Here is a 57,671-nt window from a genome sequence, read left to right on the forward strand (position 1 = left end):
ACCACATAGACGACATACGAACCGTCCGTTAGTCCCTTCTTTGCGTAAACATCCTGTACTTCATACCCGTCAATATAATCCCTTGAATTAATCTGTGACTCATCGGCCGGTGTAAATCCGTCCTCAATTGTCTTAAGTGTTGCAATGTCTTTTTCCCCAAAAGCTTTATAATAGCTTTGAATCAGCTCGGTTACTTCCGTGCTGGCTTTTTCCATGGTTGTCTCCGCATTCGTATCTGTCGCGGGACTGGCGTCTTTCTTCTCGTCTGTCTCCCCATCATTTGCCGGAGAAGAAGGATCATTTTCCTGGTTACTTTGGGCTGTTTTCTGATCTTCATTGGAATTCCCCTTCTTACCTCCAACACAGGCGCGGACGCCAAAGATCAGAACAAGCACGATCACCAGAATTGCTCCGCCTAACATAAAATAGCGAAGGTTATCTGATAACCATTCTCTGAAATCATCCAAGTTCTTGTCCTCCTTATCATAACAACACGCCGGAACAATTCCCACTGTTCCGGGTAGCACACCTGAAGGGAATCGAACCCCCGCACATGGTACCGGAAACCACTGCTCTATCCACTGAGCTACAGGTGCATAATGAAAAACATAACTTCTAAATCAGGTATGAAATTATCAAAGTTGGCTTACACTGTCTTTGATTGTAGCACATAAACATAAAATTGTAAAGATTTTTTTAAACAGTGTACATTCATCACACATTTCATATTATTTCCGGTACAGATTCTGAAGTAAACTGTACCAGAAACATATTCATTTATATTTATCACACGAAAATATATAATACGTACTTACCGTATCCAGAACCTGGTAGCCGCCGGCCACCATATCCAGAACAAAATTTTCATCCGGAGGTACCATCACCACATATGTACAGTGAACGGCATCTGCCAGGCTGGAAGTCTTTTTTCCATCGGGGACTTCCGAAGTGATCTGTTTATACAGAACTCTTGCCTTCTTACCTACAGCACCATCCCCTCTGCGTCCGTAGGCCATTTTCAGGGAAGGATCATACACCCGGATATAGGATGCCGTATATTCATCTGCGGCGATCCGCACTTCCTTTCCTTCTCTGTCCTCATTGATCCGGTTACAGATCATTGCGATCTGATCCGGTACCTGCTGGCGGTTAAAAACTCTTTCGAAATTTCCTGCTTTTATCATTCCGGTCCCAGAAGCAGCAATAACTCCTGTCAAAACCAGCACCAGGATCACCTGCACGATCCGGTTGCGACTTCTTCGGACAAGCTCTGTAAAACCGCCTGCGATCAGCGGAACCGTAGGTAAAAGCCACAAAACACGCCAGTACACGATTTTTCCTATACATTTCATAATCACCCGTCCGGAAAACGGACAGAAAAACAATACCAGAAGAAAAACGGAATATAAAACCAGACTGAGACTGTTTTTTTTCTTTTTCCCAAAAATCAGTGCACATGCTCCGCCAAGAGCCAGAAGATACGGTATCCAGCCATTTCCCCAGTACATCCTCCACACATTAACTGTCCATGCAATTATTTCTTTCATTATTTTCTCCTATCGGATCATAATATACACAAGTCCAAGAAGCAGCGACGGCAGACAGCACAAAGCCGTACATGCTGCTTTCTGCAGACTGTGAAACCGTACCAGTCCCATGATCAGAAGGATCACCAGCATCATACAGGCCAGAATAATTCCCATGGAAGAAAGGAGGCAGCAAGAAATATCTGCCAGTAAAAGCAGCAGCCATGAATATTCCTGTTCTTTTTCCAGAATGATACCTATGCCAAGATATAGAAGCAGAGGTAGAAAAACCGATGCCAGGCATGCTTTTCCCTGCCAGATACGGATCATCTGAAAATTCTCAGAATTATAAACGGAATATGCCGAAAACCAGATCAGTACCGCACAAAAGATCATAAAGATCCCCCTCGCATGTTCATCCTCCGGAAACCACCGTTTCGCATACTGATACAGAACCAGATATGCCATAAAAATAAAGACTACAGGAAATATCACATGCGCCACAATTGCCGGATGAAGTCCTACAAGAGAACTGATCACTGCAAGAAATATCGGAAACGGCGACAAAACATACCTGCTTGGTAATCGTGTATAGGAATATCCGGTATACGGATTAATGGAAAAAACGGTATCCGTATGGACAGATGTTGTAGCTGTTGCCACATAAAAAGCGTCATCCGCATCCATATGAGCCAAAAATGAAGCAGCCACAAGCTGGAGTAAGATCAGTATTGCAGCTACAACAAAATAAAAAGACATTTTGCCCGTCTTCTCACCATTTCCCGTAAAACCATTCCGTTTTACCAGTGCCAGGACAATCCCCAAAACAGCAGCTGATGCCATTACAGCGGCAAGACTGTATTTCAGGACATGCAATGGCAGTTTAGCCCAGATTGCCGCCAGCGCCAAAATCTCTGCAAAGGAAAACATCATAAGATATCCTGCAAGAAGGTTCATTCCCATCGAACTTTTTTTACTTTTACAGAGGACTACCCCTCCGGCCGCCCACGGAACTGCCAGCAGCCATAAAGCTGCCAGCAGACATTTGATCACCATATTCATTTCTTCTCTCCGGCTTCCTGCTCAAGAATTCCCATCGCAACTTTTTCCGGAGTGATCGGGAGTTCACGGACACGGACACCGGTTGCATTGTAAACGGCATTGGCAATCGCAGGGCAAGGTGTATCGATTACAAGCTCACCGATGGATTTTGCACCGAATGGGCCGGTCTTTTCGTAACTGCTCTCAAACTCGATCCGTACTTTCGGGATATCCATACGGTTGGGGATCTTATACTGCATGAACGAATTGTTCCGGATCTTTCCCTTGTCTGTATACTGCACATCCTCATACAGGACCATTCCGATACCCTGACCGATACCGCCTTCTGCCTGCACTCTGGCAAGGTTCGGATTGATCGGGGTTCCACAGTCGATCACACCTACATAGTCAATAACGTCAATCTGTCCGGTCTCTTTGTCGATCTCCACCTCGGCAGCTCCTGCCATAAACGGTGGCGGAGAGATCGGAGAAGAATATTCTTTTACAACCTGAAGCTCACTGCAGACTCCACAGGTCGCTTTTCCCGCGATCTGCTGCAGCGTCACCTCTTTTCCATCTTCTGTGCGGACTTTTTCTCCGTCAAAATCAGATTCTTCCTCAGATACACCAAGCATCTGTGCACCAAAAGCGTGGATTCTCTTCCTGAGCTCTCCGCAGGCCTGGATCACCGCATTTCCGGTGGCATAAGTTGTGGAAGATGCATAAGAACCGGAATCATAAGGAGAAATATCCGTATCCACACTGAACACCACGATATTTTTCATATCAGTATCCAGACAGTCTGCTGCCATCTGTGCAAGGATCGTATCGCATCCGGTTCCCATATCGGAACAGCCAAGAGCCAGTGTATAGGAACCATCCTCATTTAATTTGATATCTGCTCCGCCAACATCGATCCCCGCAATGGAAGATCCCTGCATAGCCATGGCGATACCGACACCACGTACTTTTCCGTTGCCCATATCACGGAACGGATATTTTTCATCCCAGCCGATCATTTCTTTTGCACGGGCAAGACATTTATCCATGGTACAGCTGCCGTTAATCGGTACATCCGGATATCCCGGAAGTGCTTCTCCTTCCATCGGCATGTTCAGCTCACGGAATTTTACCGGGTCCATACCCATCTTATGAGCCAACTCATCAGCCGCAGACTCCACGGCAAAAATACCCTGTGTGGCACCATAGCCACGGTAAGCGCCTGCCGCCTGCATATTGGTATAAACCACATCATAAGCAAAACGGTACGCTTCTGTGTGACGGTACAGCGCAATAGATTTATGTCCGGAAAGTCCGACCGTTGTGGGTCCATGTTCTCCATAGGCGCCGGTATTGGAAAGGGTATAAAGATCGATGGCCTTTACGATACCATTTTCGTCCGCACCCATACGGATATGGACTTCCATCTCATGACGCGGAGAAGACGCGATCATGGATTCCTTTCTGGAAAAAACGATCTTGGACGGACGCCCGGTAACCCATGTTACCAGTGCCGGGAAAACCTCACTGACAGAAGACTGTTTTGCACCAAAGCCCCCGCCGATACGAGGCTTGATCACACGAACTTTGGAAGACGGAATGTTCAGCGCATTTCCTACGATCCTTCGGATATGGAACGGGATCTGGGTGGAAGAAACCACCGTCAGTCTCTGAAAATGGTCCATATAACAGTAGGTACGGAAGGTCTCCATCATGGTCTGCTGATTTGCCTTTGTGTGGTAAACCTGGTCTACTGTATACGCACATTTTTCCAGCATGGCATCCACATCACCCACTTCTTCTACATTGGAGGAACAGAGATTACGCTTATTATCTCCGCCGGCCGGGATCGGCATATACCAGTCATCCTCCGGGTGCACCAGAATGGGATTATCCTTGGCTGTGTGGATATCCAGAACCGCTTCCTCCACACGATATTTTACCTTAATGCGCTTCAGGGCTTTATCTACTGCCTCTTCTGTCTCACCGGCTACGATGGCAACCGGATCCCCTACAAAACGCACATGCTTATCTATGATATAACGATCCCATGGACTGATCTCAGGCGCTGTCTGCCCGGCCAGAGTAAATCTTTTGTGGGAAACATCCTCATAGGTCAGAACACAGGCAATTCTCTCGATCTTCTTTGCAGCATCTGTCTTGATCTCTTCCACCCAGGCATTGGCATGAGGACTTCTTAAGATCTTGACGATCAGGCAGTCAGAAGGTGCAAGATCATCGGTATAGACCGGTTTTCCGGTTACCAGCGACATTGCATCTGTTTTTGGCACCGGCTTGTTTACGTATTTCATTTTCCTTCCTCCTGTCCTTTTTTATAGTCGAGAAATTTCAGGATACTTCTGGTCTGTCCCACAAATCCCGAGCAACGGCACAGATTTCCGGAAAGATATTCCAGGATATCCTCTTCTGTGGGATCTTCCAGTTCCTTTAACATGGCAAATACATTCATGATAAATCCCGGATTGCAGAAGCCGCACTGCTCTGCTCCCTCATTTGCCATAAAAGCGCCGAATTCCTTTGCTTCCTCCTGCATTCCCTCCAGAGTCACGATCCGTTTCCCGTCTGCGCGGGCAGCCAGCATGGAGCAGGACAGTACCGGACGTTCATCCATCAGCACAGTACAGAGACCACAGTTTGCAGTCTCACAGCCACGTTTTACGCTGTAACAGCTGTTTTTCCGCAGGAAATCCAGAAGCAGTTCATCCGGACGTACCTCTGCCTGCCGTTTTACACCATTCAGCCAGAAAGTGATATTCATTCTGCTCTCCCTCCGATCTCTTCCCAGGCCCTTCTTGTAAGGACTTTCACAAGAAGACTTCTGTATTCTTTTGAAGCACGCATGTTCTTGTCTGTAGGAACATGTTCCGCCGCATATGCGGCAAAAGATGCTGCTGCATCCTTTTTCTGCTGTGCATTCATCTGTACAAAATCTTTTAAAATTTCCTCTTCATCTTCCACGATCATTGCTTTTCCGGGTCTGGCCCCAATGACAGTTCTTGCTTTTCCGTCAATAAGAGCGGCCGCACAGGTGAGCACGGGAAAATCTGTGGAATTGTTCCGCTGACTTAAGTACACACTGTTCAGCGGCTGTTTTTTTACAATGATATTTACCAGGATATCGTTATCCTTTTCCATGGATGCAAACTGTGCCAGCGGAATGGTTCCGCCATTGTACAGCTCCACCCAGGTATCCAGTGCCAGAAACATGGTCAGTACATCGGAAAATCCGAATCTTCCGAAAATACTTCCGCCCACTGTGGCACAGTTTCGAAACTGCACACCCACAATGTGCCGTACACTTTCACGGATAGCACTGTTTGTATAGGCATTCAGCTCTTTGTGGGTTTCCAGCGCATGAAGTGGTGTCATGCAGCCGATCACAAATGCTTCTTCTGTTTCTGTAATAGTATCCAGCCCAAGACCTGACAGATCAATGGCTGTCATGATGTTCCGGTTTCCCATTTTCAGCCAGACCATACCGCCCAGCACACAGGCTGTTCTTTTCTGGTTCAGTTCATATGCCTGTTCAAGGCTTTCTGCCTTTACGTAATTCTTTATCTTCAGCATACTTTATTCCCTTCTGAATTCTCATTCTCTTTCTTTACGGCTGTTTTTTCAGCCGAACATTTATTTTAACAGACTGTCAGCTAAATAGCTATTGTTTTTTTCTCTGCTGTTCTGACGCCGCATTAGACAGCGGTCTCCAGAACGATAAACTGATACGGTTTCAAAATGATCTCTTTTTCTGTGATCTCCACAGCTTTCTGATTATTCAGAAGCACCTCTTTTACTTCTCCCGGCAAAGATACCTTCTGTGACTGTGCCTGCATATTTCCCAGGATCAGAAGATTTTTCTCACCGTTTCTTGTATAGGCGATCAGATTCTTCTGTTCTTCCTGATATGGAGCGAATGTTCCGTATACAAGCGTTTCTTTATATTCCGGAGCTTTTCTCAGTGCAGTCAGCTTTTTGTAGAAAGAAAGGAGGGAGTTACTATCCGTTAACTGAGACTCTATATTGATCTCCTTATAATTGGGATTGACACCAAGCCACGGCTCTCCTTCTGAAAATCCCGCATTTTTCTCTGCGCTCCACTGTACCGGAGTTCTGGCATTGTCTCTGGAAAATGCGGAAGCAGCATCAAGCGCTTCTTTTTCACTGCATCCGGCACGGAGCGCTACCTGGTATTCATCGATGGTACTGATGTCATCGATCTGATCCATAGAAGTAAACTCCATATTTTCCATACCGATCTCCTGCCCCTGATAAATAAACGGAATTCCTTTCAGCAGGAAATAAACACCTGCCAGGAGCTTCCTTGAATCCGGACAGCGGTCTTCCGGAGAAATATAGTGACAGACACCTCTTGGCTCATCATGATTCTCAATAATGTTGGAGATCATGCCGGTATCCCCAATCTTTTTCTGTGTATGGAAAATACACTTCTTGTACTCTTCCGGAGTCAGGTACGGTTTGGATGCATACCAGCCATCCTCGCTCTTTCCGTAACAGGTTTCTTCAAAATCAAACATGGATGAAAAATATCCGTTTTCTCCGATAAAATCTTTGATCTCATCTTCCTTTTCATTGAAGACCTCTCCTACAGTAAAAGCATCATAGGGATGAAAGCACTTCTCAGCCATCTCTCCCAGAAATTCTCCAATCCCTTCTGCCTCCTCCAGCATCCTCTCGACGCTGCAGAGCCCATCTGCACGATCGGCAGGATAATCGGAAAACGGAAGCTTCTTCTTGATATTGATAATGGCATCAATACGGAATCCGCCAAGCCCTTTTTCCATCCACCAGCGGATGTTTTTGTAGACTTCCTCTCTTACTTCAGGATTCTCCCAGTTGAGATCCGGCTGCTTCTTGTGGAATACATGGAGATACTGTTTATCCGGATGTCCCGGAAGCTCTTCCCATACCGGACCACCGAAATAGCTTCTCCAGTTGCAGGGAGCTTTATCATCCTTTTTGTCCCGGATATAAAAGAAATTTCCATACTTTCCGTCCGGATCCTTAATGGCCTGCTGAAACCACTCATGCTCATCGGAGCAGTGATTTACCACCAGATCCATAAGGATGTACATTTCTCTTTTTTTTGCTTCTGCGATCAGACGATCCATATCCTCCATGGTCCCAAACCTCGGATCAATCGCATAATAATCTGCAATGTCATATCCCTGGTCTGCAAGGGGAGATTTATAGATTGGGGAAAGCCAGAGGATATCTGCTCCCAGTTCCTTAAGATAATCAAGCTTGCTGATGATTCCCGGGATGTCTCCGATCCCGTCTCCGTTGGAATCATAAAAGCTCTTGGGGTATATCTGATATACCACTTTGTCATGCCACCATTTTCGTTTCATCGTAATTCCTCCTATGCCTGTTTGATCATGCAGTACTGCTTCAGATCAAATCCTTTTTTCTGTACAATGCCGTATAATTTAAATCCGAATTTCTCATACATGGAAACATTTGCCGGATTATGGGTTTCCAGAGAGATCATCAGCTTATGCCTGTCCGCATAATCGATCACCTCATCCATCAGCTTTTCAGCAAGACCGTGATGCTGCATCTTCGGCGCCACTGCCAGATAGATCACATGAAGCCTTTCTGCTGTATGAAGCTGGGAAGTCCAGCTGGAATTCAGATAGTCTTTTCCCTGGATGAATTTCCGCAGGGTCGCAAGACTTGGATCCTCTTTGATCAGATAGCCATCTGTTTTCAGAAGGGCAAAAAAATCCACCATCAGATTATGTAAGGCTGCTTCATGCTCCGTTCCATCGGATACTACCAGGATACTGTTCAGCTCACTGCTGTCTGCATAGATCTCGCAGGTCTCAAAAAACTCCGTAAGATCACAGGTAAAAAGCTCCGGCATCAGCCGTTCTCTGGTATCTTTGTCCGGGATCAGTGCATGATACAGAGGATCCTCCGAAAAACATACGGTCAATATCCGGATCAGCTTATCCAGATCTTCTTCTTTCACTCGGTATAAATTCTGGCTTTCCATTCTTTCCTCCAGGTATGGTTTTATTCTGTTCCTTTTTCAAACATATCACTGACCTCGCAGATCAGATTCCTGAGCTTTTCCGCTGCACGGATCAGATATTCAATATCATCGGCATAATAACGCTTCTGTCTTTCCCAGGCTTCCTTGAGGCTCTGCTTTTCCGCCTCCAGACTGTCACCCGGCTTCTTTTCCTTCAGCCTTTCCACAAGATCATAAAGGTTCTCATGATGGATGATCCTGCCCTTTCCCCACATCAGGCGATCCGGGGACTGCTTCAAGATATATTCCGTAAAATGATAAAAGACTTCCCGCTCAAACTGAAAGGCATAACAGTTGTTGTCAATACTGTAAAAAGCCTCCAGCGCAGGTGCGATCTCTCCTTTTTCCAGATATCCCATCGCTTTCTTCAGTGCATAAAGATTGTTCTGCACTGCCTGCTGCGGAAAGATCACATTGTCATCCCAGTCCAGGCGCACCAGATAATCCTGGGATTTCCGGAATACGCCGAGAAGTTTTTCGGTGATGGCATCGGCTTTTTTCCAGTTACGTTTTTCTTCCGGAATGCTGTTGAAACGGCGCACCTGCTCTGCAAGGATGGCAGCCGCTTTTTTTGCCTCTTCTGTTTTTTTCAGAAGGAGTGTATTGTCGGCGCCGATCTGCATACACAGATCCGTATCCAGGGTCTTAATACTTTGGTCCAGTACCCGCCCGAAATCCATTGGCGGCAGAGCAAGGCTGTCAATAGCCAGAAGAAGTTTCAGATAAAATTCATGATGGAATCTGTATACCTCTTCCTCATAAACATCCTGGTTATCGTATTGGGAATGATAATAATTTTCCATAAACGGGCCACCACTGAAATCATTGACCATGGACGGGATCCCGGAAATAGCCATGGTAAAATCATCAGACCAGGTTTCAATGGGATACAACGTGGTCATGCCCTCCGGATAAATCCCCTCCGGCATCTGCACAGCATCCACGAAGCTGCGCACAAAATCCGCATACTCATAGGTACATCGTACTGCATCTCTGGTACTGTGTGCATGAGCCGGAAGCTCAAAATTCAGATCTGCGATCACGTGCCCCTGCCACTCCGGTCTCGCCTCAAATACCTGGCGGTAAGCACCTGTGGACCAGTCATATTTTGTGTCGGAAATCCCCCATTCTTCTGCTGCAAGAGCACATACCACAATAGTATGGCGAGGTTTATAGCCACCACGGAGCAGCGCCCTGGCAATTCCAATGATCATGGCCACTGCCGCATTATCGTCCTGAAATCCCTCAAAATAGGAATCATAGTGAGCACTTAACAGGATCATGGAATCCGAATCGGTTCCCGGGATTTTGCCAACGATATTGTAGGTATACTGGTCTTTGATCACCTCTGTGTCCGCATCAAATTCCACGGAAAGCTCCGGAACACGATTCCCATTCTCATTTTTTTCCTCCATCAACTGACGGATCATAAGAAAATCTGCCCGTGACATGGAAAATGCAGGCGCACAGGAAGGTCCTGCGATATCCTGTGCATTCAAAGCCGTATCATCGATCTGTGCGTATCCTCTGCTCTGTACGGCGATCAGAGCTGCTGCACCCTTCAGGTGTGCTTGATACACCGGGTAGTTGATCCACCATTCTTCTCTCTGATTGATCTCGATAAGAACCAGCTTTCCTTTCACATCGATATCCTTATATTCGTCAGCTGTACCCTTTCCAAGATATACAAGATCAAACCTCTGAAAGCCATTGGTCTTAAAATCTGTCTGATATGCGCCAAGCTGGATCTCCCGGCAGGTTCCCTCTCTGTCATGGCAGCGCATCACAGCTTTTTTAAATTCCCATGCATCCACACGGATCTTATCTTTTTCTACCTGTGTGAGACCGGCTTTTTTCATTTCTTCCAAAAGCATATCTCCGGTTTTTCGCTCTGCCAGGGAGCCTGCTGTACGGTATCCCAGAACCGGATTTGTTTTTTCCTGTTCCATGCGCCTGGCCAGATCATAAGATTCTTTTATATTCAGGCATGAAACACATTTTTCCACGATGTTCAAATTTACTGTCATCCCTTTCTCGGCAGTTCCCTGCCGGCAGTTCCGTCCTCCCGGCAGAGATATTCCTCTAACTGTTATAGATTATACCTTATCAATGTGCGGATTTCCAGATAAAAAAACGCGATTTGTTCTGACAAAAAATCCATCTCACAAATCACGTTATTATAATTTCTTTTTAGCCGGAATACCGAAGCGCATCAATAGGCTTCCTGGATGCTGCCTTGTTAGCCGGATACAGGTCAAAAAGTACACCGATCATCAGAGACATGGTGTTGGTGACACCGGACATGGCTTCCATGATCTCTGACTGATCCACAATGGAAAAAGCGTCTTCGTCCTGCTCAAAGCGTTCCATCAGGAGCTCTGTAAACGCATTTTCTGCCAGGTCCAGATTACCGGTACCCACAATTGTCTTGGAAAGGTTCCCTTTTTTCGCCTCCGCCGATTACGTTTTCGCTACTTTTTTCTGCACCGGCTTCGTATGCGCCACTTTAAAATATCGCACAGTTCCCGCACCTGCCACACAGACAGCCGCCACCGGGACGATCACCATAAGCCTTTTACGTCGTCGTTTCATTTTCCTTAACCTCCAAATATGCTATGTATGTTCTCTCTGTTTTAAAATATTTTAAAAGAAAAATGTGTAAAGTCTTTGTGTGATCTGTGAAAACCCGGTGAAAAAGGTATGATATTTTTCATATGTAAATACGGATAATTAATTATATTTTCTGTCTGTTACCGTCGTTTTTGTGTATATTAAATATTATTTTAAGTATTATGTATTATTTTCTGGTATTTTTTACTGAAATATGTTATAAAAGAAGTAAGAAAAACTACCGGAAATCAGATATTCCTGCTTCCGGTCCGAAATAAAGGAGGTATCTTTATGGCAAAACGTATTATCACCATCAATCGTATGTTTGGAAGCAACGGACGCCTTATCGGCAAGACTCTGGCTGAAAACCTGGACATCGGTTTTTATGATAAAGAACTGATCGACATGGCTGCCAAGAAAAACAATATCCCCTTCGACACCCTGGCAAAGGTAGACGAGAAAAAAGCCAGTCAGTGGGTATTTCCCGTTGACAGTGAGCTGCAGTTTACAGATAATTTCTCTTTTGTACCAATGAACGATGTGCTCTATGATCTCCAGAGAAAGATCATCCTGTCCCTTCCGCAGAGAGAGGACTGCGTAATTGTCGGCCGCTGTGCGACCAATATCCTGAAGGATAAATCTCTTAAACTTTTTATCCATGCACCTTTTGAGGAAAGAGTTCAGAATGTGATACGCCGTACCGGCAGAGAAGAAGCCAGCGCACGGAAGCTGGTCAAAAAAATGGATAAAGAGAGAAAGGCTTACTATGAATACTTTACAGACAGCAAATGGCTGGATATGACACAGTATGATCTCTGTATTGACAGCAGCCGGTTTTCTATGGAGCAGATTATTGAGATTGTAAAGAGATGTCTTTAGGATTCTTTTTTCTGAAAATTTTTTTCTGAAAAATGTTTTTACGCTTTGGAAGCGTAAGTGAAACCGCAGGGGAGGGGAAGCACTCGTAGTTGCGAAAGGCCGTTTCCCCTCCCCTGCACCCCTTCCCTCAGGCCCCGCTAGAAATCGTACGTTTTGGTCATGTTACGTTACTGACAGGGCGATGGATTCTGCGTTTGTTTAAAACGCCAGGCTGTGCCGATCTCATCGGCATAACACCTTTCAACAAGAAGACGTATCCTTCCCACCATTCCAACACATTGAACAACACCAAAATATTTATTGACCAGACGCTATCCTTCCCACACCTCCAACTGCGGACGCTCAACTCATCAAAACGTAAGGACAGGACACCACGCATCCGCTTCCACCTCTCCGGCTGAAACGCCAGCCGGGGAAGTGACAGTCCTCCGGGCTGCTACGGAGGAGGGGTGATGATGGTTAGGTTGCGGGAGACGGCGTTATTGCGGAAGGGCCCAGCTGTTTGAGCCGAAGGCGAGTTCTGGGCCCTTCCGCAATGGTTTTAGCCGGCTCACGGAACCTTAGCAACACCCCCCGACGGAGTCCGGCCCGGAGGACTGTCACTTCCCAGGCGTCCGTTCGCCAATATACTCTTTCAAAAACTCATATATATCCCCCTCCAACGGCGGACACCCCTCCACATAATTCTGAAACTTACAGGTACAATGTCCCACACCAAGCACTCCCGTTTTACCACGATACCCCTGTCCGATGCAGATCTTTTCATCCAGCTTCTCAAAAAGCCCCTCTTCCTTCAGCATCTCCAATGCCGGGATCAGATACCCGTAGCAGGCACTGCAGGATTCCACTTCCTCCACGGCATCCGCAAGCTCCACAACCTTTCTGGATACCGGCATCCTCTGATCCGCACCATCCTCCAGAAATCTGACATCTGCTTTGGAAATATCTGAGCAGCCCACGCCAAGATCACCTGCCAGCTTCACATAAGGAACCTCAGCTACCTCATAATGCATCATCTGACAAACATATGCATCCACAAGAACCGGATCACAGGCAGCCATCACCCGGTTCATCACGACAGGATTTCCGCCATCCTCAAAATCCAGATCCCCGCAGATATTATCCACAACAATAAAGTCCTGCTGTATCCCCATATTCAGATGAGCAATGGGTTTATGAAGCCCCAGAGAATGAAACCGTCTCTTTTCCTTATTTGGGATCAACCCCTTCATATTCTTAAGGGCACAGGTGATCTTTGTCTGACAATGGCCTTTCAGAACCGGCACATTGATCAGAAAATCAAGCTCCTTTACCCGCTCGCAGACATTCAGCTCCATTCCGCCGCAGTCCACAGAAATACCCTTATCCTTCTGCATATCCCAGAACGGCACCTGATACTCTTCCTCAAGCCTGTCAAAGCCACAGGTCTCAAAGGCCTCCCTTGTCTTATCTCCTACCCAGGATCCCTCCAGCATCACCATATCCCGGAAGCCATGCTCCTTCAGATACTCGATAATTCCTGCAACCACTTCCGGATGAGTCGTTGCACCCCAGGAAGCCTCTGAAGGAGAAACCAGATTCGGCTTGATCCCGATCTTTTTCTTTCTGTCCCCGATATGAGATTGAAGATCCGCTTTTTCCAGAAGCTCCTTTGTCATTCTTTTATATTCCGTACCACTGGTAATAAAAATCTGATTTTTATCCATAATTATCAAAATTCCTTTCTTTCTGCAATGTGAATACTGATCCAGATCCACATCAAAGCCCTGCATAGCTTTTATCATCAGATAAGCCAGACAAAACAGCCGACAAATACAGCAGTCATCACAATCATAAAAAATACCCTCTCTACCGGTTTCCCGGTAAAAAGGATATTTTATCCGACACAGCAGTCTCGTATTATCTTTCGATCTTTGCCCCATTCCACCATGGGAATTCTCGGTTCAGCCATTTTCCTGCAAGCTCACTCCATGGTTCACAGGCTCTTGCGATCCCTCTGCCGTTTTCGTTGGCAGTCAGCTCATTTGCCAGGCCGATCCCATGGGGTCCCTGCGGAAAAACATGATACTCCACTGGAATGCCCTTTTTATAAAGTGCCTGAACAAAGAGAAGTGTATTATCCAGCAGCACCGTCTGATCCTCAAAGGTATGCCAGATAAAGGTTCTGGGTGTATCTTCCGTAACCTGAAATTCCAGAGACATCCGATCTTTCAGCTCCTCATAACGATCTCCCAGAAGATTTCGAAAGCTTTCTTCATGACCAACTTCCCCTGAAGTGATCACCGGATAATTCAGGATCATGCCATTGGGACGGATCCTCTCGTTTTCCATTCCCGTGATCCCTGCAAGCTCCTCCGTATTCCAGAATACTCCCAGAGAAGCTGCCAGATGGCCTCCTGCCGAAAAACCGGACACAATAATCTTATTCTTTTCAATATGCCACTTATCGCTGTTCTCTCTGAGAAGAGCTACTGTTTTTGCCAGCTGACGGAGGGCCACCGGATATCTGGCAGGTGCCACACTATAACGAAGTACCACTGCGTGATAGCCCATTCCCATAAACCGGACAGCAATGGCTTCTGCCTCTCTGTCAGAAGTCATGCAATAAGCTCCGCCCGGACAGATCACTATGACCGGACGCTTCTGTCCCGGATAGAGTTCTTCCGACTCCTGCCAGAAATAGGTCTCTATCCATGCCTCATTATAGTCCTTTGTTTTTTCTTCGATCACAATTCTTTCGTTGATCATTCCGACTTTCCCTTCTTCATTTCATTGCTTCTCTGATCGCGGCAAGCAGTTCATCATACTCCTCATAGGCCGGAATTTCCGGATGATCTGCACGAATCTGCTCTGTACTGCGGAAAAGAAATCCCGCTTTACTTGCCTGGATCATTCCAAGATCATTGTAGGAATCTCCGCTCGCAATGGTGTCAAATCCCATAGACTGCAGTGCTTTTACAGTCGTAAGCTTGGATTTCTCACAGCGCATCTTAAATCCTGTGATCTCTCCGTTCTCTGCCACTTCCAGAGTGTTACAGAAAAGTGTGGGCCGTCCAAGCTTCTCCATCAGCGGAGTTGCAAACTGTGTAAAGGTATCACTGATCAGTATCACCTGGGAAAAAGATCTCAGCTCATCCAGAAATTCCTTTGCTCCCGGAAGGGGATCGATCTTTGCAATAGTCTCCTGGATCTCTTTCAGTCCCAGACCATGTTCTTTCAGAATTCCAAGTCTCCAGTTCATCAGCTTATCATAATCCGGCTCATCACGGGTTGTTCTCTTAAGCTCCGGGATTCCGCTTGCCTCTGCAAATGCGATCCAGATCTCCGGTACCAGTACACCTTCTACGTCCAGACATGTAATATACATTTTCATATCCTCCTCTTCATCCAGCTGACCGCTGGTATTTCACAGAGCCTGATCTATGTCTTATCCACATTACATATACACAACGTATATATGCATAGCCATCAGAACTCTTTATTCTTTTATCGCTTTACTTTGATATATTACCATATAGTTTCCGGGTCTGTAAACAGTTTTCTGGCGGACCATGACATTTTTCTGTCACAGTCCGCCGGACTTTTTATCTGTTTTATTTTTTCTTTTTCTCTGCTTCGTAAATCTTCAGTTCTTTCAGTGCTTTTTCCCCAAGAGGATATAACATGAAAATATTAAAGATCGTCATCAGACCAATTCCCACATCTCCCAGATCCCACACAAATGTATAGGCTGCGATCCCGCCGATAAACAGCATCACAAGGGCCAGTACTTTATACCCTGTCTGGGATGCCCAGTTATCACCGAAAAGATAGGCCACATTGCCTCTTGCATAAAACAGGATTCCCAGGAATGTGGAAAAGCTGAACATAAACAGTGTTGCAGCAATAAAGATCACTCCAAACTGCCCCATATGATAATGCATGGCAGTCTGAAGAAGTCCCATTCCGGAAAGCCCCTGTACCAGATCTTCCGGGGCCAAAAGCATGATCATAGCTGTACAGCTGCAGATCACGATCGTATCCACAAATACACCCAGGGCCTGGACAAATCCGGCTTTTACCGGACTGTCACATTCTGCTGCCGCTGCTGCACAGGGAGCAGAGCCGCTTCCAGCCTCATTGGAAAAAAGGCCTCTTTTTACTCCGTTCATCAGCACGACGCCAAATCCGCCGGCAACAGCCTGACGAAATCCGAAAGCTTCTTCAAAAATCCGTTTAAATACTCCCGGCATACTTCCAAGATTTGTAAATATAATAAACAGCGTGATCACAAAATAAAGCACTGCCATCACCGGCACCAGAAGATCCAGAACTTTAACCGTTGCATTCTTCCGAAGCACGATCACAGCTGCGATCACTACCAGCACGATGGTAGTATACATCGGCGGAATATCAAAAGCATTTTTGAAAGACGCCGTGACGGAATTGCTGATAACCTGACTGATCCCACACCAGCAGATCAAGCCGGAAATAGCAAACAGAACGGAAAGCAGAACCTTTTTTCGTTTTCTGCCCTGTTTTTCTTCCCAGTAACGGTGGATATAGTAGGCAGGACCGCCCCTGTAGCCACCATAAAGAGGATCCTTTTCTTTATAGAGCTGTGCCAGGGTTGCTTCGATAAAAGCAGTAGAGGAACCGATCAGCGCCGTGATCCACATCCAGAATACCGCTCCTGCACCTCCTGCTGAGATCGCAGCTACCACACCGACCAGGTTTCCCATTCCCACACGGGTAGCTGTAGATACGATCAGCGTCTGAAATGCTGAAAGATTATTTTTGTCACTTTTCTTTTCTGACAGGGCTCGTACCATATCCGGAAAAAGACGGATCGGCAGAAGCTTTGTCCTAATGGTAAAATAGATACCGGTCGGAATCAGAAGCAGGATCAGAAGTGAGATTCCCAGCGTACTTCCTCCCGGAAGCGGGATCCTTATCAGATCTCCCCACAGAAATGTATAGACCTTTTCGATCATTGTTACTATCATGTTACTGTTTCCTTTCCCAAATCACCCCATGTGATCGTTTTGTTCTCTTTTTCTGCCCGTTGTTTGTATTTATTTCTGCAACGTTTTAAACGGGCAAAGCGTGTCTTTCATTATAATAGCTTTCTGTTTGTATGTAAAGAAAAATCCCGAATCTTTCGATCCGGAATTTTTTTGTATTGGTAACTTTTCTGTTATTCGACAGATTTCTGATATCTGTCTATTTTTATGAGCATAGCTGCATTTTACTCTCAGCCAGCCAGGTGGAACATCTCGATCAGGAATATCCAGCTCATTCCATAGTATGTTATCACGGCTACAAGGTCATTCATCGTAGTGATCAGAGGACCTGAGGCTACTGCCGGATCCACACCAACCTTTTTGAAAAACAGCGGTATGCAGGTTCCCACTGCACTGGATACCAGCATGGCCACCAGCAGGGATAATCCGATACAGCCGGATACCGCATAGGCAAATACGAGTGTTTTTCCTTTGAATAAGAAAATATACAATCCGATCAGTACAAAAGACAGAATGCCGAGCAAACCACCGTTGCAAAGACCAATCCGCATTTCCTTCAGCACAAGCTCTGCTTTCTGTCTGCCCGTCAGCGTTTCATCCATCAGTACACGGATGGTTACAGCCAGGGACTGGGTTCCAACATTTCCTGCCATATCCAGGATCAGAGACTGAAAGCACATGATGATCGGCAGACAGGTAACTACTTTTTCAAACATTCCCACAACAGAAGATACCACCATACCAAGGCCCAGAAGAACGATCAGCCAAGGCATTCTTTTTTTCATGCTTTCAAAAAGAGGTTCTTTCAGATCTTCCTCTGCAGTCAGACCAGCCAGCTTTGCATAATCCTCTCCCATCTCATCGTCTACCAGATCGATGATCCCTGCGGATGTGATCACTCCAAGGAAACGATTGTCATCGTCCAATACAGGAATAAAATCTTCAGAATAATCCTTCAGCCGTTCCATACAGTCGTCGATCTGCTCAGTACCATACACATATGGATAGGAAGTTACGATCAGCTCTTCCATAGGATGGTCCTGTCTTGCTGTGATCAGGTCCTTCAGATCTAGAGCTCCATAAAAATCCCCTCTGTCCGTCACTGCAAAGATCGTAGAAATATTATCATTATCTGCCGCCTGGGAAACCAGCTCACTCATGGCCTGCTTTACGGTCAGGTTTTCACGGATCACAATGCAATTCGTTGTCATTCTGCTTCCGATCTCATCCTCATCAAAGGAGCGGATCATTTCAATATCTTTCCGCACCTGTTCATCCAGAAGCTGGATCAGAAGCTTGCGTTTTTCTTTATCGATCTGCTTTAAAACATCTGCCAGGGCATCGGTTTCCATTTTGGAAAGAATGGCTGCCGCTTTTTTTACATCCATCTCTTCCAGATATTGTACAGTTTCTTCTTCCTCCAGATATTCAAAAACATCTGCCAGCATACTGCTTTCCAGGATACGGTATAGTCTGCTGCGCTCCGCAGTGCTTAATTCTCTTAATACTTCAGCCAGATCGTTTTCGTGGAAATCCTGCAGCCTTTCACTTAAAACTGCCGGAGAAACACTGCTTCGGATCAGACTCAGAATATCTTTTGAAAAATCCTGATTTCTTTTTGTCATTTTCTCATCCTCCTCACATAGTTTCGCACAAAACACGCACACCAAAAACAGACATGTTAAAGCATGTCTATGTGCTGTTTGATTTTCGATTGTGTTTCCTTGGGATTTGAATGTAAAACGGAAAGAAATAATATACGTCCGTTTTACTGTATGAATTCTCAGAATGAGAAGAATGAAAAAATGTATATTATGACACTATTAAAACAGAATGGAACAATCCCGTCCCTCTCTGCGCCTTCCATCTTCCATTCCGAGAGCTACAACTTCGCCCATGAGAATCACAACTGTCCATTCTGTTCACCTGCCTTTTTTCTTAAAATATTTTTTTCAACCCGGCCATTATAACGTCCCCGGCCGGGTATGTCAACCGTGTTTATGGTTAAATTTATCGTAAATCTGGGTAAAATTCCCCGCTCTGCAAAGTATCTCTTGTTTTTAGCTCAGCCATTTCCAATTTTGAAATCAAATTACACTTTTACATCCGAAGCAGTTTCGGTTAAATTAAAAAGTCCAACAATAAATGCTTCTGCACGGATCTTCAGCATTTACTGTCGGACTTTTATCCTTTTTATTCCTTTTTGAAATATATCACAATATCATATTGTAGAGCAAAAGATTATTCTGCGTGGTCTTTCAGGTACTCTGCACGCCCCTCTTCGTATAGATTATTTCCCTCGCTGTCAATGATAACTACAAGCGGCATGTCTTCCACATAAAGCTTGCGGAGTGCTTCTGCTCCAAGGTCTTCGTAAGCGATAAGCTCTGCTTTTTTGATGCATTTTGCAAGAAGTGCACCTGCACCGCCGATGGCTCCGAAATATACGCCGTCATATTTTTTCATTGCATCTACGACTTCCGGAAGGCGGGCACCTTTTCCGATCATTCCTCTGGCACCTACGGACATCATGGTCGGTGCATAAGCATCCATACGGCCGCTGGTTGTAGGGCCTGCGGAGCCGATGACTTCGCCTGGTTTTGCCGGAGTCGGACCTACATAGTAAATGGTAGCATCTGTAGGGTCAAAAGGAATTCTTTCTCCTTTTGCAAGGGCCTCACACATTCTCTTGTGACCTGCATCACGGGATGTATAGATGGTTCCTGTCAATAAAACCTGGTCGCCTGCATGGAGAGTTCTTGCCAGCTCTCTTGTCAGAGGCAGTGTGATCTTTCTTCTTTCCATATTAAAGCACCTCCGTTTTATGACGTGTTACATGGCAGTTGATGTTAACTGCACATGGCATACCAGCGATATGAGTAGGCATAGTCTCAATGTTCAGACCGATAGCTGTGGTCTTTCCGCCAAAGCCCTGAGGTCCGATACCAAGCTTGTTGATCTTCTCCAGCATCTCTTTCTCAAGATCTGCATAGTAAGGATCCGGGTTCTCTGTATTCAGAGGACGCATCAGCGCTTTCTTTGCAAGAAGTGCACATTTGTCAAAAGTTCCTCCGATACCAACACCAACTACCATAGGCGGACATGGGTTCGGACCTGCAGTTTCTACAGCCTCAAGAATGAAATCCTTGATTCCCTGAAGGCCTGCAGATGGCTTGAACATACGGATCTGGCTCATATTCTCGCTTCCGAAGCCTTTTGGTCCTACAGTTACTTTCACCTGATCTCCAGGAACGATCTCTGTATAGATCATAGCCGGTGTATTGTCACCTGTGTTTCCACGGCGTACCGGATCCTTGACAACGGATTTTCTCAGGTAACCTTTATCGTATCCGCGGCGTACACCTTCATTGATGGCATCATTTAAATCTCCGCCTGTAAAGTGGACATCCTGACCAATTTCAAGGAATACGCATGCCATTCCGGTATCCTGACAGATCGGAACATTCTCACTGTCCGCAATATCAAAATTCTCGATAATGTTATCAAGGACACCTTTTGCGATCTCGCCGTCCTCGCAGGCACGGCAGGTTTTGATAGCATCCTTCACATCTTCCGGGAGATGTTCATTGGCTTCGATACAGAGTTTTTCGATAACCTCTGTAAGTCTGCTTACTTCGATTTCTCTCATAATAGACTCCTTTCGCTTATCTCATATGTTTTTATTATCATAACATATTTTTAACTTAACGTTCGTGGCGGGCATATTTCGGCAGAAGCATAGGAGATACGTCTCCTGTATCAACTCCTGCATTTTTCAGTTCCTCTTCATATTTTCTGATATGATCCAGATTCATAGTTCCAAGCTCTACCTCTTTGCATTTGGCAGCTGCTTTTTTACCTGCATTTCGTCCGAATACAATTACATCAAGAAGAGAGTTGCCCATCAGTCGGTTTCTTCCGTGGATTCCGCCTGCTGCCTCTCCTGCAACCAGAAGGTTCGGGATTTCTTTTGTAAAGCCGTCTCCGTTGATCTCAAGTCCGCCGTTCTGATAATGAAGGGTCGGGTAAATCACGATCGGGACTTTTCTCATATCAATGCCGTAATTCATGTACATACGGAACATGGCAGGGATCCTCTTTTCGATAGTTCCCTCACCGCCCAGGATCTCGATCATCGGAGTATCCAGCCATACACCTTTTCGTCCACCTGGAACTTCAACGCCACGGCCTTCCTCACACTCGCGGATAACACCGGAAGCATTTACGTCACGGGTTTCCAGCGGATGGATATAAGCTTCTCCGTTTGCATTTACAAGCTGTGCACCAACGGAACGAACCTTCTCTGTTACCAGGGCACCAAGGATCTGTGACGGATAGATCGCACCTGTTGGATGATACTGGATAGAATCCTGGTAAAGAAGGGAAGCGCCCGCTCTGTATCCAAGTACGAGTCCGTCAGCAGTTGCTCCGTAGTGATTGGAGGTCGGGAATCCCTGATAATGCATTCTTCCTGCACCACCGGTTGCAATTACAACTGTTTTTGCTCTTGCAACGGAATAGTCTCCGGTTTCCATGTTGAGAAGGACTGCACCGGCAGTCTGACCTTTTTCATCCTTCAGAAGTTCTACAGCGGATGTAAATTCCACTACCGGGATCTTAAGATTTAAGACCTCATCACGGATAGTACGCATGATCTCTGATCCGGAATAATCCTTTGCAGCATGCATTCTCTTTCTGGAGGTACCGCCGCCATGTGTAGTGACCATGGTTCCGTCTTCTGCTTTATCAAACTCAACACCAAGGTCGTTGAGCCATTTGATCGCATCCGGCGCCTCCATTACCAGTCTTTTTACAAGCTCCGGTTTTGCGGCAAAATGTCCGCCTCCAAAGCAGTCCAGATAATGCTGTACCGGGGAATCATTTTCTTTATCTGCTGCCTGGATCCCGCCTTCTGCCATCATGGTGTTGGCATCACCGATACGGAGCTTTGTAACGATCATAACGTTGGCACCTGCGTTGTGGGCCTCTATGGCACAGGAAGATCCTGCTCCACCACCGCCGATGATCAGTACATCTACATCATAATCGATTTTTGTAAGATCGATTTTTTCGTTGAGCAGACGGCTTTCTGAATGGAGCATTTTTGTCAGTTCCAGTGGTGCTTTCTGTCCCTTGTTCGGTCCTACCTTGATCTCTGCAAATGCATCCGGGTTATAATCCGGATGGAATTTTTTGAGAAGAGCATCTTTCTCATCTGCACTCAGACGTCTTGGCTCTGTTGCCATACGCTCCGCTCTTGTAGCCTCTACCTTTTTGATGGATTCCATCATATTTTCTGGATATGGTGCATACATGTTTTACGCCCTCCTACTTCTCGATTTCTCTGCTGTTGTAAAGTTCCTGCATCTCTGTGATCGGCTTCTGCATGATCTGCTCAATCATGTCATCAAATTTACCTTCGTGGATCTCTTCCACACGTTTCTCCAGATGCTCGCTTTTCGGCGCAATATATTTTCCGGTGAGACGTCTTGCCAGAAGGCCTACCATCGGATGGGAAATTCCTGCCGGACATCTTACGGAACAGCAGCCGCAGCTTACGCAGTCAAAGGATTCCTCTGCACATTTTTCAAGCTCGCCTCTCTGAGCATATGCAATATACTGCATGACATTTAAGTCCTGTGTACAGGCCTTTGTGCAGGCATTGCATCCGATGCAGCTGTAGATCTCCGGATAAAGCTCCATCATTACCTGCTGGTTCGGCTTAAGATCTTCTATATTATAAAGTCTCTTGTCTGTAGGGAAGAACGGGATACTTGCCACATACATTCCCTCCTGCACCTGTGTCTGACAGGCGAGACAGGTTTTCAGCTCATTCTGTCCCTTGATCCTGTAGATGGTCGCGCAGGCACCGCAGAATCCGTGTCTGCAGCCGCATCCTCTTTTTAATGTATAACCGGCATATTCCATAGCTGTCATAATGGTCAGATCACCGGGAACGCTGTATTTTTTACCGAAAAAATATACGTTTACCATATTATTTTCCATTTGAGATTACCAGTCCTTTCTTTTACTTATTCAAACCGTACACCGCAGTGCCAGGCTCGATTCCGCTTCGCTTCATCTCGCTTGAGGGCGTTCGCCCTATACAGCCGCCGATAAAAACAGCTGCTTACATGCAAGCATGACGCATCTGTTTTTATCAACGTCTGTGCACTGCTCATTGCTTATCAATACTCATTAGGCAGTTCATCAACCTCATCACACCTAAATACCGGGCCGTCTTTGCAGACGTATTTGTCTCCGATGTTGCAGCGGCCGCATTTTCCGACACCGCATTTCATACGAAGCTCCAGTGTGGTATATACCTGATCTCTGGAGAAGCCCAGCTCTTCCAGTCCTGCCAGAACGAATTTGATCATGATCGGCGGGCCGCAGACCAGAGCGGTCTTATTGGTATCAAAACCAATCTCCTTCAGATAATTCGGAACAAATCCTACATGACCGTCCCAGCCTTCCTGCTCGCGGTCAATGGTAAGATATACATTTACACCTTCTGTTTTCATCCATACTTCCTGGATTTCCTTAAGCTGCACCAGATCATCTGCGGAACGGGAACCATAGAGAATATCTACTGTTCCGTAATCCTCACGGTTATCCAGCACATAATTGATCACGGAACGGAGAGGTGCCAGACCGATTCCACCTGCGATGAACAGGAGATTTTTTCCCTTTAACTTATCTTCCACCGGAAAATGATTTCCGTATGGTCCGCGGACTGCGATCTCATCTCCAACCTGAAGGCTGTGGAGATGATCGGTAAGGGATCCGCATTTTTTGATGCTGAATTCCTGATAATCCTTTACAGTCGGAGAAGAAGTAATGGAAAACATACCTTCACTGACTCCCGGTGCACAGACCATGGCACACTGTCCTGGCATATGCTCGAAAAGCTTTCCACCCTCCGGAGCTTCCACACGGAAGGTTTTTACATCCGGTGTCTCCTGACGGATATCTGTGATCACGCCAACCTTGGGGATCAGCGTATCCAGTGTATAATTTTTATGACAGGTACATTCACTCATTCTTTTCACCTCCCTGTTTTTCAAAGGCCTTGATAACTTTTACGATATTTAAAGATTCCGGACATTTCTCCACGCAGCGGCCGCAGCCAACACAGGAGAACATGCCGTCATTATTTAACGGATAATAAACAAGCTTATGCATAAATCTCTGACGGAATCTCTGCATCTGGCTGGTACGGTTGTTTCCGTGAGCCATCATGGTAAAATCAGAGTACATGCAGGAATCCCAGCAGCGGTAACGGTGAACACCGTGCCCTGTGTCGTAATCCTTAATGTCATAGCACTGACAGGTCGGACATACGAAGGTACAGGTTCCGCAGGCAAGACAAGGCTTGTACAGTTTCTCCCATACAGGAGAATTGAAACGGTCCATGTATTCTTCCTGCGCCCATCCTTCCAGTGAAAGATGTGTATATGGAAGAAGCTCGATAATATCACGGATCGCCTTCTTCTCCTCTTCTACCTTTGTCTCATCAGCATCTGCCAAAAGCTCCTTCACAGCTTCTGTCAGAGCATTTCCCTTTTCTGTGAGAGGCTTCCAGAAAAGCTCTCCCTCGATGATCCAGGCTGCAACATCTGCTTCCGGATCTGCGGCATCAATGCCAAATACTTTACAGAAACAGCTTTCCTCCGGTTCATGACAGGCAAGAGCTACGATAGTTCCATGTTCTCTTCTTGCCTGGTAAAAAGTATCCACCGGATCCCCAAGGAACACATTGTCGAGAACCTTCACACCCTGTACATCACAGGCTCTCATTCCGAATACGACAAAATTCTGGTCTTTCAGCGCCTGAGGTTCAATGCTGATATTTTTCCCATCTTTTTTACAGGTATAGAGATTTTCACTCTGTGGAAAAAAAGCATCCTTCGGTGATTTCACGGTTTTCAGTGTTTCAAGGGAAACTTCTGCATCCTCGCTCCATGCCTTGAAGTTCACCTGCTCACTTACCTTTACCGGTAAATATAATTCCTGGTCTGCGGCAATTTTCCGGAATAATGCCGGCAGATTTTCTACTGCGATCTTATACATACATTATCCCCTTTCTGCCACGATCCCTGGCTCTACATCCTCAAAGGTAAAGCTGGTAAGCGGACCCTTTGACTCCGCATCCTCGCCTGCCTGATACTCACCGTAAAACGCATCAATATCCTTGATAAACTTACGGTTAAACAGATGAAGGGGAATTCCCTGCGGGCAGACTCTGCTGCACTCACCACAGTCCGTACATCTTCCGGCTACATGGAAGGCACGGATCACATGGAACATTTTTTCCTCAAAGGAATCCACATTTGCCTTCTGGGCGCTGTCGAATTTGTTGCTGTCAAAAACGCATTTGCGGCAGCTGCAGGCCGGACATACATTACGACAGGCATTACAGCGGATACATTTACTCAGCTCGCTCTGCCAGAATGCAAATTTTTCTTCCGGACTCATCGCCTCGATCCGCTCAACTTCTGCGAAACGGTCAGCGTCCTTTGTCTCCTTTGACTCACCGATCAGTTCATCGTAAATTTTATGCTCTTTTCCTTTACATACATGGCAGCGTTCCAGCATGGCATCTTTGTATGCACAGGTTTTTTCTCCGTAAACAGTATCCACAGTCAATGTCTCTGCATCTCCGGTAATCTCTGCTCCGGAAATTCCCCGGATACCCTTGATCCCCATTTTGCGAATCTTTTCAATATCCAGCTTTCCTTTACAGCCAACACCTACGATATAGGCTTTTTCTCTGTCTACACGATGCTCTTTCAAAAGCTGGTTAAAGCTATATGTATCGCAGGGCTTCAGACAGACCATGGTTTTTCCTTCCAGCTTGGAAGCTTCGATCATATATTTGCTTAAATTGGCACCGCAGAATCCATCATAGACAAAATCCTCCAGAGATTCCGGTGTTTCAAAATAGGCTGGTTCCGGATTAAAGGCAAGATCTCCGGCTTTCCACCCAAGAACCCGGACTACCGTGCCATCTGCAAGCAGTTCTTTTGCACGTTTTATCAGCTCCTGCATCTTATATCCTCCAATCTCACGTTTTTACCAAGTGAATGGATCTTCTCAACAAACTCATTCATAGTCTGTGAAAATTTCACGCCCTCTGCGGCAGATACCCATTCCACACGTGTTCTTCCGTTTTCCACACCAATATAATCCAGCATTGAAAACAGAAGGGTCATACGTCTTCTTGCATAATAGTTTCCGGTACTGTAATGACAGTCTCCCGGATGGCATCCGCACATGATCACACCATCGGCTCCTTTTTCAAAGGCACGGAGGATGAACATGGGATTGACACGGCAGGAACATGGAACACGGATGATCTTTACATCCGCCGGATAGCTCAAACGGCTGCTTCCTGCAAGGTCTGCTCCGGCGTAACTACACCAGTTACAGCAGAATGCCACGATCTTTGGTCTGAATTCTTCCTTTGTTTCTATCGACATATTGCATCCACCTCCGCGATAATCTGTCTGTTGGAGAAGCCCTGAAGGTCCATGGCTCCTGACGGGCAGGCTACTGTGCAGGCACCGCAGCCCTGGCAAAGTGCTGTATTGACAACCGCAACTCTTCTTGTCTCACGGATACCGTGATCGTTGACCTGTTTCTCCTCATAGGAAATCGCTCCGTAAGGACATACATTTGCACAGGTAGAGCATCCGTTACAGAGAAGCTCGTCGGATTTTGCCGTACATGGATTGGTGGTCAGCTTATCCTTTGCAAGAAGCCCTATGGCCTTTACAGCCGCAGCTCCTGCCTGGGCAACTGTCTCCGGGATATCCTTTGGTCCCTGGCATACACCGGAAAGGAAAATTCCTGCTGTCGGTGATTCTACAGGACGAAGCTTTGCATGGGCTTCTGTAAGGAAATTGTTGGTGTCAATACTTGCAGTAAGCATGGTAGCGATCTTACGTACATCCGGATTCGGTTCAATGGCTGTTGCAAGAACTACCATATCTGCTTTCTTGAAGATCTGCTTATTATCAAGAAGATCCGAGCCCTGAACAAGAAGTGTTCCATCCGGCTGCGGAATTACTTTTCCTACCTGACCTTTGATGTAGTTTACGTTATACTGCTCAACTGCTCTTCTGTAAAACTCATCGAAGTTTTTACCAGGTGTACGGACATCAATATAAAATACCGTCACATTGGTATCCGGATATTTATCACGGATCAGCATGGCATGCTTAGCTGTGTACATACAGCAGATCTTGGAACAGTATGGCTTTCCACGGTCATCGGAGCAACGGCTTCCAACACACTGGATAAATACGATCTCCTTCGGTGCTTTTCCATCGGAAAGGCGCTCAAGATGTCCTTTTGTAGGTCCTGCAGCATTCATGATACGCTCCAGCTCCAGAGATGTGATCACATCCTTGCTCTGGCTGTATGCGTATTCATCATATTTGTCAAGCTTGATGGTATCAAATCCGGTTGCCACCACGATTGCTCCGTATTTCTGTGTTACGATCTCATCCTGCTGATCGTAATCAATGGCTCCTGCCTGACATACTTTGGAGCAGACACCACATTTGCCTGTCTTAAATTTCAGGCAATGCTCTCTGTCGATCACAGGAACATTTGGAATCGCCTGTGCAAACGGAGTATAAATAGCTGACCGGTTGTTCAACCCTCTGTTGAACTCATTTGGGATCTTTTTGGAAGGACATTTTTCCTGGCAGACTCCACAGCCTGTACATTTGTCCATGTTGACACTTCGCGCTTTTTTGCGGATATCAACAGTAAAATCTCCTACAAAACCTGCAACTTTTTCTACTTCACTGTATGTATAAATATTGATCTTTTCATGAGCTGCAGCCTCTACCATTTTCGGGGTAAGGATACATGCGGAACAGTCCAGAGTAGGGAAGGTTTTGTCAAGCTGTGACATTCTTCCGCCGATACTTGGCGTTTTTTCCACAATATCAACTTCATAGCCTGCATCGGCAATATCAAGAGCCGTCTGGATTCCGGCGATACCGCCTCCGATGATCAGGGCTCTCTTTGTAACCTGGCTTTCTCCCGGCTGAAGAGGAGCGTTTAAATTTACCTTTGCTACTGCTGCTCTTGCAAGGATCACTGCCTTCTCCGTAGCCTCCTGCATATCCTTGTGGATCCAGGAACAATGCTCACGAATGTTTGCGATCTCCACCATATATGGATTCAGGCCGGCCTTTTCCGCTGCTTTACGGAAAGTTGCCTCATGCATACGCGGAGAACAGGAACAGACAACCACTCCTGTGAGATTTTTTTCACGGATAGCTTCCTGGATCCTGGACTGTCCTGCTTCGGAACACATATACTGATAATCTTCTGCATGGACAACTCCTGGCTCTTTTGCAATGATCTCCACAACCTTTTTCACGTCTACCGTAGCGGCAATATTACTTCCGCAATGACAGACAAATACACCGATTCTCTGCACTTTCTCACCTCCTGTATCTTCTGAACGCACTTACAAGCAGCTGCTGAGGAAGCTCCGGATCAAGAAGCTCCGGAATTTCATTTGGTGAAAGATAGTCTCCGCCTTTTTCCCGAACAACCAGCTGTCTTGCCCCGTCAATGATCTTTCCGGGTTTTACGTCTCGCGGACAGCGCTCCACACAGGCAAAACAGGAAAGGCATTTCCAAAGGGATGCTGAATTTACAAGTGCTTCGATATTTTCATTGATCACGTAGGACACAAACTGATGAGGCTTGATATCCATCTCGTCAAAGGATGGGCAGGTAGCAGAGCATTTGCCACACTTCATACATTTCAGAGGATTGGTCCCGCTGATCTCCTTTATTTTTTCCGCAGCAGAATGGTTATCTCTCATTTTGCCACCTCCTCTTTGACGCCAAGGGCTTCTGCCAGAAGCTCTGTAAAATAGTAAACCGGCATTTTATTTCCGGAATTTTTATTCAGATTGTATTTGCAGAGCGGACAGGCAGTGATCAGCATATCTGCACCAAAGCCTGCTGCGCTTTCTTCAATCTTTTCACACATATTCTGTGACATTTCTTTTTCTTTCAGGGATATATATCCTCCACAGCATTCATTTCTGTAAGGATAGATCACAGGCTCAGCGCCAAGGGCACGGATAAAATCCTCCATGATCCTTGGATTTTCCGGATCATCAAATGCCATGATCTTTCCAGGTCTCAGAAGCAGACATCCGTAATAGGCTCCGATCTTCTTTCCGGTAAAAGGATTTACTACTTTTTCTTTCAGTTTATCAAAACCGACTCTGTCCCGGAGAACTTCCAGATAATGGAGAACGGTTGTCTCTCCTTCATAGGGAGCTTCCAGCTGCATATAATTGTTGGCTCTGGTCCGGATATCTTCCACATTTTTCATATCATCATTGACACGCTTGATCACATGATGACAGGCTGAACAGATCGTCACCAGATCCTGGCCTTTTTCTTTTGCCTGGTTTAACGCACGGACGGAAGAAAGCTTTGTGGCGATCTCGTCTGTGCCAAGCGGATAAACACCACCACAACACTGCCAGTCCTCGATCTCCTCAAGCTCAAACCCAAGGGCTGCGGCACTGGCTCTGGCATACTCATCCAGATCTTTGGCCTTTGTTCTCAGGGTGCAACCCGGATAATAACTGTACTTCATACTTTTCATTATCCTTTCTTAGTCTAAAATCTGACGGTTTAAATGCATCTTTTTTATCTAAATATTGTTTATTTTTTAACAATATATACATAAAAAAAGGAAACCTGACTAACACTTACTTGAGAATTTTTCTTAAAAGTGCTCAAATAAAAGAGGTAAAACACTCTTCCTCCGCAATTAAGAAGTGTATTAGCTCGATTTCTTGAACCATCATAACACGATATTCTTATTTCTACAAGTCATTTCCGGTAATTTCTTGTGTTTTTTTTAACACACTTTTGAAAATTCTTCTCATTACTGACACGGTGTTGTAATTTCCTGTGGCATAAAAAAGCTCCGGATTTCTCCGAAGCTTTTTTAATATAATCTCAGTCTATCTGACTCATCCGGCCAGATTACCCGGCTTTAGACCAGGTGACTGTTTTCTTTTTCAATCAGTAAATAATGATCGGGTATCCCGCATCAATCGTCTCATAGATCAGTGCCGCCTGATCCTTTGGCAGGTTGATACATCCGTGGCTTCCGTTGGTCTTATACCGGTTTCCCCCAAAAGAAGACTGCCAGGAAGCATCATGAAGGCCCTGTCCGTAGACAAAAGGCATCCAGTAATTGACCTTTACATCATATCCATATTCCGCGCTGGTCAGATTAAAAGGACTTGCCTTATAGGCAATGGGCCATGCACCACGGTATGTTTCCCGGCCCTTCACCGGTTTTCCGCTGACAATATCCGTTTCTGTCACAAGCTTTCCATCTTTATAAAGCCACAGATGCTGGGCATCCAGGCTGACTTCTATGTAGCTGCCTGCAAGATCGTCAGTTCCGTTTCTCTGATAACCGGTTTTGCTGTAAACGGGATCACGGGTAACTGCAGTACCACTTTTCAGATCTTCCACAAGCTGTGCGTACTCTCCGTCCTGGTCGATCCGGTATCCATACTCATTCCCCTCAATGGTCACGTCCGTTCCCGTTGAGGTATGGAAAGTACGGGGAACATAAATGGTATTGTATTTGTTGGCAAGATCGCTGATATAGGTTTTGATGGCATCTTCATCCAGAGTCAAGGTCTCACCTTCCGCTTTCAGCCAGGAACTGATGGTGTCTGCATCCAGCACAACCGTTTCACTTCCAAATGTGTATGTAACTGTAGTACTCCGGTATTTTTTCAGCTGACTGTTCAGACTTGTAACTTTATTTTCCATATCTTCTGTTGCTGTCACTGCCGGGCTGATATATACATGTTTGTTCAACGGGATTGTGATTGTATCTCCAAGAAGAGCTGTATCAAATGCCGCATTCAGATTTGTGTCCACGGTGGTCTCCAGTTTATCCGGATCAATCTCCGTGCCCTGTACCTGTTTCACAAGGATGAATTCTTTTTTCTCCTCATTGTACTGAATGGATGCATCGGTGGAAGATTTTCTTTCTTCCGTTCCGAAATTGGAAAGATCCAGAGCCTGTTTTTCCTGCTCCTCATCTTCCTCCATCTGGCATTCCAGATTTACGTTTTCTTCCTTTGGAAAAATCTTCCGGTTCTCTTCTCTCTGTTTCTGAAGGTCTGTAAGCTTATTCAGAAGATCTTCCTCATTGAGGCTGTACCCCAGATCTTTGAGCGTCATGCTGTAAACCTCCTTGTCATTTTCCTGAAAAGATACCGGCCGGTTTTCAAATTCCGCAGCAATTTTTTCTTCTGCCTGCTTTGCGTCCAGCCTGGAAACCTCCACTCCCCACACGGAAATTTTCCGGCCCAGTGTGTTGTGATCTGCCATGTATGTGTAGCCAAATAACCCGGCCACAGCCAGGATTGCTGCGGCAATACAGATCCCAAGTATGATCTTCAGTGTCTTTTTACTGATGGTTGATTTTTTCTCCATACCCTTATCCCTCGAGTCTTATGTATTATATGTTATGTTGTCACATTGGCTGTTATTATAATACAACGAATCCCCCTCTTCTGTAAAAATAATTTATCCAGGATCCGCCTGAACCGGTAAAAAAAGACAGACTGCCACTCCTCGCGAAAATCTGTCCTTTCATACGTTTCTTTTTTATGTTTCTGTCAGCAGTATTTCCGAACGGATCTTCTGCTGCTTATTCCGGCATTACGATCTTACCTGCGATCGCACAGGCTGCTGCAGTTTTCGGAGATGCCAGATAGATCTGAACCTTGGAAGTTCCCATACGTCCCAGGAAATTACGGTTGTTGGTTGCCACAACCTTCTCCCCGTCTGTCAGGATTCCGCCGGTTCTTCCACAGCAAAGTCCGCATCCCGGATGTGTGATGATGGCACCTGCCTCAGCAAGCGTATCCAGAATACCAAGTTCAATGGCCTGACGGTAGATCTTGCGGCTTGCAGGAGTTACGATCAGTTTTACAAAGTCTGCAACTTTTTTGCCCTTCAGGACTTCTGCTGCTGCCATCAGATCTTCCAGACGTCCGTTTGTACAGGAACCGATAAATACCTGATCGATGGTCTCACCCTGAAGCTCGCTGACATCACGGATCTTGTCCACCTGTGACGGACAAGCCATAACCGGTACAAAATCCTCTGCCTTATAAGTCATGGTCTTCATATAAACGGCATCCTCATCGCCTACAAGACTCTTCTGGAACTCATCAAGCTCTGTCTCACAGTAAGCGGCAGTCTTCTCATCCGGTGTGAAAAGTGCACATTTTGCACCTGCCTCGATCGCCATGTTTGCCATGGTCATACGACTTGCCACAGACATGTTCTCAATGGTGCTTCCGGAAAATTCCAGTGCACGATAAGTTGCACCATCTGCACGAAGGTCGCCAATCAGGCGGAGGATGATATCCTTGGACATCACATTCTCCGGAAGTTCTCCGTCGATCACAACTTTAATGGTTTCCGGAACTTTGATCCACATGGTTCCTGTTCCCAGGATGCTGGCCATCTCTGTATATCCGATACCGGAAGAAAATGCACCGACACATCCGTAAGTGGTAGTGTGGCTATCTGTACCAAATACGATATTGCCAGGTTTTACGTAACCGGCCTCTGTCATCAACTGGTGGCAGATACCGTCACTTCTGTGCACGTTTTTCATACCATATTTGGCTGCAAAAGCATCTCCCACATGGAAATGTCTGGTGTCGTCCTGCTGGCTTGCAGGTACAAGATGGTCATAGATCAGAACAACTTTGTCCGGATCCCATAGTTTCTGAAAGCCCATCTCCTCGAATTTGTCCGCTACAAACGGAATAAAGATATCATGGATCATCACTCTGTCAACATTGACCGTCACGATATCGCCAGGCTTTACTGCTTTGCCTGTGTTATGTCTGATAATTTTCTCAATGATCGTCTCACCCATTATTTCTCTCCTTTCCGTCTTAGTCCAGACCGTTCAGTTTACGCATGGCTTTTACAAGTCCGCCAGCCTGAATAATATCCATCAGATTCTCCGGAAGAGAAGCAATCGGGTACTGTTTTCCGTTATGGTCTACATGCTCGTTCATCACAACTGTAACTTCATCTCCCTCTTTCACATTGTCGTGAAGATCCGGCTGTTCGATAAGAAGAAGGCCGTTGTTGATGGAGTTGCGGAAAAAGATCCGGGCAAAAGATTTCGCAATAACACACTGTACGCCCAGTGCTTTAATGATCTCCGGTGCCTGCTCTCTGGAGGAACCGCAGCCGAAGTTCTTTCCTGCTACAATAATGTCACCTTTCTGGATCTGTCCTGCCAGCTCCGGGCGAAGGGGACTGAATCCGTACTGTTTCATATCGTCAATGGTTTTCAGCGCCAGATACTCGGTCGGAATGATGATATCGGTGTCAATATCATCGCCCAGTACCCACACTTTTCCTGTAAATGCTTCCATATGTATATTCTCCTGTTTATTCCTGAATATCTTTTCTGAGGTTTTTATACTCTGTCTGCAGTTGCGATCTCACCTGCAATGGCAGATGCGGTAACCGTTGCCGCAGATCCCAGATAAACCTTGGAGCTCGGATGTCCGGCACGTCCCTTGAAGTTACGTGTTCCGGTGCTGATAAGAACCTCGTTCTCACCGATCACACCCTGGCAGCTTCCCCAGCATACACTGCAGTTCGGGTTCATCACAATAGCGCCTGCTTCCATGAAGATATCAATCAGGCCTTCTTTTAATGCCTGGCGGTAGATGGTCTGGCTTGCAGGAACGACCAGGAAACGAACGCCTTCTGCAACTTTTTTACCCTTGATCACCTCTGCGCCTACACGGAGGTCTTCAATACGGCCGTTGTTACAGGAGCCAAGAAATGCCTCGTTGATCTTGATACCGCAGGTTTCCTCAGCCGGAACTACATTGTCAACGAAGTCCGGTTTCGCTACAACCGGGCGTACTTTGGAAAGATCGAAGGTGTACTCTCTTGCGTAAACAGCATCCGGATCGCTGTGATATACAGCTTTTGGTTCACGGCCATGCTCTTTCAGATATTCCAGAGCCTTGTCATCTGCCTCAAAGATTCCGGTCTTCGCACCGGCCTCAACAGCCATGTTGCAGAGAGCCATACGGTCGCTGATGCTTAATGTTTTGGCGCCTTCGCCGGTAAACTCCATTGCCTGATAATTACATCCGTTTGCTCCGATCTCTCCGATAATGGTAAGGATCAGATCTCTTGCATAAACACCCTCAGGAAGTTTCCCTGTCAGGTTGAATTTCACAGTTTCCGGTACCATAACCCAGGAAGTTCCGGTTACCATTCCATAAAGAAAGTCTGTACATCCTACACCGGTACCGAAAGCGCCAAGTGCTCCATAAGAACAGGTATGGCTGTCTGCACCAAAGATCAGCTGTCCCGGACGGACATAATTCTCGATCATGATCTGATGACACACGCCTTTTCCTTCCCAGAAATCAATGTTGTTCTCTCTTGCAAAATCTCTCATTTTTTTCTGGGACGCTGCTGTTTTCGGGCTGTCAGACGGTACGTTGTGGTCTACGATAAATACCAGTTTCTTTGTGTCTGCGATATGTGGATTTTTTAATTTGTTGTTGTACATGTCAACAGTCAGATGTGTGGTTCCGTCATTGCTCATCAGATGATCCAGCTGAACTGTATAGATATCTCCAGGTTTTACGCTGTCCACACCGGCTGCTGCCGCGATGATTTTTTCTGCGATCGTCATTCCCATCTCTTATTCCTCCTCACGGTTCAGAGAAGCGATAAGTCCTCCCTGATTCAGTATATTCTGCATGTATTCCGGCAGTTTTGTGCAGGAATAAGTCTTTCCGTTGGCAACCGCTGTTCCCTCGGACATATGAAGCTCCATGGTATCTCCGGTCTTCACATCATCCGGGAGGTCCTTACAGACAATTGCCGGAAGTCCGATATTGATGGCATTACGGAAGAAAATACGGGCAAAAGATTTCGCAATGACTGCCTTTACTCCAAGTGCCTTAAGAACGCCCGGTGCCTGTTCTCTGGAAGATCCGCATCCGAAGTTCTCTCCTCCCACTACAAAATCTCCCGGTTTCACCTTCTTGGAAAAATCCGGATCCAGTGACTCAAATGTGTGACTCTTCATCTCATCCAGATTCGGCAGAAGCAGGTACTGGGATGCAATGATCTGATCGGTATCGAGGTCATTATGAAATTTAAAAATTGTTCCCTTATCCATAAAACAAGTTCCTTTCTGATTGTTATCCATTTCCGGGTTAACATTCCTCTGTTACCCTTTTCGTCCTATATTCTAACACAAAACGTCATATAATTAAAATGTATATTTTTAATACTTAATATAACTTCAAGTTATAAAGTCATTTTCCTGTGATCAGCGCAAAATATCCCCACTCCCACAGAAGTTCTTCAAAACTGTTCTCAAGATATTCCCGGATATCTTCTTCCTCATATCCGGTCATTCTGGAGATCACCACCATATAATCCCGGAGTGTTTCGTAGGGAAGTGCTCCCCGTCCCTCTTTCTGCCACCGGAGAAAAACAGCCTGGCGAATGGTGGCATATTCCATACCGATCCACTGCATATGAACCAGGGCATCTTCCAGATCTCCTTCTGATGTCAGAAGATCCGAATATACTTCGTTGGTAAGAAAGCTTCGGAGAAGATTTTCATATGCACGAAGTTCCCGGTAAAAATCCTCCCAGGCTTCCGTCATTTCCTCTTCCTCATACTCTTCCGATAATTCCTCCGCCAACTCCGTCACCGGCTCCAGATACTTCCGGTAAAGTCCCTCTTTCCGGTAATTTACAGCCAGGTCCTGCAAAAGTTCATTGCATTCGTCCATGGTATCCAGAACAGGCAGCTCTATCTCATTAATAGCATGTTCCAGTTGGCGAATCGTTTTCTCTGAAAAATAATCTTCCACAAGCTCTGTGGTAAGCGGCATGTTCCGGTGAAGTTCCTTCAGAACATAAAAACTTTCAAGAAGGATTTCCTCCGGTGTTTTTTCAGGATCCATTATAAGATCCATAACCTTCCGGCGCACAAGAAAAAGCGGCTGTTCCTTTTCTTTTGGAGTTTCCGGAAAAGCGATTCTTTTCTTCTCCTTCCAGATGTCCAGGACAGCCGGGCAACAGGGCATCATGGTCGCTTCCTTATGATCCTGAAATTCATGGATCTCCCTTGGAAAAATCTGGCAGGTCTCTGAAAGCATCGAATCCCCATAAGCACTTACCAGATAGCACAGTCTGTTCTTTGCCAGGAAAGGACAGTCGTGCTCTTCCGTCATCTTCATGATCCGGCTGCCGTCCTTTTTCATGGTATAGGCCTGCAGGCAGCTTCTGTGTCCAGGCACCTCTGACGGCGGCTGGATGGTTTTCCAGTTTCTGTAGGTTTCATCATCTATGTTGATCTTCCATTCCCTGCAGCAGCTGATGGTGCATTTGTCTGCAATACAGGTAAATTCGTCGTAATAATCAGGTTTTAATAATTCCATGTTTCCTCCATATTCTTTATTTTTCAGCTCCAATGTCTCCTGTTTGCAAAATGGACATGAGCTGACATGTTTTATTTTTCCCCATAAACACAGAAAAGCGGAATTCTATCCGCTTTCTCTGATATTCTGTGTATTCGTTTTTATTCTGCATTCTCTCCCAAAAGTTGTCTGTGCACCTTCCGCCTTACAAACCAGAAACAGGTCACCTGCATGATGATCGTAATGATCCAGGATGCCGGATAGGAAATAAACAGTACTTTCAATGATCTGTGAACCGGGAAGATTCCGAAGATCCACACAATTCGAAGGCCGACCGTTCCGATAATAGACAGGATCATCGGCACACCGGAGCGTCCCATTCCACGCAGTGCTCCCGGAAACAGATCCATCTGTCCGCAGAGGAAATAAGTAACTGTGGTATAGGCAAGGATCTCCATTCCGCACTGGATAACCTCCGGATCTTCCGTATAGATTTTCAGAAGCTGCGGGCCAAAGAAATATGCTCCACATCCCATGGCAAAGGACACCACAAAGGACAGGATCAGACAATCCACCAGCACCCGGTCCATACGTTTCGGTTTCCGAACACCGTAATTCTGGCTGGTAAAACTCATACATGCCTGGGTAACCGAATTCACGGACACATACAGAAATCCAAAAATATTATTGGCTGCTGTATATCCTGCCATAGCAATGGAACCAAAGGAGTTTACAGAAGACTGAAGAAGTACATTGGAAAAATTGATCACTGTACTCTGAATCCCGGCAGGCAGTCCCACCTGGAAGATCTGCTTCAGGTACTCTCCCTTTATGGACAGTTTTGAAAAACGCAGCTGATAGCTTCCCTCTGTCTGATACAGACACCGAAGGACAAGAATGCAGGAGATCAGCTGAGAGATCACCGTTCCGATTCCCACACCGGCCACGCTTAAATGACACACGATCACGAAAAACAGATTCAAAAGCGCATTGGCACAGCCGGAAATGATCAGAAAGACCAACGGCCGCTTGGTATCTCCCACTGCACGCAGAATTGCTGCGCCATAGTTATACAGCATAAAAAACGGCATTCCCAGAAAATAGATACGCATATAAAGAGCGGAAAGATCGATCACATCCTCCGGCGTATCCATCAGCTCCAGGCAGATTCTGGCAAAGATCACTCCCAGAAATGCCATGATGATTCCGCTGATCAGAGCCAGCAGGATCGATGTATGTACTGTTTCTGACATTTCTTCATCCTTACCGGAAGCATAAAATCTGGCTGCCAGCACATTGGCACCAAGAGAGATTCCGATAAAAAGGTTGGTAAACACATTGATCAGTGCGGTAGTGGAGCCTACTGCCGCCAGTGCCTCACTTCCGCTGAAACGTCCCACTACCACGATATCCACTGCATTGAACATCAGCTGCAGGATACCGGACAGCATCAGCGGCAGTGAAAACGAAATCAGCTTGTCCATGATCGACCCATTACACATATCGATCTCATACTTGTTTTTTTTCACGATTTCATCCCCCATGTTCATACTTACATAAGAATATTATAGCACCTTTCGTCGGAAAGCTACAATGAAATATTTTTATGGAGAATATGCAGCGGCTGCATAAAATACGCAGCCGCACAGTAACGTGTGTTTATCATTTCACTATCTTTCCAGGAGTCCTGCATCACGAAGGTTTGCAAGAAGTGCATTAAAATCCTCCACAATATCATCTACCGTTGTTGCATTTCCAACAGCAGCTGCCGGGGTTACTGTTCCGGCAGGACCGGTGGCTCCGGCTGCTCCTGCTGGACCAGTGGCTCCTGTTGGGCCGATTGCTCCCGCTGGGCCAGTGGCTCCGATTGCACCAGCCGGACCTGTTGCTCCCACCGGACCGGTGGCTCCCGTTGTTCCAGCCGGACCGATGACTCCCGCCGGACCCGTGGCTCCTGTTGCTCCTGTTGCCCCTGTTGCTCCTGCCGGACCCATTACTCCTGCCGGACCGGTGGCTCCCGTCGGACCCATTGCTCCCGCTGGACCCGTGGCTCCCGTTGCTCCCGTCGGACCGATGACTCCGGCTGGACCTGTTGCTCCTGCCGGACCCGTGGCTCCCGTATATCCCTGTATTCCCGGTTCCCCCTGCGGCCCCTGCGGGCCCATAGGGCCAGGGACTCCCGGACAGCCTCTGGGGCCGGTTGGTCCTGTAGGTCCCACAGGGCCTGGGCAGCCTCTTGTTCCACATCTGTCACATCCACAGGAACTATGATTTCCATAACAGGACATACAGGACAAATCCTCATGACTGTCCTGCTGCATTTCCATTTCCTTACGTTTTCGATGCCTGAACAGCATTCTTCGATCACCTCATAGGAAAATAACTTTCCCTACAGTATATGACAACAGCTTTTACCTGTGCATAGGATCCCCGCAAGCCTGTACCCTGCCAGGAAAATATAATAAATATGTCTTTCTTTTTATGCCAGACCATATTTTTCCCGGAAATATTTCTGGTCATACAATACTCCCGAATCTTCCGGCTTCAGCTCCATTGCTTTCTTATGAAAAAAGAATGCCTGCTCCGGGCATCCCATTTTATCATAACAAACGCAAAGCTGCATATATGGCACAAACCCATGATACTCAGCCATAAAAAATCCACCCTTTTTCTTATCTGAAGGCACAGTAAGCGCCTGCCCGTACCAGTAGGCAGCCTGTCTGGGCAGCTCTCTTTCCAGAAAGATCTTACCGACCTCACAGCAGATTTCCGCCCTCGGCACATCCATAGTCAGACTGTACAAAAAAGCTTCCAGTGCGGACTTTTTCTCTCCCATTTTCCGGTAGCACTGTCCAAGTACAAAACAGGCATCGATCTTATTTTCCAGCCATCCGGACGGATTTTTCAGGAACTCCACCAACACAGCCTCTGCCTCCGGATATCGCTGATGATAATACAGTTCTCTCCCATAATAAAGCTGATGTCTGGGTTCCAGCTTTTCTCCTCCTGCCAGCATTTTTTCATAAATGCGGAGATTACGGTCCGGATCACCTTTTCCACATTTCCGGTGCCAGATCACCACATCTGAATAAATGATATTTCCCTCCGGAATCACAGTTTCATGAACTGCCCCATTCCATCTGAAATTTCTGGATGTTTTCATTATCCGCTCCCGAAAATAAGAAAATGTTGTTCTCCCGCTCTGGTCAAACCCTGCCGCATATTCCATCATTACAACATCTGTTCCGGGATCCAGAGTTTCTTTAAGACTCTTCAGTTTTTCCAGATTTTCTTCATCCAGGACATCATCCGCATCCAGCCACATCCAGTAATCGGTGCGGACTTTTTCCAGAAGAAAATTACGCGGAGCAGAAAAATCATCACACCAGGGAAAATCAAACACCTGCGACGTATACTGCTCCGCGATCTCTTTTGTTCTGTCTGAAGAACCGGTATCTGCAATCAGGATCGCATCCATCATCTGAGAAACCGGCTTCAAGATCCTCTCAAGAACTGCTTCTTCATTTTTTACGATCATACATAGACTGAGGGAAATCATATTTCAGGATCCTTCGGATTTTTATAATATTTATGCCGTTCCCGTCAGTCCTATGCCTTCTGTCAGTGTACAGCTTCTACTTTCGGATAAAGCTGAACTCATCCTCATATCACCAACTGTGGTATATCCTCTATATGTTCTGCAAGACGATCTGCTCCGTTCAGCTCCCCGCTCTCACCATATCCATACAGACATCCTATAAATGGGCTTTTGCAGGCTCTGGCACATTCCAGATCCTGCCTCCTGTCTCCGACCACCAGATAAGGGCCTGTATATTCCCGGATGATTTCCTGCACAATTTCTGTCTTTGGACGGAATCCATACGATTCGCAGTCATAAAAATGATCGAACCATCGTTCCATCCCAAATTCCTTCCAGTGCGCCTCACGATAAGAAGCTTTACAGTTACTTAAGATCACAAGATGATATCCCCGGTTCTTCAAGGCTGTAAGCATCTCCTCTGCTCCCGGGTACCACACTGCCTTATGCTTCCTGATCTGTCTGACCATCAGTTCTCCTACCATCCTGCTCGCCTGCTCTTTATAGCTCTGATCCAGCTCCGGCAAAAATGTATTCCACATCTCCTTACTGTTAAATCCCAGCCAGCCGGCAATTTCCGCCGAGCCTATCTCCCGTTCTTCTGCAGCCTTCTGTTCTGTCAGCCACTGATAGGTTTCACGAAATGCCGGTTCATAGATTCCAATGGTATGATGGATCGTTCCATCATAATCGAATATGATTGTTTTTGTCATCATTTATTTTCCTGTCTTTTAGAGCTGCTTCATCAGATTGACCATCTCGATCGCAGATAACGCACAGTCATAGCCTTTATTTCCCGCTTTGCTTCCTGCACGCGCAATAGCCTGCTCGATATTCTCAGTCGTGATCACTCCGAATAAGACCGGGATCCCTGTTGCAAGTTCAACCTGTGCGATCCCCTTGGCAGATTCATTGCACACCAGATCATAATGTGAAGTATCTCCACGGATGACAGCTCCCACGCAAATAACTGCATCATATTTTCCTGACTGTGCCATTTTTTGTGCTGTAAGCGGGATCTCAAATGCTCCCGGCACCCATGCTGCAGTAATATTCTCTTCTCCTACTCCATGTCTTACCAGTCCGTCGACTGCCCCTCCCAATAATTTATTCACAATGATCTCATTGAATCTCGCTGCAACGATACCAACTTTCATTCCCTCCGGTGCTACTACTTTTCCTTCTACTAAATTGATCTGTCTCATTTTTTCTTCCTCCTGCTATTTGCTGTTTTTTATAAATTTATTTCCTTAAAAATATGACCCATCTTTTCCTGCTTCGTTTTCATATATTTCCGGTCATATTTTTGTACCGGAATCTCCAGAGGTACTCTCTCATTGATCTTCAGCCCGAATTCACCAAGCCCATAGACTTTATCCGGGTTATTGGTCAGTAATCTTAATGATTTCACACCAAGGTCTGACAGTATCTGTGCCCCGACCCAGTACTCTCTGAGATCCGGTGCAAACCCTAACTTCACATTAGCCTCCACGGTATCGTATCCCTGTTCCTGAAGCGCATAAGCTTTGATCTTGTTGATCAGTCCGATTCCTCTGCCTTCCTGTCTCATATACAGAATGATCCCTCTGCCTTCCGCCTCTACCTGGCGCATCGCTGTCTGCAGCTGCAAGCCGCAGTCACATCTGAGCGATCCGAATGCATCTCCTGTCAGGCACTCCGAATGTACACGGCAAAGCACATCCTCACCATCTCCTAGATCACCTTTTACCAGTGCCAGATGATGCTCTCCTGTAATGTCATTGATATAGCCATACATTTTAAAATCACCGTACTGCGTTGGGAGGTTTGCAGCTGCTTCCTCCTTTACATGCTTTTCATGTATTCTTATATAATCCTGCAGATCACGGATCGTAATAAATGTAAGGTTATGCTCTTTTGCCATTTCCCATAGCTGTGATGTACGCATCATAGTGCCATCTTCTTTCATAACTTCACAGCACACGCCGCATTCTTTCAGTCCGGCAAGTCTCATAAGATCTGTTGTTGCCTCCGTATGGCCATTTCGTACCAGAACCCCGCCTTTTCTGGAAATAAGCGGAAATACATGTCCCGGTCTTCTGAAATCCTCCGGTTTTGACTGATCATCCACACACTTCATAATGGTATAGGAGCGTTCTGCCGCAGAGATACCGGTGGTTGTATCTGCGTGATCCACTGCCACGGTAAATGCTGTACTGTGATTGTCCGTGTTCTCAGCAACCATCGGCGGAAAATTCAATCTCGCCGCAATTTCTGCACTCATCGGTGTACAGATAAGACCCTTTGCATAAGTCGCCATGAAATTAATATTTTCCCGGGTCGCAAACTCTGCCGCACATATCAGATCTCCCTCATTTTCTCTGTCCGGATCATCTGTGACCAGAACTATTTTTCCTTCCTTAAGATCCCTAAGTGCCTCTTCAATTGTGTTGTACTGATAATTTTGTGACATAGTGTATATCCTCCTGTTCTAAAACCCGAATTCTTCAAGAAACTTCATCGTAATTCCGGATTCTTTTTTCTCTTCTTCATTTTTTCTGATGCCAAGCAGTTTTTCTACATATTTTCCGATCACATCATTTTCCAGATTAACCAGATCCCCCGGCACCTTTTCCAAAAGGGTGGTTTCTTCTCCTGTATGTGGAATGACCGACACCTGAAAACCAGCTTCATCAACCCTTGCAACTGTCAGGCTGATCCCATCAATGCAAACGGATCCTTTTTCCACGATCAGATGCAAGATCTGTGGCGATGTCTCAATTGATACCCAGATGGCATTTTCTTCTCGGAGCATGGAACGTATCACGCCAGTCCCATCAATATGGCCGCTTACTATGTGTCCTCCGAACCTGCCGTCTGCAGCCATTGCACGTTCCAGGTTTACCTGGCTTCCGGCCTTGCAGCTTCCAAGACTGCTTCTTCTGATAGTCTCTGCCATCACATCGGCGGTAAATCCGTCCGGCTGGATCGACGTAACTGTCAGACACACACCATTCACCGCAATACTGTCACCGATCCTTGTTCCTTCCAGGACCTTCCGGGCTTTCACTGCCAGGATCCCTGATTCTCCTGTCAGCTGTATATAACGGACTTTTCCTTTCTCTTCTACGATTCCTGTAAACATGATTCCTCCTGTTTTTTCTCACACACCTGACATCTTATCCGGATGTCCTCACCAATCTGGCAGATATCTGTATATTTCAGTTCCACTGCTTCAGACGGGAATTCAACTCCGATACCTTCTACCGGTGTCTTCCCGGCCACACCGCCAAACAGCTTTGGTGCCACAAAAGCCTGTACTTCCTTTACAATTCCGGCTCGCAGGGCACTGTCATTTAACGTACCGCCTCCTTCCAGGAGAATACTGTCAATGCCTTTGCTTCCAAGATCTGTCATTAGCTTCTTAAGGTCTATCTGATTCTTTTCATCTGGACAGTAAATGGTCTCAACTCCCATGGTATGTAATATTTTTATTTTTTCTTCTGTATTTTTCTGATCTGCATAAGCCACGATCGTCCGGTACTTTTCCGCACTTTTTACGATCTGACTGTCCGGCGGGATCCTGAGCTTACTGTCGCACACAATCCTGACAGGACTTTTCCATCCTTCTACCCGGACGTTTAACATCGGATCATCTGCAAGCACAGTTCCAATGCCTGCCATAATTCCCATGTACTGATGCCGCATATGCTGTACTTCTTTTCGTGCCGCTTCTCCGGTGATCCATTTTGATGCTCCTGTCTTCGTTGCGATCTTCCCATCCAGTGTCATGGCATACTTCATCACTACATAAGGAGTCTTCATAGTAATATAATGAAAAAACACCGGATTCAGCTGATCACATTCTTCTCTCATAAAATCTTCAACTACTGTTACACCGGCTTCCCTTAACATCTGTACACCTTTTCCCGCCACTTTCGGATTCGGATCCCGGGAACCGATCACCACTTTTCTTATCTTCTGTTCAATGATCGCTTCCGTACATGGAGGTGTTTTTCCATGATGACAGCAAGGCTCAAGCGTAACATAAATCACCGCACCTTCTGCTGATTCTGTAAGAGAAGCAATAGCATTACGTTCTGCATGAAGTTCTCCATACTTTTTATGATAGCCTTCCCCGATGATCCTTCCATCTTTTACGATCACTGCCCCTACCATCGGATTGGGATTCGTCCAACCTTCTCCTTTTTTAGCCAGCTGGATCGCTCGAAGCATATATTCCTGATCCGTCATTTTTATTCCTTCTTTCTTATTCCTGTTCTTTGCCTAGAGCGTGTTTGAAAAAGGCTTTCTGCAAGATGTGCGTCACAATTTGTGGGAGATTTTGTCCGGATGAGGGCGCCGTAGCGGGCTACGGCAACTGAATTCGGGCAAAATATACCGCAAAGTGGGGCGTGCAGATTGCAGGAATGATTTTTCAAACACGCTCTGGTACGCCGAGGCTTTTAGCCCTGTGCAATCGGATTCACAGACAAGTGAGTGGTATATTTATTTCGAAAACGATGTACCAGATACAAAAAAATCCTGCAGAAATATCTGCAGGGTGGAATTGATCTGTTACATCTGATCGATAAATGAATGTCTGATTTCCTACATAAAAAGCTCTGAAATGGATCACCATCTCAGAGCTCTGATACTACATTCATTCATACAAAAATCAACTGTACTATCATCTTCTTCCATCCAGACTGTACTGTCGGCTCCGGAATCTCACCGGATCATGCCTTTCGGCTCGCGGGCTCTACCGCCGGTAGGGAATCACACCCTGCCCTGAAGATATCTTTTTGTTTATTTTAATACTTTATCTGTTATTTGTAAAGCGGAATTTTTATTTTACTCATTCCATGCGGAATATTAATTACTGGCAGGCAATCGTCGTATTACTATTCTCAGGCTTTGGTTGACAAACAGGCACGCAGGCAATGACCGATGGCCAGCACACAGAGCCTGTGCCTTGGAAGATGAATTTTTTTATCTGCAGTTTACTATTGCTTTTTGGGCAGCAGCAAAATCTTTTTCTAGTACATAAATACATGTTGTTTCATTCTTATGATCAATTCCCGATGCAAAAGTATGATAAAAAATCAAGAAAAAAAGATTATTGATAAATGTTCTTTTTTTCAATCTCGTTTCGTAAAGAATATTATTTTCATTCAACGCTTGTGTTAACCGCACGAGATGATCCATATTATCAGTTTCACATAATTTAATTTTTCCATTATCCTGGGTATATTTCATAAAAATCTCCATTCCGCCGCCTTTGGCTGGCGGCACAAATAGTGAGGAATTATAAGCGGAAACAGGCGCAGGCCGTGACATTTAGGCGTTTTGAAAGTATCGATTATCTCTGTCAATGCATGAGCATACTTATTTTGATGTGGCTGGAAGAACCAGAGAATATATTTGACAGAGTGTCCAAGATATTTGGATAAAGAAAACCGATGACTTTGACTGTTATCAATCTACACCATCGGCTTTCAGGGCCTTTAAATACTTAAATTCAGACTTATTAAAATAATATAATGAAAACTTAAGTTAATGGATTATTTACCCATCTGTTTTGCAACTTCCTCAGCGAAGTTCTCTTCTTTCTTCTCAAGACCATCGCCTGTCTCGTAGCGAACGAAGCCTTTGATCTGGATCTTAGCGCCGTTCTCTTTTGCTACCTGCTCTACGTATTTAGCAACGGACTGTTTTCCGTCCTCTGCTTTTACGTATGTCTGGTCAAGAAGGCAGATCTCTTTGAGCTCTTTCTTGATACGTCCTGTGATCATTCCCTCGATAACCTTAGCCGGTTTCTGGGACTCCTTCGGATCGTTCTGGATCTGAGCCATAAGGATCTCTTTCTCATGCTCGATGTACTCAGCGCTTACTTCTTTGTCGCTTGTGTACTGCGGTTTCAGAGCTGCGATCTGCATAGCTACGTTTCTAGCCATCTCTTTCACTGCATCGTTAACAACGTCTGTCTCAACGTCTACAAGAACGCCGATCTTTCCACCCATATGTGTGTAGGAAGCGATGAATCCGTTCTGCTCCTCAACCTGAGCAAATCTACGGATGTTCATGTTCTCGCCGATTACTGCGATCTGAGCTGCAAGAGCCTCTTTTACAGTCTTAGTTGTATCAAGTGCCCATGCCTCAGCAAGGAAAGCATCGATATCAGCTGCTGTTGTGTTAAGTGCCTGTGCTGCAACATCTGCAACATAGCCCTGGAATTTCTCGTTCTTTGCAACGAAGTCTGTCTCAGCATTAACCTCAACAACGACTGCTTTCTTTCCATCCTCTGTTACCAGAGTTTTGCAAAGACCCTCTGCTGCGATACGGCTTGCTTTCTTCTGTGCTGTAGCAAGACCTTTCTCACGCAGGAACTCAACTGCTTTATCCATATCGCCTTCTGTAGCTGTAAGAGCTTTCTTACAATCCATCATTCCGGCGCCAGTCATCTCTCTTAACTCTTTTACCTGTGCTGCTGTAATAGCCATTGTTCGTTTCCTCCTGAAATATTCTGTTTATACGAATTATTCCTCTGTAGCTGCAAACTCCTCAGACTCAGCCTCGATCTCGCCATCTGCCTCTGCAGTTCCCTGCTTAGCCTCGATAACAGCGTCAGCCATCTTGGAAACGATGAGTTTTACTGCACGGATAGCATCGTCATTTCCCGGGATCACATAGTCAAGCTCTTCCGGATCACAGTTAGTATCGCAGATACCGATAAGCGGGATTCCCAGTGTATGAGCCTCCTGTACGCAGATTCTCTCTTTTTTAGGATCTACGATAAAGATAGCATCCGGGATTCTCTTCATCTCTTTGATACCACCAAGGTTCTTCTGAAGTTTAGCAAGCTCTTTGCGAAGCTCGATAACTTCTTTCTTAGGAAGTACGTCGAATGTTCCGTCAGCTTCCATAGCCTCGATCTCTTTCAGTCTTGCGATACGGCTCTGGATTGTCTTGAAGTTTGTAAGCATACCACCAAGCCATCTCTCATTTACATAGAACTCTCCACAACGCTCTGCCTCTGTACGGATAGCATCCTGAGCCTGTTTCTTAGTTCCTACGAAAAGGATGTGTCCACCGTTAGCTACGATGTCTGCTACTGCATTGTAAGCATCGTCAACCATTCCTACAGACTGCTGAAGATCGATGATATAGATACCATTTCTCTCTGTGTAGATGTACGGAGCCATTTTAGGGTTCCATCTTCTTGTCTGATGTCCGAAATGAACACCTGCCTCTAAAAGCTGCTTCATTGAAATAACGCTCATGTCTTTTCTCCTTTTTGGTTAAATTCTTCCGCACAGGTCGCCTTCTCTCTGGACCCATCCTCACACCGTAGGGCACCATCCTTATAGAATCGCCGTGCGTGCTTATTTTTGCAACTTCTGAATTATAGCATAGAAAATCCCCTTATGTAAAGGGGATTTTTCCAATTTTTTTCTGTTTTTCAGCGGTTTCCGGCAGACTTCAGAAGCTCCAGCTCTTTTTCGGTGAGCGAACGATATTTTCCTGTCGGAAGATCTGAAGGAAGCGCCAGCGGCCCCATGGATAGTCTTTTCAAATAAGTTACTTTTTTTCCCAGTGCCTCCATCATCCGTTTTACCTGATGGAATTTTCCCTCGTGGATGGTAAGTCGGATCTCAGATTCCCAGTTCTTACCGGCTTCTGCAGATTCTGTACCGGACTCCCAGGTAGAAAGGATCTCCAGCCTTGCCGGTCGTGTAAGATCTTTTTCCCCGATATCCACGCCTTCTGCCAGCTTCACGACATCTTCTTCTGTCACTTTCCCGGATACTTTTGCATAGTAGATCTTATCCACATGCTTTTTCGGAGAAAGAAGCTCATGTGCAAGAGGACCGTCGTCTGTGATCAGAAGGAATCCTTCTGTATCTTTATCCAGACGCCCTACCGGAAAAAGTCCCTTTCTTCTGTCTTTTTCTTCAATATAGTCGAGAACCGTTTTATCTCTGGAGTCCTCCGTTGCGCTGACACAGCCTGCCGGCTTGTTAAAAAGATAGTATACATATTCCGGTGCAGCATGGATCTCCTGCCCGTTCATAACCACCTGATCTTCTTCCGATACTTTCAGCTCCGGTTTTTTCGCAGTTTTTCCATTGACCTGCACCTGACCCTTCTGTATGTATTTTTTTACCTCGCTTCTTGTACCTGCGCCGGCATCTGCCAGAAATTTATCCAGCCGGACTGGTTTTTCCATTAATCATTTACCTCCCATTCTGTTACATGGGCTGCCTTTGCATCTGCTCTGATAAAATCCGGGATCTCACCGGCAAATGTCATATAAAGTCCGGAATCCCCGCCGGTGCTCTCCTGTCCTTCCAGAACCACTTCCATTGTGACATCTGCATTCCAGATAGTCCATCCGTTTACCAGCTGTGATGGACGGATACATTTTTTCAGAGCTTCCAGCTGTTCCTTTTTATCGTAACGGACTTTATAACCGTTCTCTGTTTCTTCAAGATCCGAAAGGGGCTCAGTGTCGGAAAAAGCTTCATCATCTTCGCCGGCAGCTTCGGAGCTGAAGTAATAAACATCAATATACTCAACAGACAGCTCATCCATGGAAAGAGGATATCCTGTTTCTTCCAAAATTGCAAGTGTTCTCTTATATGCCGGATACACCAGAACGGAGGTAGACACCCTCTCTCCTTCCTGAACAGCCGGTACATTCATTCCCCATTCATCCATGTATCCTTCTGACGGAATTCCCGCATAATCGAACATCAGCATTGCACATGGCTGGTCTTTTACTGTCTGACCGCCGTTTTCCAAAATGTCCTTTCTCAGCGCCTCTGCCAGTGCCTGACGCTTCTCTGCATTTTTCTCAAATAAGGAATGAATATCTCCGTCACAGAAAATACCGGTGACCTCTTTCAGATACTGTTTGTCCAGCTGGAAAAATGAATATCTGTCTTCTTTCCATGTCTGCTCGTCATACAAGGCTTCCATAAGATTCTGCGCCTGTGCAGAAGATACACTATAGCTTCTGCATACACTGAATCCTTGTTTATTTATGTAACGCACATACATGCGCCTTCCTGATTTTTTTCCTTTTTCATTCTGAAGCCTGATATCCTTCAGACTGTTATACAATGCTTTACTTTTCATCACCGGCTGATCCAGCAGACCGGAACTATTGTCTGAGGTAGCAGTATACCGGATCTTATAGATTCCATTTTCTTTTTTTTCCACATTGCAAAGCTGCTCAGTATATGAGAGATTGCATACATTTACCACAACTCCCTGAAGATTGTCATAAGCCGGAAAATATCTGTCATATCCCAGAAGATCTATTTTCATGGTCAGCGCACAGATCGCCACAACACCTCCAAAGATCATAAGCTGCACTTTTCTGCGGAAAAATCTGCGAAAATCCATTTCGTAGATCACTTCCAGAACTCCATGGACCAGGATCGTTCCCAGTATCATTCCGAAGATCCACCATGCTGTTTTGGATGAATCTTCCGGGATCATATAAAAGATCAGACCAATACCCAGTCCGGATGGTATTGTGATCAGAGCACTTAAGACCGGTTCCATCCAGGTATATACCAGTGCTTTTCCGGTATTCTCTGATTTTCGCCTGCAAAATGCCATCCAGGATAATACTGCCATAAGCAGCAGCACAAAGATCAGTATCAATAACTGTTTTCCATAGTTCCCGCTGCTGTATTTATCCATAAAGCTTACGATCACCATAAGGGGAGAGCCCAGGTCCCGCACTGCTGCCAGGATCCCGTAACTGCCTTCGTACCAGGTATCAAAGAATAAATGTCCGCTTATCTGCAGCATCGCTGCCAGAATGATACTGTAGGTAAACAGCCCTGCCCATGCAAGTGCTCCCATCAGCATGGTACCGGTGCAGGCGATCACCAGCGCTGTGGAGAAATATACCAGCAGATACATCAGGAGATGGATCACCAGCAGTATCAGCGCCTTTTTCATGATGGAAAGGCTGTAATATCCTCTGGCTGCCCCGATGCATACCGCAGCAAATTCCATGATCACATATGGTACCAGATAATAAAGAACAGCCAGGAATACTCTGTGCAGAAACAGTGCACTTCGCTTTACCGGAAGGCTGTGATAGAAATCCACTTTTCTCGGGGAATACAGATACCAGAAGCCGCTTACTGCTGCAAAAAATGCTGTTACCGCAGCCACAACTGCTCCCATTGTGAGAAAGTCACTGCTCCACAGGCTGGAATACAGATAGGAAAGCTGACTTTGAGTATAACTGCGCTCATTCCATTTTCCCATCAACATAAGTTCCGCTACCGGAAATGCCAGGAGAAATGCAATCATGGCAAATGCCGGGATCCACCTTTGTCCTTTAGAAGAAGATTTCATATATTCACTGGAATAAATTTTTGACTTCATAGCCTGCCACCTCCGTTTCGCTGATAAATATTTCTTCCAGAGTCAGTGGGAGCACTTCACAGAAAAGAGGATTTTTTGCCTGTATCTTCTCCATGATCTCTCTTCTTGTTCCCCTTGCAGTAATAAGCAGCAGGGAGCCCTGATGCTCTGTTTTCAAAACATCCAGCTCTTTCTTTAATTCTTCTTCTTTCTTTTTGTCAGTAAGTACACACTGGATCTTATGGATGTGGAATTTCATATCCTCCAGATCTCTGGAAAGGAGAATTCCTCCCTGATGAAGAAGCCCGATGTGATCGCAGATATCTTCCAGCTCACGGAGATTGTGGGAAGCGATCACCGGCGTAAATTCACGACTCATGATCTCCGATGCAAAAATGCTTTTTACTGCCTGGCGCATTACCGGGTCCAGACCGTCAAAGGTTTCATCACAGAACAGATATTTCGTTCCTGTACTGATTCCCAGGATCACCAGAAGCTGTTTCTTCATTCCTTTGGAAAAAGTGTTGATTTTTCGTTTTCCATCCAGATGAAACTGCTTCATCATTGTCTCAAAACGTGCCTGCTGAAATCCCGGATAAATACACCGGTAAAATTCTGCCATGTCCAGAGCATTGTAGTTTGCCGGAATATATGCATCATCAGGGATGTAGAAAAAATGCTCTTTGATCCGTTCATTTTCAAAAACCGTTTCTTCATCCATCAGCACTTCTCCTCTGTCCTGACGGATGATCCCGGCCATGATACGGAGCAGAGTACTTTTTCCCGCACCGTTGGAACCGATCAGTCCAAAAACCTCCCGTTCCCCGATATCCATGGTTACCTTATTTACTGCCTGTATCTTGCCAAAAGCTTTGCTGCAGTTTTTTATTTCAATCATTGTTTCCCTCCTTATAGCATGAGCGGATCACACCGATCATTTCTTCCTCCCCTACTCCCAGAGCCATTCCCTTTTCTGCGATCTCTTTCAGCTCGCTTAAGGTTTCTTCCATACCAATCTGCCTGATCCTGCTGCTGTCTGTAACAAAACTGCCTTTTCCCTTCACCGGGCAGATCAGCCCCTGCTGCTCCAGTTCCATATATGCCCGTTGGATGGTATTGGGATTGATGGATAATTCCACGGCCAACTGTCGCACAGACGGCATCTTGGAAGATGGCTCCACAGCTCCTGACAGGATCAGCATCCGGAATTTTTCTACAATCTGTTCGTAGATGGGACGCCTGTCCTGATAGTCCAAGAATAACATACGACGCTCCTTTCTCTGTAATCCGTGTATTAAGTGTATTAATTCTTTTAATACACTTATGATAGCACGGGATAGAAACATGTACAAGAAATGGTTTCTTAAATAAATATAAAATCTGTATAAACTTATTCCCCGTAAAAGACTTCCTGTATTTTTCATAAAAAAAGAATCTGCAGCGGCATCACTTCTACTATGATCCCACTACAGATTCTCTGCGAAGCAGTTATTTATATTTCACCCTGTCTGATCCGGGGTCAGGGGGATATTTGCAATCCCCATTCGGGTCAAGCGGATATTCGCAATCCGCTTCGCTACTTGCTTGATTTGGTTAAACAGCCCGGTAACCACGCTTTTCTCCTCTGCGTACAAAATACTGATATCCTCCGATCATCACCACTGCGAAGATCCCATAGATCATCAGAAGACTTCCTGCTCCTGTTTTTTCCACCAGCGTCTGGGCATATTCACTGAAAATAAGGATCCAGGTATTGGCCCCGATATGCATCAGCACACTGGTCCACTTATTGCCGCCCATCTCCAGAAACCACGCAAAAAGAGCTCCCAGGATAAACGCATACACAGCCTGCAGGACATTTCCATGATAGATCCCGAAAAACGCGGCAGAGATCACAGCGGAAACCAGTACGGAAAAATGATCCCGAAGCCTGAGATAAACCAGCCAGCGAAAGATCATTTCTTCCGCGACAGGCGCTACGATTCCCATCCAGAAGACCATCATAAAAAGGCTTTTCCCTGAAGTGATCTTCGTCATGGTCTCCCCGTAACTGGACGAGATCCAGTTCTGCAAGATCGCCACCAGCACATTGGCATACTGGGCAAATCCTGCTCCTGCCCCGAGAAGAAGCAGCATTTCAGGAACAGAAAGCCTCTGCTCTTCAATAGAAGTTAACCCACCGATCAGCCTTCCTATGCGGTCTTTCCGGTAAAAATATACTGCCGGAAACATAACCAGCACTCCGGTAAGTCCGGTGATCACCAGAGTATAACTGTAATAGGATTCCTGTGCGTTGCTGACATGATCCACCAGCCAGAGAAGCACGGCACTTCCCAGGATCTGTCCGATAAGATAATGGATTCCTACCGGATAAAGTTCCCTCCACACCAGTCGAAAAATATTCTGTCTATGCAGAGGGGTCAGTCGAAAAAATTCAGAAGCTCATCTGCAGAAGCTACGATCTGAAGAGGCTGGGCCGCTTCCAGTTCTTCTCTGCTGCCATATCCATAAGATACCGCCACACACTGGATCCCACATCGTCTGGCTCCAAGAATATCATGTTCCCGGTCTCCCACCATGATCACCTGGTCACGGTGATCGGAAAGATTCATTCTCTCCAGAGCTTCCTCGATCACCTGGGATTTGGAAACTTTCGGCCCATTGAGATCTGTTCCCGCGATCACTTCAAAATAACGGCTCAGATTAAAATGATCCATGATCTGTGTTACATAAAAAGTAGGTTTCGCAGAAGCTACTGCCAGCCGGTAGCCACGGCGTTTCAGCTCCGCCAGGGCATTTTCCACGCCTGGATAAACTGTATTCTCATACATTCCTTTTTCGGAATACCGTTCCCTGTAGTATTCGATTCCTTTCTGCGCTGTCTCTTTATCAAATCCCGCATATTTCATAAACTGATCCAGAAGTGGCGGTCCCACAAAAACTTTCAGCGGCTCCAGATCCGGCGCTGAAACACCAAGTTTCTCCAGTGCATACTGTACAGATTTTGTAATTCCCTCTCCGGATTCTGTCAGCGTTCCGTCCAGGTCAAAAAAGATTGCCTTATACATAAATTCCTCCTGTTGTGTAAAAAATCAGTAAGTATGCCTATTGTATCACTGTTTTTCTGTTAAGTCCATGCTTTCATAATACAGCTTCCCGGATTTCACAAAACCCAGAAGTTCTGCTTTCCAGGGTTTCCTGGTTTTTTCCGGTAATTCTGCCAGAAGTTTTTTCCCATGCCAGTAAAAATCGCACTCTTTTCCGTTGATCCGAAATGAAAGGATCTGAAACGGAATATCCGGGCGGATTTCTATCTGAATCCTGTTGCCATCTGTTTTTGTATGAATCGTTGGTTTTTGCTCTTTTTTCTCTTTATCAGGCATTTCTGTTGGTTCTGTCTGGTAGTAAGATAATGCCGGATTCTGGTCCTTTGCTTTTTTTGATGCACCTGAAGCCGGTTTTCGAATTAATCCCGGAGTCGGTATTGCAGATGGACTTGCCGCCAATGTCTGTGTGAGAACCGGTGATTTTGTCGGCACTGGCGCTTTTGTTGGTACCGGCGTTTCCGTAAGATTTGCTTCATTCACAATAGTTATCCCCGGATTTTCATTTTCCCGAATATCCGGTTCCTGAAATTCGTATCTTTCTTCGCTGCCACCGGAATTTTCTGCTGCAGTATTTCCGTTTCCCACAGAGTTCTCTTCCGGAGAATGTACTTCTTCTGCCTGGAAGTCCGAACTCCATCGCGCTGAATCCTCCTGTCCATTTTCTGTTCCTGCCCAAACAGAGGAATCTTCCATCAGATTTTCATCTTCCCGGTTCTCATTACCGTCATTTTTTTCTGTTCCTCCATAACTTTTTTCCCAGTCTTCCGGCAGCTGTCCGGTTCCTTCTCCCACATCCATATCAAATCCACCGGTATCAAGACTATTCATCTCCGACATATCAAATCCATAAACGAGAATGGAACTGATCATCCAGCTGCATAAAATCAGCAGCGACAAAACAGCAGGACAGATTCTCCCACAGGATTTTCCGTTTTTTTTCGATTTTCGCTGATCATTTTTTCTCATTGATCTCCTCCCAAAGTTTCAGATTCCTGCTTTCGTCTTCCTCCAGCAATTCTGTTTTTTCTTTCTTTTTGTAATCTTTCCACAGCTTTTGGCTGGCTTCTTTCTGACCGATTCGAAGAAGAAACATTCCATACTCTCCATAAGCCACACGATATTCCGCATCATACAGAAGAAGATTTTCATAATACAAAGCCGCTTTTTCCGTTTCATCCAAAAACTCCGCATTCCATGCCAGCAACAGCTCAATACGGCGCTGCTGTTCTTTTTCCCTATAATTCCTGCTTAAATCCTGCAGTTTCTTTTCCGCTGTTGCACAGTACTTTTTCTGTTCCCCCGAGTTTTCCGGATACTGTCTGGCCTCGTAATACAGATCTGTTACTTCTGAAATCGCCACAGAAAACTCTTCCCGTTTCAGTAATCCAGCTGTCAGAAACAATATTCCTATCAGAACCCCTGCAGCAACTGCTTCCAGAAAACGTTTTCGCCAGGTAACTGTTCGATATCGGATTTCCAGTTTCTGGATTCTTTTCTGAACTGCTGACATATCCAAATATCTGTATTTTTCCTGTTTTCTGGTACATCGAAACAGAAACCAGAAAAATTCCGGATATAAAAAACACTGCCATTTCTTTTTTCCACAAAGCTTTTCCATGGTTTTTCCCAGGGCATAAATATCACTTCTGGGGCTTAAGTAACCCTGATACTGCTCCGGTGCCGCATATCCTTTCGTTCCTTCACAGATCCGTTTTCTTTTTCCATGATCGAACATGGCGCTTCCAAGATCGACCAGATACAGGTGCCCGGTTTCAGAAAGCATCAGATTATCCGGTTTCAGATCTCCGTAGCAGACCGGCGGTTTACGGTTATGGAGATATTCCAGTACTCTGGTAATCTCCTTTCCTCTTGCAAGCGTTTCCTGTATGGAAAAATTTTTTTCTGAACAAAGAATTTCTTCCAGAGACTGCCCCTTAATATACTCCATAATCAGATAGCAATCTTCTTCTGTTTCCACACAATCTACAATCTTTGGGATTGCAGGATGATCCAGACGCTGCATTAGCATAACTTCTTTTTTCTTTATGATGGGTATTTCCTTCACAGCGCGAAAAATACCGAGTTCCATGTCCCTGGCCAGATACAGACTTCCGCCTCCGCCATGTCCAATCCGTTCTATAACGTAATAACGTTCTTTCAGTATCGTTCCGATCAGACAGATCACCTTCCTCTCATTTCTGTCAGATAATAATTGTGATCATATTTCTTATTAGTTTGGGATTATCCGGTGAATTCCGGTTTGAGATAAATAAAATTAGACAAATAACCGCAAACGAACATGTACGATTCATATTCATTCAGGATGGATTTCATTATAGCATGTCATGTTTCTTTTGCAAAGAGCTTTTACCCAATAAAAACAGAATAAAAAAACAGCCCGCCGGATACAGCTGACAAAAAATTTTCTTCCTGTCCCTGTATCCTGGCGGGCTGTCATTATTTATAATGCTTATACCTGGATCTTCAAAACTGTACTTTACATACGATCCGGTGCAGAGAATCCAAGAAGATCAATGCTTGTTTCAAGCACTCTTCTTGTAAGCTGGAGCAGCTGAAGGAAAGATTCCTTCTGTGCCTGATCTTCTTCGCTTAAGATTTTTGTCTCATGATAGAAGCTGTTGAATGCGTTGGATACCTCATAGATATACGCACAGATCTTATGGGGTGCTTTCTCCTCAAAAGCATTCTCAACCATTGCTGCAAAGCCGGAAAGCTGAAGCATCAGGTTCTTCTCGCTGGCATTAACTGCCGGAAGGATCTTACCTGCGCTTAAATCTCCTCCCTCCTGTACATAGCGGTTGAGAATGGATTTGATACGCACGATGGTATAAAGGATGTACGGACCTGTATTTCCCTCAAAGGAAGTAAAGCGGTCTACATCAAAGATATAATCCTTGGTTGCCTGGTTGGAAAGATCGCCGTATTTGATTGCGGAAAGTCCTACGATCTTGGCAGTCTCTTTGGCATCTTTATCTTTTACACTACGGTTCTCCACGATCTTGCGGTACATTTCCTCATCAATATCTGCGATCAGATTTTCCAGACGCATAACGCCGCCTTCTCTTGTCTTAAAAGGCTTGCCGTCTTTTCCGTTCATGGTACCAAAACCAAGGAAGGAAAGCTTGGTCTCCGGTTTTACAAGACCGGTCTTTCTTGCGCAGCGGAATACCTGAATAAAGTGGAGTTCCTGACGTTTATCTACAACATAAAGGATCTCATCCGGCTGGAAAAGTTTCATACGCTCTACGATGGTAGCAAGGTCTGTGGTCGTATAAAGGGAAGCTCCGTCAGATTTCAGAAGCATGCACGGAGGGATCTCCTTGGTGTCGCTCTCTTCTTTTACATCTACAACAAGAGCACCCTGATCCTCATAGGCAAATCCACGTTTCTTCATATCCTCTACCATATCCGGAATGTACGGCTGTGCATCGGATTCTTTTTTCCAGAGGTCAAAGTCTACGTTCAGGTTTGCGTAGTTTCTCTTAAGGTCTGTTACAGATACATTCATAATGTGGTTCCAGAGAGCCATGTATCCAGGTTTGCCCTGCTGAAGGAGATGTGTTGCCTCCAGTGCCTCATTACGATAAGCCTCGTCCTCTTTGGACTTGCCGCTGGCACATGGATAGATCTCTTCCAGTTCGCTGATAGTAAATGGTGCTTCTGTGGGATATTCACCTGTAAAGCTGTCATCAAAATATACCAGCTCCGGTTTCCGGTGTTTCAGCTCTGTGATGATCAGTCCCATCTGAAGGCCCCAGTCTCCAAGATGCACATCGCCGATGACCTTATGTCCTACAAAACGTCCGATACGCTTGATACTCTCGCCGATGATCGCAGAACGGAGATGTCCTACGTGAAGGGGTTTGGCTACGTTTGGTCCGCCGTAGTCGATGATGATCGTCTTCGGGTTCTT

The 57,671-nt window shown here is 45.7% G+C and carries 54 protein-coding genes, 1 tRNA gene, 2 pseudogenes and 1 riboswitch (2 of these 58 cut by a window edge); of the genes and pseudogenes, 2 read left to right on the forward strand and 55 right to left on the reverse strand.

All coding sequences use genetic code 11. The annotated features are described in order from the left end of the window. The 12 genes from G5B12_RS04210 to G5B12_RS17795 all read right to left on the reverse strand — a co-directional run. A protein-coding gene (locus G5B12_RS04210) for an SH3 domain-containing protein (protein WP_021978177.1) crosses the window boundary here: on the reverse strand, positions 1-467 show its 5' portion. 454 nt of this gene lie to the left of the window's left edge; only the first 467 of its 921 coding nucleotides appear in the window; it begins with the start codon at positions 465-467; its stop codon lies beyond the left edge, outside the window. Positions 468-524: 57 nt separating this feature from the next. Continuing rightward, positions 525-596 (reverse strand) — tRNA-Arg (locus tag G5B12_RS04215). A 177-nt stretch (positions 597-773) separates the two neighbouring features. Continuing rightward, complete coding sequence (locus tag G5B12_RS04220; protein WP_174087793.1) at positions 774-1,547, reverse strand: hypothetical protein; 774 nt, start codon at positions 1,545-1,547, stop codon at positions 774-776. A gap of 9 nt (positions 1,548-1,556) precedes the next feature. Continuing rightward, positions 1,557-2,588: a DUF6077 domain-containing protein gene (locus tag G5B12_RS04225; RefSeq protein ID WP_021978179.1), complete on the reverse strand. Its 1,032-nt coding sequence runs from the start codon at positions 2,586-2,588 to the stop codon at positions 1,557-1,559. After that, entirely contained in the window at positions 2,585-4,879 is a 2,295-nt protein-coding gene (locus G5B12_RS04230; protein WP_174087794.1) for a xanthine dehydrogenase family protein molybdopterin-binding subunit, read from the reverse strand. Before G5B12_RS04230 ends, G5B12_RS04225 begins: the two co-directional genes overlap by 4 nt. Then, on the reverse strand, positions 4,876-5,346 hold the full coding sequence (locus tag G5B12_RS04235) for a (2Fe-2S)-binding protein (protein WP_015524717.1): 471 nt from the start codon (positions 5,344-5,346) through the stop codon (positions 4,876-4,878). The genes G5B12_RS04230 and G5B12_RS04235 overlap by 4 nt, the downstream gene beginning before the upstream one ends. Next, positions 5,343-6,155, reverse strand: coding sequence for an FAD binding domain-containing protein (locus tag G5B12_RS04240; protein ID WP_173754264.1), 813 nt, complete (start codon positions 6,153-6,155; stop codon positions 5,343-5,345). The genes G5B12_RS04235 and G5B12_RS04240 overlap by 4 nt, the downstream gene beginning before the upstream one ends. A 122-nt stretch (positions 6,156-6,277) precedes the next feature. After that, positions 6,278-7,954: an alpha-glucosidase gene (locus tag G5B12_RS04245; RefSeq protein WP_174087795.1), complete on the reverse strand. Its 1,677-nt coding sequence runs from the start codon at positions 7,952-7,954 to the stop codon at positions 6,278-6,280. A gap of 11 nt (positions 7,955-7,965) precedes the next feature. Further along, on the reverse strand, positions 7,966-8,601 hold the full coding sequence (locus tag G5B12_RS04250) for a GNAT family N-acetyltransferase (RefSeq protein WP_174087796.1): 636 nt from the start codon (positions 8,599-8,601) through the stop codon (positions 7,966-7,968). A gap of 20 nt (positions 8,602-8,621) precedes the next feature. Then, positions 8,622-10,667: a M28 family peptidase gene (locus G5B12_RS04255; protein ID WP_244096038.1), complete on the reverse strand. Its 2,046-nt coding sequence runs from the start codon at positions 10,665-10,667 to the stop codon at positions 8,622-8,624. A gap of 163 nt (positions 10,668-10,830) precedes the next feature. Then, positions 10,831-11,061 (reverse strand): hypothetical protein, encoded by a 231-nt coding sequence (locus tag G5B12_RS04260; RefSeq protein WP_174087797.1) that lies wholly within the window; start codon positions 11,059-11,061, stop codon positions 10,831-10,833. 39 nt (positions 11,062-11,100) lie between these two features. Further along, positions 11,101-11,232, reverse strand: a complete 132-nt coding sequence (locus tag G5B12_RS17795; RefSeq protein ID WP_255493873.1) for a hypothetical protein — start codon at positions 11,230-11,232, stop codon at positions 11,101-11,103. A 309-nt stretch (positions 11,233-11,541) separates the two neighbouring features. Between G5B12_RS17795 and G5B12_RS04265 the strand changes: the two genes are divergently transcribed. Beyond that, positions 11,542-12,129, forward strand: a complete 588-nt coding sequence (locus G5B12_RS04265; RefSeq protein WP_021650917.1) for a cytidylate kinase-like family protein — start codon at positions 11,542-11,544, stop codon at positions 12,127-12,129. A gap of 599 nt (positions 12,130-12,728) precedes the next feature. Here the strand turns inward: G5B12_RS04265 and G5B12_RS04270 are convergent. The 31 genes and pseudogenes from G5B12_RS04270 to G5B12_RS18235 all read right to left on the reverse strand — a co-directional run. After that, positions 12,729-13,835, reverse strand: a complete 1,107-nt coding sequence (locus G5B12_RS04270; RefSeq protein WP_144100637.1) for a DUF362 domain-containing protein — start codon at positions 13,833-13,835, stop codon at positions 12,729-12,731. 193 nt (positions 13,836-14,028) lie between these two features. Continuing rightward, entirely contained in the window at positions 14,029-14,877 is an 849-nt protein-coding gene (locus G5B12_RS04275) for an alpha/beta hydrolase (protein ID WP_174087798.1), read from the reverse strand. Between the two features lie 16 nt (positions 14,878-14,893). Further along, entirely contained in the window at positions 14,894-15,496 is a 603-nt protein-coding gene (gene thrH, locus G5B12_RS04280; RefSeq protein ID WP_174087799.1) for a bifunctional phosphoserine phosphatase/homoserine phosphotransferase ThrH, read from the reverse strand. A 226-nt stretch (positions 15,497-15,722) separates the two neighbouring features. Further along, positions 15,723-17,114: an alanine/glycine:cation symporter family protein gene (locus G5B12_RS04285; protein ID WP_119248185.1), complete on the reverse strand. Its 1,392-nt coding sequence runs from the start codon at positions 17,112-17,114 to the stop codon at positions 15,723-15,725. A 248-nt stretch (positions 17,115-17,362) separates the two neighbouring features. Next, positions 17,363-18,757, reverse strand: coding sequence for a magnesium transporter (gene mgtE, locus G5B12_RS04290; RefSeq protein ID WP_174087800.1), 1,395 nt, complete (start codon positions 18,755-18,757; stop codon positions 17,363-17,365). Positions 18,758-19,373: 616 nt separating this feature from the next. Continuing rightward, positions 19,374-19,937 (reverse strand): Fe-S-containing hydro-lyase, encoded by a 564-nt coding sequence (locus tag G5B12_RS04295; protein ID WP_174087801.1) that lies wholly within the window; start codon positions 19,935-19,937, stop codon positions 19,374-19,376. A 1-nt stretch (position 19,938) separates the two neighbouring features. Continuing rightward, entirely contained in the window at positions 19,939-20,781 is an 843-nt protein-coding gene (locus G5B12_RS04300; protein ID WP_021652988.1) for a fumarate hydratase, read from the reverse strand. Between the two features lie 55 nt (positions 20,782-20,836). Then, on the reverse strand, positions 20,837-22,447 hold the full coding sequence (locus G5B12_RS04305; protein ID WP_022426050.1) for an FAD-dependent oxidoreductase: 1,611 nt from the start codon (positions 22,445-22,447) through the stop codon (positions 20,837-20,839). Positions 22,448-22,460: 13 nt separating this feature from the next. Continuing rightward, positions 22,461-23,138 (reverse strand): 2Fe-2S iron-sulfur cluster-binding protein, encoded by a 678-nt coding sequence (locus G5B12_RS04310; RefSeq protein WP_118071417.1) that lies wholly within the window; start codon positions 23,136-23,138, stop codon positions 22,461-22,463. A 182-nt stretch (positions 23,139-23,320) separates the two neighbouring features. Continuing rightward, a complete protein-coding gene (locus G5B12_RS04315) occupies positions 23,321-24,175 on the reverse strand; it encodes an FAD/NAD(P)-binding protein (RefSeq protein WP_114002622.1) in 855 nt (284 codons plus the stop codon). Next, positions 24,168-25,205, reverse strand: coding sequence for a 4Fe-4S dicluster domain-containing protein (locus tag G5B12_RS04320; RefSeq protein ID WP_173771371.1), 1,038 nt, complete (start codon positions 25,203-25,205; stop codon positions 24,168-24,170). Before G5B12_RS04320 ends, G5B12_RS04315 begins: the two co-directional genes overlap by 8 nt. A gap of 3 nt (positions 25,206-25,208) precedes the next feature. Continuing rightward, the gene (locus G5B12_RS04325; protein ID WP_015524687.1) at positions 25,209-26,183 is read right to left on the reverse strand and encodes a 4Fe-4S dicluster domain-containing protein; all 975 of its coding nucleotides are present in this window, start codon (positions 26,181-26,183) and stop codon (positions 25,209-25,211) included. After that, complete coding sequence (locus G5B12_RS04330) at positions 26,171-26,614, reverse strand: hydrogenase iron-sulfur subunit (protein ID WP_015524686.1); 444 nt, start codon at positions 26,612-26,614, stop codon at positions 26,171-26,173. Before G5B12_RS04330 ends, G5B12_RS04325 begins: the two co-directional genes overlap by 13 nt. After that, positions 26,605-28,593 (reverse strand): CoB--CoM heterodisulfide reductase iron-sulfur subunit A family protein, encoded by a 1,989-nt coding sequence (locus G5B12_RS04335; protein ID WP_059085575.1) that lies wholly within the window; start codon positions 28,591-28,593, stop codon positions 26,605-26,607. Before G5B12_RS04335 ends, G5B12_RS04330 begins: the two co-directional genes overlap by 10 nt. A gap of 4 nt (positions 28,594-28,597) precedes the next feature. Continuing rightward, the gene (locus G5B12_RS04340) at positions 28,598-28,987 is read right to left on the reverse strand and encodes a 4Fe-4S dicluster domain-containing protein (RefSeq protein WP_015524685.1); all 390 of its coding nucleotides are present in this window, start codon (positions 28,985-28,987) and stop codon (positions 28,598-28,600) included. Further along, complete coding sequence (locus G5B12_RS04345; protein WP_021978211.1) at positions 28,984-29,778, reverse strand: CoB--CoM heterodisulfide reductase iron-sulfur subunit B family protein; 795 nt, start codon at positions 29,776-29,778, stop codon at positions 28,984-28,986. Before G5B12_RS04345 ends, G5B12_RS04340 begins: the two co-directional genes overlap by 4 nt. A 434-nt stretch (positions 29,779-30,212) precedes the next feature. Continuing rightward, positions 30,213-31,652 (reverse strand): L,D-transpeptidase family protein, encoded by a 1,440-nt coding sequence (locus tag G5B12_RS04350; protein ID WP_174087802.1) that lies wholly within the window; start codon positions 31,650-31,652, stop codon positions 30,213-30,215. A gap of 217 nt (positions 31,653-31,869) precedes the next feature. Further along, entirely contained in the window at positions 31,870-33,114 is a 1,245-nt protein-coding gene (locus tag G5B12_RS04355; RefSeq protein ID WP_021652999.1) for a 3-isopropylmalate dehydratase large subunit, read from the reverse strand. 19 nt (positions 33,115-33,133) lie between these two features. Further along, positions 33,134-33,625, reverse strand: a complete 492-nt coding sequence (locus G5B12_RS04360) for a LeuD/DmdB family oxidoreductase small subunit (RefSeq protein ID WP_021653000.1) — start codon at positions 33,623-33,625, stop codon at positions 33,134-33,136. A 44-nt stretch (positions 33,626-33,669) separates the two neighbouring features. Next, positions 33,670-34,920: a 3-isopropylmalate dehydratase large subunit gene (locus G5B12_RS04365; protein ID WP_118071372.1), complete on the reverse strand. Its 1,251-nt coding sequence runs from the start codon at positions 34,918-34,920 to the stop codon at positions 33,670-33,672. A gap of 3 nt (positions 34,921-34,923) precedes the next feature. Then, positions 34,924-35,406 carry a LeuD/DmdB family oxidoreductase small subunit gene (locus G5B12_RS04370; RefSeq protein ID WP_021978214.1) on the reverse strand — a complete coding sequence of 161 codons (483 nt, stop codon included), beginning with the start codon at positions 35,404-35,406 and terminating at the stop codon, positions 34,924-34,926. A gap of 139 nt (positions 35,407-35,545) precedes the next feature. Next, positions 35,546-36,682, reverse strand: coding sequence for a flagellin lysine-N-methylase (fliB, locus tag G5B12_RS04375; RefSeq protein ID WP_174087803.1), 1,137 nt, complete (start codon positions 36,680-36,682; stop codon positions 35,546-35,548). Between the two features lie 140 nt (positions 36,683-36,822). Further along, positions 36,823-38,205 (reverse strand): MATE family efflux transporter, encoded by a 1,383-nt coding sequence (locus G5B12_RS04380; protein ID WP_329983636.1) that lies wholly within the window; start codon positions 38,203-38,205, stop codon positions 36,823-36,825. Positions 38,206-38,331: 126 nt separating this feature from the next. After that, complete coding sequence (locus tag G5B12_RS04385; protein ID WP_174087805.1) at positions 38,332-39,018, reverse strand: collagen-like protein; 687 nt, start codon at positions 39,016-39,018, stop codon at positions 38,332-38,334. A gap of 122 nt (positions 39,019-39,140) precedes the next feature. Next, positions 39,141-40,220, reverse strand: coding sequence for a tetratricopeptide repeat-containing glycosyltransferase family 2 protein (locus tag G5B12_RS04390; protein WP_174087806.1), 1,080 nt, complete (start codon positions 40,218-40,220; stop codon positions 39,141-39,143). A gap of 104 nt (positions 40,221-40,324) precedes the next feature. Next, positions 40,325-40,975: an HAD family hydrolase gene (locus tag G5B12_RS04395; protein WP_021650403.1), complete on the reverse strand. Its 651-nt coding sequence runs from the start codon at positions 40,973-40,975 to the stop codon at positions 40,325-40,327. Between the two features lie 15 nt (positions 40,976-40,990). After that, entirely contained in the window at positions 40,991-41,464 is a 474-nt protein-coding gene (gene ribH / locus G5B12_RS04400; protein WP_174087807.1) for a 6,7-dimethyl-8-ribityllumazine synthase, read from the reverse strand. Positions 41,465-41,493: 29 nt separating this feature from the next. Further along, complete coding sequence (locus tag G5B12_RS04405; protein WP_118515669.1) at positions 41,494-42,711, reverse strand: bifunctional 3,4-dihydroxy-2-butanone-4-phosphate synthase/GTP cyclohydrolase II; 1,218 nt, start codon at positions 42,709-42,711, stop codon at positions 41,494-41,496. 18 nt (positions 42,712-42,729) lie between these two features. After that, the gene (gene ribE / locus G5B12_RS04410; RefSeq protein WP_118515667.1) at positions 42,730-43,383 is read right to left on the reverse strand and encodes a riboflavin synthase; all 654 of its coding nucleotides are present in this window, start codon (positions 43,381-43,383) and stop codon (positions 42,730-42,732) included. After that, complete coding sequence (gene ribD / locus G5B12_RS04415; protein ID WP_021977314.1) at positions 43,365-44,492, reverse strand: bifunctional diaminohydroxyphosphoribosylaminopyrimidine deaminase/5-amino-6-(5-phosphoribosylamino)uracil reductase RibD; 1,128 nt, start codon at positions 44,490-44,492, stop codon at positions 43,365-43,367. The genes ribE and ribD overlap by 19 nt, the downstream gene beginning before the upstream one ends. Before the next feature lie 2 nt (positions 44,493-44,494). Further along, positions 44,495-44,620, reverse strand: a pseudogene (locus G5B12_RS18235) (DUF6783 domain-containing protein); the annotation flags it as partial. Here G5B12_RS18235 and G5B12_RS18240 point away from each other — a divergent pair. Continuing rightward, positions 44,570-44,812 (forward strand): annotated as a pseudogene (locus G5B12_RS18240) (DUF6783 domain-containing protein). The pseudogenes G5B12_RS18235 and G5B12_RS18240 sit on opposite strands and share 51 nt — an antisense overlap. A gap of 114 nt (positions 44,813-44,926) precedes the next feature. Then, positions 44,927-45,041, reverse strand: a riboswitch (FMN riboswitch). 189 nt (positions 45,042-45,230) lie between these two features. Here G5B12_RS18240 and G5B12_RS04420 read toward each other — a convergent pair. The 12 genes from G5B12_RS04420 to argS form a co-directional block, all read right to left on the reverse strand. Continuing rightward, positions 45,231-45,497 carry a hypothetical protein gene (locus G5B12_RS04420; protein ID WP_021977313.1) on the reverse strand — a complete coding sequence of 89 codons (267 nt, stop codon included), beginning with the start codon at positions 45,495-45,497 and terminating at the stop codon, positions 45,231-45,233. Between the two features lie 305 nt (positions 45,498-45,802). Continuing rightward, positions 45,803-46,741: a translation elongation factor Ts gene (gene tsf / locus G5B12_RS04425; RefSeq protein ID WP_174087808.1), complete on the reverse strand. Its 939-nt coding sequence runs from the start codon at positions 46,739-46,741 to the stop codon at positions 45,803-45,805. A gap of 36 nt (positions 46,742-46,777) precedes the next feature. Beyond that, positions 46,778-47,521 (reverse strand): 30S ribosomal protein S2, encoded by a 744-nt coding sequence (gene rpsB / locus G5B12_RS04430; RefSeq protein ID WP_173762312.1) that lies wholly within the window; start codon positions 47,519-47,521, stop codon positions 46,778-46,780. A 179-nt stretch (positions 47,522-47,700) separates the two neighbouring features. After that, positions 47,701-48,468 carry a pseudouridine synthase gene (locus G5B12_RS04435; RefSeq protein ID WP_173771381.1) on the reverse strand — a complete coding sequence of 256 codons (768 nt, stop codon included), beginning with the start codon at positions 48,466-48,468 and terminating at the stop codon, positions 47,701-47,703. Further along, positions 48,468-50,651: a DUF6449 domain-containing protein gene (locus G5B12_RS04440; RefSeq protein WP_148446479.1), complete on the reverse strand. Its 2,184-nt coding sequence runs from the start codon at positions 50,649-50,651 to the stop codon at positions 48,468-48,470. The genes G5B12_RS04435 and G5B12_RS04440 overlap by 1 nt, the downstream gene beginning before the upstream one ends. Next, positions 50,626-51,528 carry an ABC transporter ATP-binding protein gene (locus G5B12_RS04445; protein WP_173762314.1) on the reverse strand — a complete coding sequence of 301 codons (903 nt, stop codon included), beginning with the start codon at positions 51,526-51,528 and terminating at the stop codon, positions 50,626-50,628. Before G5B12_RS04445 ends, G5B12_RS04440 begins: the two co-directional genes overlap by 26 nt. Next, entirely contained in the window at positions 51,521-51,895 is a 375-nt protein-coding gene (locus tag G5B12_RS04450) for a GntR family transcriptional regulator (protein WP_173762315.1), read from the reverse strand. Before G5B12_RS04450 ends, G5B12_RS04445 begins: the two co-directional genes overlap by 8 nt. Before the next feature lie 328 nt (positions 51,896-52,223). After that, the gene (locus G5B12_RS04455; RefSeq protein ID WP_021977308.1) at positions 52,224-53,018 is read right to left on the reverse strand and encodes a CPBP family intramembrane glutamic endopeptidase; all 795 of its coding nucleotides are present in this window, start codon (positions 53,016-53,018) and stop codon (positions 52,224-52,226) included. 32 nt (positions 53,019-53,050) lie between these two features. After that, entirely contained in the window at positions 53,051-53,698 is a 648-nt protein-coding gene (locus G5B12_RS04460; RefSeq protein WP_021977307.1) for an HAD family hydrolase, read from the reverse strand. A 45-nt stretch (positions 53,699-53,743) separates the two neighbouring features. Beyond that, on the reverse strand, positions 53,744-54,703 hold the full coding sequence (locus G5B12_RS04465; RefSeq protein ID WP_174087809.1) for a hypothetical protein: 960 nt from the start codon (positions 54,701-54,703) through the stop codon (positions 53,744-53,746). Then, complete coding sequence (locus G5B12_RS04470) at positions 54,690-55,922, reverse strand: serine/threonine protein kinase (RefSeq protein WP_174087810.1); 1,233 nt, start codon at positions 55,920-55,922, stop codon at positions 54,690-54,692. The genes G5B12_RS04465 and G5B12_RS04470 overlap by 14 nt, the downstream gene beginning before the upstream one ends. 312 nt (positions 55,923-56,234) lie before the next feature. Continuing rightward, positions 56,235-57,671: the 3' portion of an arginine--tRNA ligase gene (gene argS / locus G5B12_RS04475; RefSeq protein ID WP_174087811.1), read on the reverse strand. Its footprint extends 330 nt past the window's final position; 1,437 of the gene's 1,767 nt are visible here — the last part of the coding sequence; the start codon falls outside the window, past its right edge; the stop codon is at positions 56,235-56,237.

Source organism: Blautia sp. MSK.20.85 (assembly GCF_013317245.1).
Taxonomy (GTDB): domain Bacteria; phylum Bacillota; class Clostridia; order Lachnospirales; family Lachnospiraceae; genus Blautia_A.

Coding starts and splice junctions, on each gene's coding strand:
- G5B12_RS04220 (WP_174087793.1), bottom strand. CDS start 1,547: ATGAAAGAAATAATTGCATGGACAGTTAATGTGTGGAGGATGTACTGG.
- G5B12_RS04225 (WP_021978179.1), bottom strand. CDS start 2,588: ATGAATATGGTGATCAAATGTCTGCTGGCAGCTTTATGGCTGCTGGCA.
- G5B12_RS04230 (WP_174087794.1), bottom strand. CDS start 4,879: ATGAAATACGTAAACAAGCCGGTGCCAAAAACAGATGCAATGTCGCTG.
- G5B12_RS04235 (WP_015524717.1), bottom strand. CDS start 5,346: ATGAATATCACTTTCTGGCTGAATGGTGTAAAACGGCAGGCAGAGGTA.
- G5B12_RS04240 (WP_173754264.1), bottom strand. CDS start 6,155: ATGCTGAAGATAAAGAATTACGTAAAGGCAGAAAGCCTTGAACAGGCA.
- G5B12_RS04245 (WP_174087795.1), bottom strand. CDS start 7,954: ATGAAACGAAAATGGTGGCATGACAAAGTGGTATATCAGATATACCCC.
- G5B12_RS04250 (WP_174087796.1), bottom strand. CDS start 8,601: ATGGAAAGCCAGAATTTATACCGAGTGAAAGAAGAAGATCTGGATAAG.
- G5B12_RS04255 (WP_244096038.1), bottom strand. CDS start 10,667: ATGACAGTAAATTTGAACATCGTGGAAAAATGTGTTTCATGCCTGAAT.
- G5B12_RS17795 (WP_255493873.1), bottom strand. CDS start 11,232: ATGAAACGACGACGTAAAAGGCTTATGGTGATCGTCCCGGTGGCGGCT.
- G5B12_RS04265 (WP_021650917.1), top strand. CDS start 11,542: ATGGCAAAACGTATTATCACCATCAATCGTATGTTTGGAAGCAACGGA.
- G5B12_RS04270 (WP_144100637.1), bottom strand. CDS start 13,835: ATGGATAAAAATCAGATTTTTATTACCAGTGGTACGGAATATAAAAGA.
- G5B12_RS04275 (WP_174087798.1), bottom strand. CDS start 14,877: ATGATCAACGAAAGAATTGTGATCGAAGAAAAAACAAAGGACTATAAT.
- thrH (WP_174087799.1), bottom strand. CDS start 15,496: ATGTATATTACATGTCTGGACGTAGAAGGTGTACTGGTACCGGAGATC.
- G5B12_RS04285 (WP_119248185.1), bottom strand. CDS start 17,114: ATGATAGTAACAATGATCGAAAAGGTCTATACATTTCTGTGGGGAGAT.
- mgtE (WP_174087800.1), bottom strand. CDS start 18,757: ATGACAAAAAGAAATCAGGATTTTTCAAAAGATATTCTGAGTCTGATC.
- G5B12_RS04295 (WP_174087801.1), bottom strand. CDS start 19,937: ATGGAAAGAAGAAAGATCACACTGCCTCTGACAAGAGAGCTGGCAAGA.
- G5B12_RS04300 (WP_021652988.1), bottom strand. CDS start 20,781: ATGAGAGAAATCGAAGTAAGCAGACTTACAGAGGTTATCGAAAAACTC.
- G5B12_RS04305 (WP_022426050.1), bottom strand. CDS start 22,447: ATGTATGCACCATATCCAGAAAATATGATGGAATCCATCAAAAAGGTA.
- G5B12_RS04310 (WP_118071417.1), bottom strand. CDS start 23,138: ATGGAAAATAATATGGTAAACGTATATTTTTTCGGTAAAAAATACAGC.
- G5B12_RS04315 (WP_114002622.1), bottom strand. CDS start 24,175: ATGAGTGAATGTACCTGTCATAAAAATTATACACTGGATACGCTGATC.
- G5B12_RS04320 (WP_173771371.1), bottom strand. CDS start 25,205: ATGTATAAGATCGCAGTAGAAAATCTGCCGGCATTATTCCGGAAAATT.
- G5B12_RS04325 (WP_015524687.1), bottom strand. CDS start 26,183: ATGCAGGAGCTGATAAAACGTGCAAAAGAACTGCTTGCAGATGGCACG.
- G5B12_RS04330 (WP_015524686.1), bottom strand. CDS start 26,614: ATGTCGATAGAAACAAAGGAAGAATTCAGACCAAAGATCGTGGCATTC.
- G5B12_RS04340 (WP_015524685.1), bottom strand. CDS start 28,987: ATGAGAGATAACCATTCTGCTGCGGAAAAAATAAAGGAGATCAGCGGG.
- G5B12_RS04345 (WP_021978211.1), bottom strand. CDS start 29,778: ATGAAGTACAGTTATTATCCGGGTTGCACCCTGAGAACAAAGGCCAAA.
- G5B12_RS04350 (WP_174087802.1), bottom strand. CDS start 31,652: ATGGAGAAAAAATCAACCATCAGTAAAAAGACACTGAAGATCATACTT.
- G5B12_RS04355 (WP_021652999.1), bottom strand. CDS start 33,114: ATGGGTGAGACGATCATTGAGAAAATTATCAGACATAACACAGGCAAA.
- G5B12_RS04360 (WP_021653000.1), bottom strand. CDS start 33,625: ATGGAAGCATTTACAGGAAAAGTGTGGGTACTGGGCGATGATATTGAC.
- G5B12_RS04365 (WP_118071372.1), bottom strand. CDS start 34,920: ATGGGAATGACGATCGCAGAAAAAATCATCGCGGCAGCAGCCGGTGTG.
- G5B12_RS04370 (WP_021978214.1), bottom strand. CDS start 35,406: ATGGATAAGGGAACAATTTTTAAATTTCATAATGACCTCGATACCGAT.
- fliB (WP_174087803.1), bottom strand. CDS start 36,682: ATGGAATTATTAAAACCTGATTATTACGACGAATTTACCTGTATTGCA.
- G5B12_RS04380 (WP_329983636.1), bottom strand. CDS start 38,205: ATGGGGGATGAAATCGTGAAAAAAAACAAGTATGAGATCGATATGTGT.
- G5B12_RS04385 (WP_174087805.1), bottom strand. CDS start 39,018: ATGCTGTTCAGGCATCGAAAACGTAAGGAAATGGAAATGCAGCAGGAC.
- G5B12_RS04390 (WP_174087806.1), bottom strand. CDS start 40,220: ATGATTTCCCTCAGTCTATGTATGATCGTAAAAAATGAAGAAGCAGTT.
- G5B12_RS04395 (WP_021650403.1), bottom strand. CDS start 40,975: ATGATGACAAAAACAATCATATTCGATTATGATGGAACGATCCATCAT.
- ribH (WP_174087807.1), bottom strand. CDS start 41,464: ATGAGACAGATCAATTTAGTAGAAGGAAAAGTAGTAGCACCGGAGGGA.
- G5B12_RS04405 (WP_118515669.1), bottom strand. CDS start 42,711: ATGTCACAAAATTATCAGTACAACACAATTGAAGAGGCACTTAGGGAT.
- ribE (WP_118515667.1), bottom strand. CDS start 43,383: ATGTTTACAGGAATCGTAGAAGAGAAAGGAAAAGTCCGTTATATACAG.
- ribD (WP_021977314.1), bottom strand. CDS start 44,492: ATGACGGATCAGGAATATATGCTTCGAGCGATCCAGCTGGCTAAAAAA.
- G5B12_RS04420 (WP_021977313.1), bottom strand. CDS start 45,497: ATGAAATATACCCAGGATAATGGAAAAATTAAATTATGTGAAACTGAT.
- tsf (WP_174087808.1), bottom strand. CDS start 46,741: ATGGCTATTACAGCAGCACAGGTAAAAGAGTTAAGAGAGATGACTGGC.
- rpsB (WP_173762312.1), bottom strand. CDS start 47,521: ATGAGCGTTATTTCAATGAAGCAGCTTTTAGAGGCAGGTGTTCATTTC.
- G5B12_RS04435 (WP_173771381.1), bottom strand. CDS start 48,468: ATGGAAAAACCAGTCCGGCTGGATAAATTTCTGGCAGATGCCGGCGCA.
- G5B12_RS04440 (WP_148446479.1), bottom strand. CDS start 50,651: ATGAAGTCAAAAATTTATTCCAGTGAATATATGAAATCTTCTTCTAAA.
- G5B12_RS04445 (WP_173762314.1), bottom strand. CDS start 51,528: ATGATTGAAATAAAAAACTGCAGCAAAGCTTTTGGCAAGATACAGGCA.
- G5B12_RS04450 (WP_173762315.1), bottom strand. CDS start 51,895: ATGTTATTCTTGGACTATCAGGACAGGCGTCCCATCTACGAACAGATT.
- G5B12_RS04460 (WP_021977307.1), bottom strand. CDS start 53,698: ATGTATAAGGCAATCTTTTTTGACCTGGACGGAACGCTGACAGAATCC.
- G5B12_RS04465 (WP_174087809.1), bottom strand. CDS start 54,703: ATGAGAAAAAATGATCAGCGAAAATCGAAAAAAAACGGAAAATCCTGT.